Genomic DNA, 57,671 nt, shown 5'->3' on the forward strand with positions numbered 1-57,671 from the left:
CCAAATTACTTTACACCAAACGGAGATGGCATCAACGATACGTGGAATATTAGTGGATTAAATCAAGCAGATGCTAAGTTGTACATTTTTGACCGTTATGGTAAATTGTTAAAACAACTAAGCGCAACAGACGACAGTAATGGTTGGGACGGAACGTACAATCAAGAACTACTTCCATCAACAGATTACTGGTTCTCGTTAGATTACACAGAAAATGGGGTCGCTAAACAATTTAAAGCGCATTTTTCACTAATCAGATAAATAATGAAAGCATAAAAACAATAAAAGCAATCCTAGGATTGCTTTTATTGTTTGAAAAAGAAAGAGCCCGCTTATAACTAGCGGGCTCTTTTTATGTCATTTATTTTTTATTATTGTAGACAGCAATAGCTTCTTTTAAAATTTGAACAGATTTAATTAAATCTTCTTTCTTTAAAACGTAGGCAATACGAACTTCGTCTAAACCAACATTAGGGGTTGAGTAGAATCCTGCAGCTGGAGCAACCATTACAGTTTCTCCATTTAAGTCGTAAGATTCTAATAACCATTGAGCAAATTTATCAGCATTGTCAATTGGTAATTTAGCAATACAATAGAAAGCGCCTTTTGGAGTAGCTACTTTCACACCGTCAATTTTATTTAATTCGGTAATTAATGTATCTCTACGATCTTTGTATTCTGAAATAACATCATCAAAATAACTTTGAGGAGTTTCTAAAGCAGCTTCACTAGCAATTTGGGCATAAGTTGGTGGACTCAAACGAGCTTGTGCAAATTTCATAGCGGTTGCCATTACTGCTGCATTTTTTGAAACAATACAACCAATACGAGCTCCACACATACTGTAACGTTTAGAAACAGAGTCAATCATGATAGCGTGTTCTTCTAATCCAGGAACATTCATTACTGAAAAATGTTCGTCTCCATCATAAATAAACTCACGATATACTTCATCTGCAATTAAAAATAAATCATGTTTTTTAACAATTTCAGCAAGTTTTAAAATTTCTTCTTGAGAATATAAATAACCAGTTGGATTACCAGGGTTGCAAATTAAAATTGCTTTTGTTTTTGAGGTAATTAATTTTTCAAAAGCTTCAATTGGAGGTAAAGCAAATCCGGTTTCAATTCCTGAAATTACAGGAACTACATTAACACCAGAAGCAGTAGAAAAACCATTATAATTTGCATAAAAAGGTTCTGGTATAATAATTTCATCACCTGCATCCATTGTGCTTCCCATAGCAAAAAGTAATGCTTCTGAGCCACCAGTAGTAATAATAATGTCTTGAGTATCTATTGGTAATCCGTGATTTTTATAATATTGAGAAAGCTTGGTTCTGTAACTTTCAAAACCTGCTGAATGACTATATTCTAGCACGCTGATGTCTGCATTTTTTACAGCTTGTAAAGCCACATCGGGAGTTTTAATATCAGGTTGCCCAATATTTAAATGATATACTTTATGACCTTTTTTCTTAGCAATTTCTGCATATGGAACCAATTTTCTAATTGGCGATTCTGGCATTTGTTGCCCTTTTACGGAAACTTTTGGCATGACTTGTTTTTTAAAGATGTGCAAAATTGCGACTTTTTTTTGTGATATTATTAAAACTACACATTAAAAAATGTTAAATCAATTAATTTGTATTTATGTTTTTCTTATCTTAGAATAAAAATTTTATGACAAAAATATTCTTCTTAAGAATACTTATTTTATATACTGCAACTTTTTTTGCACAAGATTCTATTATTTGGAACTCAAAAAAAGATAAAATAAAAATTCCTTTTGAACTTTCTCATAACCTTATTATAATTGATGTTGTTTTTAATGGAGTTAAACTAAAAATGATTGCAGATACAGGTGCAGAGAAAAATATTTTGTTTGCTTTTCCAGAAAAAGATTCAATAACATTACACAAGGCTTCTAAAATGAAAGTTAGCGGTGTAGGTACTGGATCAGCAATTGAAGCCTATATTTCGAATTCAAACAAACTAGAAATTAATAATTATACGGATTTTAATTTTCAAATCTTATTAATCCCAAATCAAGAAATTAATATTGTAAATAAGTTAGGTATTCCTATTAATGGTGTATTAGGAAGTAGTTTTTTTAAGTCATTTATTACCGAAATTAACTATGAGAAAAAAATACTTTTTCTGCATAAAAAATTACCAAAAAATAGTAGTTCCTACAACAAGACAAATGTATTAATCAGTAATAATAAAGCGTACATTAATGTTGATGCTTACATAAACGATACTTTTTTAAAATTAAAACTTTTATACGACACAGGATTAAGCGATGGTTTGTGGTTGTTTAAAGATGAAAAAATAATTATAAACAACAAAAGTATTAATGATATTTTAGGAAGAGGTTTGTCTGGTGATATTACTGGAGAAAGATCTAGAGTTGATAAAGTTGTTTTTGATAATTTTGAAATGAAAGAAGTTTTGGTTGCTTATCCTGATTCTTCTTCTTTTAAACAAATTGAAATAATTAAAGGTCGAAATGGTTCACTAGGAGGAGAAGTTACAAAAAGATTTAATTGGATTTTAGATTACAAAAGCAATACATTTTACTTCAAGAAGAATAATTTATTTTATGAACCATTTAATTTTAATATGTCAGGAATCGAAGTACAACATTCGGGCATGCAATTAATAAAAGAAGAATTAGACTATAGCGCTGCAACAAGTAAAATTGCACTTGTTAAAAATGAAAACAATTTTAATTTCTCTCAAGATTTTAGATATCAGCTTAAGCCAGTTTTTGAAATTTATGCCGTTCGTAAAGATTCCCCAGCAGATAAAATTGGTATTAAAGTAGGAGATGTTTTAAAAAAAATTAATGGAGTTGCGAGTTATAATTTAAGTATACAAAGAATTACAGATATTTTTCAATCCGAAGAAGGTAAACAAATTACAATTGTGGTAGATAGAAAAGGTGAAATTTTAACTTTCAAATTCAACCTCGAAAAAATACTATAAAAAAAGTCCCAATTTAATTGGGACTTTTTATTTATGAATTTGGAAACGTTTTCTTTTTCACTAACGGACTAACTTCTTCCTTAACAATCACCGTTCCTTTAATTCGCAACGGAACCATACCATTTGGTTTGTTCACCGCATTACTTTCAATAGTAATCGTTTTACTAATCGGACCCGGATTCATGTTGTACTGAACTTTAATTTGTCCTTTACTATTTGGAGCAATTGGTTCTTTTGGCCATTCAGGAACCGTACAACCACAACTCGATTTTGCATTTTTAATAATTAACGGAGCATCACCAGTATTTGTAAATTCAAAAACTCTTATTCCATTATCTTTTCCTTTTTCCACTTCTCCGTAGTTTATGGTTTCTTCTTTAAACTCAATCTTTGGACCAGTTTGAGCAAATGATGCCATTCCAACGAATACAGTTAAATAAACAAGTAATTTTTTCATCATCTTATAAATTAATAGGTTGTTGTAAAATTAATTAAATAAAAGCAACCAACAAACTACTCCTAACATTTTTTTTATTTTCGGTATATAGTTACTTTTGCAGTTAGTAATGCAAAAAACATACCAAAGTGAGTTTTGGAATGTTAAAACGAACGATTCAATCGTTCAATGATTCAACAATTAAACAAGAAAAAAATATAATGATTCCTGCACAATTCAACGCTAAAGAAGTAGAACAAAAGTGGTACGACTACTGGATGAAAAACGATTATTTTACATCCAAACCCGACCACAGAACGCCGTACACCATTGTAATTCCGCCACCAAACGTAACGGGAGTCTTACACATGGGACACATGTTGAATAACACCATTCAAGATGTATTAATTCGTCGTGCGCGTTTAAAAGGGTTCAACGCTTGTTGGGTGCCAGGAACTGACCATGCCTCAATTGCAACAGAAGCGAAAGTAGTAGCTAAGTTAAAAGAAGAAGGCATCAATAAAAACGATTTAACGCGCGAAGAATTCCTAAAACACGCTTGGGAATGGACCGATAAATACGGTGGAACCATCTTAGAGCAATTAAAACAATTAGGTTGTTCTTGCGATTGGAGTCGTACTAAATTTACGATGGATGACGATATGTCGGCATCGGTAATTCACTCATTTGTAGATTTATACAACAAAGGTTTGATTTATCGCGGTTACCGAATGGTAAACTGGGATCCAGAAGCAAAAACTACCTTATCTGACGAAGAAGTAATCTTTGAAGAACGTCAAGGAAAATTATATTTCATCAAATACAAAATTGAAGGTTCGGAAGATTTCTTAACTGTTGCAACGACTCGTCCAGAAACGATTTTTGGAGATACTGCAATTTGTATCAATCCAAATGACGAACGTTTTTCGCATTTAAAAGGGAAAAAAGCAATTGTACCTATTTGCGGTAGAGTTATTCCAATTATCGAAGACGAATATGTAGATGTAGAATTCGGTACTGGTTGTTTAAAAGTAACGCCTGCTCACGATACTAACGATAAAGTTTTAGGTGATAAACACAATTTAGAAATTATCGATATTTTCAACGAAGATGCTTCTTTGAATTCTTTCGGATTACATTATCAAGGAAAAGACAGATTTATAGTTCGTGAAGAAATTTCGAAAGAATTAGAAACTATCGGAGCGTTAGCAAAAACCGAAACACATTTAAATAAAGTAGGAACTTCTGAAAGAACCAAAGCGGTAATCGAACCAAGATTATCAGACCAATGGTTCTTAAGCATGGAAGAATTAGTAAAACCTGCTATCAAAGCCGTTTTAGAATCTGATGAAATTAAATTATATCCAAGTCGTTTCAATAATACTTACGCGCATTGGTTAAACAATATTCGCGATTGGAATATTTCGCGTCAATTGTGGTGGGGACAACAAATTCCGGCTTACTATTTTGGTGACGGAAAAGAAGATTTTGTAGTAGCTGAAAACATCGAAAAAGCAGTTGAGCTTGCGAAAGTAAGAACAGGAAATGCACAGCTTCAAGCTTCTGACTTAAAACAAGACGCTGACGCATTAGACACTTGGTTCTCTTCATGGTTGTGGCCAATGGCGGTTTTCGGTGGTGTTTTAAATCCACAAAGCGAAGATTTTAAATACTATTATCCTACCAATGATTTAGTTACGGGACCCGATATTTTATTCTTCTGGGTAGCGCGTATGATTATTGCAGGTTACGAATATGCTGGCGAAAAACCATTTTCAAACGTATATTTAACAGGATTAGTTCGTGATAAACAAGGTCGTAAAATGTCGAAATCTTTAGGGAATTCGCCGGAACCGCTTGGACTAATTGAAAAATTTGGTGCAGATGGAGTTCGTGTGGGATTGTTATTGAGTGCTTCGGCAGGAAATGACATTTTATTTGACGAGGAATTATGCAACCAAGGAAAAGGTTTCTCTAATAAAATTTGGAATGCTTTCAAACTTATCAAAGGTTGGGAAGTAGCAGATATTGCACAACCAGAATCATCTAAAGTAGCGATTGAATGGTACGAAGCGAAATTGCAACAAACCTTAGCCGAAATCGAAGATAATTTTGATAAATACCGTTTATCAGATGCGTTAATGGCAATTTACAAATTGGTTTGGGACGATTTTTGTTCGTGGTTCTTAGAAATGATTAAACCAGGTTACCAACAACCAATCGACCGCGCTACGTTTGAAAAAGCAATTGAAATGTTAGAAAACAACTTGAAATTGTTGCATCCGTTCATGCCGTTTTTAACAGAGGAAATTTGGCAACACATTACCGAAAGAACGCCAGAACAAGCGTTAATCGTTTCAGAATGGCCAAAAGCGAAAGCGTTTGACGCAAAATTAATTGCTGATTTTGATTTCGCAACGGAAGTTATTTCTGGAATTAGAACGATTCGTAAAGACAAAAATATTCCGTTTAAAGATGCGATGGAATTAAAAGTTGTGAACAACGAAAAAGCGTCAACGTATTTTGATTCTGTAATTCAGAAGTTAGGAAATGTTACGACTTTAGAATACGTTTCTGATAAAGTAGATGGCGCGTTATCGTATCGTGTGAAATCGAATGAATATTTTATTCCAATTACAGGAAACATCGATGTAGAAGCAGAAATTGCAAAATTAACCGAAGAGTTAAATTACACAAAAGGTTTCTTACGCTCGGTACAAGGGAAATTGTCTAACGAGAAATTCGTAACCGGTGCACCGGAACAAGTAATTGCCAACGAACGCAAAAAAGAAGCCGACGCTTTAGCAAAAATTGCAACTTTAGAACAAAGTTTAGCGAGTTTGAAATAAATTTTATACAAACCTGTCAGGTTTTAAATAGTAAATCCCGAGTGTGAGCTTGGGATTTTTTTTATACTTTCAAATTGAGGGCAGCCATAAACAGCTTTTTAGGTTTTGATTTTAACGTTCAGCCGCTTTTCGTCAGTGGCGGCAAGCTTAACGGTCAGGTGTAAAGATATGTAAATTTCCGGCGCTAGATTTTCCGGCTAAGGGAAATCGAAACCAGCCATTGCGACAAACGGTTGTTATAAGCCGTTTTTATAATTGTTTTTAATCCAGTTTAAGAATTCTATTTCAATTTCTTTTAACGTAATAATATTGTCTAAATCATTTTGATGACCATTTCCCACCAAATCAATTTCATATTTATATACTCTTATTAATAATTCTTTTAATTGTAATTCTTTTATTTTTAAAAATTCACTTTTTGACGTTGATTTCATTTTAACAAAATAACTAACAAGTTCAATAATGTTTTCTGTATATAATTTTATGAATGTGTCCTTAGCATCTCGAAATATTATATGTTCAGGTCTGTCTTTATTTTGGACATAATGTATAGCCGCTAATTTTCTCAAATTTTGTGATTTTTGAAAACTTAATTTGCCTTCCTTATCTGTAAAATCAGCTTTTAATTTTTCATATTTTTCTTTTGCTTGAATCTTCTTTTCTGCTCTTTCCTTTTCGTAATTTTCTATTTCAGAGTCGAGTTTTTCCGCTTTTTGAATCTCCTCTGGTGTAAATTCATTTATATTAATTAGGTCATCAATATATTTTGGTATTTTGTTATATACATATTCCTCAAGTTCTTTCTCTTTGTATCTCAGAGCTGCAGCTTCTTCATATTTTTGTTTTTTTACCAATGCGAGTTTTTCTTCTCTTATTGGTTTTAAGGTATCAATAATTTTGACATCTTCTGGTGAGAGTTCGATGAATAAGTTATTTAGTTTATTTTTTAAGAAAGTATTCTTATTGTCAATAACTTCTTTATTACTTTCTTCTTTTAATTTTAAAATAAAAGAACCACCATCATGACCAACATCATTTAACGCACCACACATGGGAGTTTGACTTCTACTCTCTGTGAAATTCATTAAGAGATTATTAGCTAGAATGCTGAAAGGTAATTCCTCAGAAGTGTTTTCCTCTAATAGTTTAACAAGAGTCTCAGCAAATGGACTTAAATGACCTTTTTTTCCATCACTAACGTTTTCCATTCCACCTGAAGTTAGTGCATACCTAGATTTTTTTGTATTAAACGCATCAATACCACCGCCTCTTATTTTGTCTTTAAAGATTGCGCCTGAAAAGCAAGAATCTGAAATTATACTTATATGAAATGCTTTTGAAGCTCTTATAAAGTCTAGTAGGTCATTAATGTTAAACCATGAAGATGAATCTTCTGGGTCAGAATCGGAAGTCTGCCAGTAAGATGTTTGAAGCTTTTCGTTATATACACCATGACCCGCATAAATTAAAAGTATGCTTTCATCTTCTAAAGTATTAATAAAATACTCATTCAATTTATTATATAATGCTTTTCTAGTAGTATTTTTTTTATCAGTAATTAATTCAACATCGTCAAAAGTATATTTATTTGAGAGTAATCCAATAATTGTGTTTACATCTTGCTTACAATTTTCAATTTTGTCTAATACAGGATTATCATAATCATTTATTGCTATTCCAATAATCTTATTTATTTTCATTTAAGCATGGTTTTAAAATGGCTTATAGCTTGCTTATACATATGACAAAGTCATACATAATTCTCCAATTTTGGGTGTATTTGTTTGACAAACATCAATATTATATTTTCCCAAAAATAATAAAAAATTCTTACAAATTAACAAACTCTATATTAGTTTACAACAACTTATAAACAAAAAAAAATCCCGAGCCTAAACTCGGGATTTCTCATTTTTAATGTTCTTTTATTTTTTCTACCGTCGTATCTAAAACACGTTGCATTTTTTCTAAAGCTTCATAAAACGCTTTTTCTGGGCTATCGGCTGTTGCGGTAACAGCTATGGGTTGTTTTTTTTCTACTCGGGCTTCAATAACACATTTTTTATCGTTTGGAGTGGATTTATTTCCATTTTCGTCAGAGACGTGTACTTCAATTCGGGTTACGATTTCGTCAAATCTTGCTAATTCATTTTTAATTTCGTTACTAAAGAATTCTGAAAAACGGCTTCCGCCTTCAATGTTTTTGTCGGTGTGAATTTGAACTAACATAGTTATAAGGATTATAATTAATAATACCTAAAGTTACGAATATTCGCTCAAATTTCCAACTTCCTAAAAGTTAAAAAAGCTATAAATTAATCTTGCGTATATTCTAAAATATCGCCCGGCTGACAATCCAACACTTTGCAAATAGCTTCCAGCGTACTGAAACGTATGGCTTTTGCCTTTCCGGTTTTTAAAATAGATAAATTAGCCAACGTAATATCCACCTTTTCCGAAAGTTCGTTGAGCGACATTTTGCGTTTCGCCATCATCACATCTAAGTTTACTACTATTGCCATAATTTACACTGTTAATTCGTTTTCTTCCTGAAGTTCGATACCGCGTTTGAAAATTTGAGCAATCACCAAAAGGGTAATTCCCATAAACAACCAAACATCGCCCCCCGCAATTTTTAAATGCTGAATCGATGGAATAGAAACGCCTTGTTGCACCATTTTCTCAGAAAAATTGGTTCCCCAAATAGCAAAAAACGCAATTCCTAACGTTAAATACGCCACGCTAAAAATAAAACGATTGACATCTTTATTAAAGGGTTGGGCCAAATTAAGTTTTTTATCGTGAATGATTTTGATAATCAAATAAAACAGTATGGCTTTTAAAACCGCCACAATACTCATTAACGAAGTTAACGTCACAAAATGACTTTGGTTAAATTGATACAACGACGACAAATCGATATGGTTCCAAAAATACGATGAACCTATCGGATTAATGAACAAAGTAAAAAAGGTGTTTACAAGAAATCCACCGGCATCAATACCAAGTCCAATAAAGATAATCCAAGCCAATACATACAATACATTTAGCATCTGTTGTGCACTAATTTTAATTTCCATAAGAGTAAATATTAAAAGTTAACGATGCAAATGTCAATAAAAATTTATTGAAAAACAATAAATATTTAATTTTTTTTGATAAATAATCGAAAAGTGTTATTGTTGTTGAGATTGGGAAATAAAAAAACTCCCAAAGTTGAATTTGGGAGTTTTAAAATTATATCAAAGTAGTTATTATTCTTTCTTGCTACCGCTAATTATTCTAGAAACCAATCCTTTGTCAGAAGTTAATTCGGCAATTAAAATTCCACCAAAATGCAAAATCATGAATCCTAATAAATAATACAACGAAAGCTCGTGAATTTCTTCCATTGGTTTTTTGTATTCTTTTGGTCCGAATTCAATAATTAAACCTGTGATTAATGAAATCGCAGTACAAACATAAAACACTAAATACACCCAGAATTGAAATTTGGTTTTCGTATCCAATCCCGCTTTAAAAGGAGAAGAGAATTTCATTTCGCCAAAAAACGGCACTGCTAAGCGAATACAATACAAACCAGTTAAGACATAACCAATGTAAATATGCCAATCCCACATAGGTTTTCTGATTTTTTTAGCTAATAAAATGGCATCATCTTCTGGTAAAGCCGGATAGCCTTTATCTGCTAAAAACGCTTGAATAATTTCGGCTACATGATTTTTCTCCATCCAAGTTTTGCGAAGAAAAATGGTAATCAATAAGAAGATAAACGAAAAGGCAATCAGCCAATGTAATATTCTATATACTTTTGAATAGTTTCGAGTTTCCATAATGTTTGATTTTATGTTACTCAAATGTAAGAATAAGATCCAAGAAAAAGATTAAGATAAGATTAATAATTTCTCTGATTTATTTAATAGGTGTTCCCCAAAAATCTGTTTTATCTGCGTTCCAATAAAGTGAAACGCTAAATATTCGATTAAAGTAATTATCTTTGATAAAATTAAAATCACTCAAAATGAAAACCAAAATTCTATTCTTCGCATTCTTTCTTTTTCAAACCATCACTATTTTAGCACAAGACATGGCTTCATTAAGAACCGAAGCTTTAAAATCATATAAAGCGAGCGTGAATATGAATTTTGATGCTATTTTTGAAACTACTTATCCAAAAGTATTTGATATTGTTTCGCAAGATCAAATGAAAGCAATGTTTGGACAAATGATGGAAAACGAACAATTTTCAATAAAGTTAGTTGAGGTAGAGCCAAATTTTTCATTTGGAGAAATCAAGAAAATTGAAGGAAAAACGTTTTGTTTTATTGATCATAACAATGTAATGTCAATGAAATTTAAAGAACCAATGGAAGATGCCGAATCGATGGTGGAAATTTTTAAATCTTCAATGAGTGCTGAAAAAGTGACTTATGATAAATTAACTAATTCGTTCCGTATCGAAATGCGTTCTACTTTAATTGCAGTTGCGGATGATTTGACAAAAAATCAATGGAAGTTTTTAAATAAAGACAAAGAGAATAAGATGTTTTCGATGTTGTTTGATGAGAAAATTGTAAAAGCATTAGGATTGTAATATGAACGAAAATAACATCACTTACACCGAATTTTTCAACCAAGTTAGAGCGAGTATCGCTGATGGAACATTTGCTAAATTAACCCTAGCAAAAACCGTTGGAAAACCCGAATTACAAAACATTTACGTGAAAACTATCGTTGAAGACAACATCTTAAAATTGTCAATGACGTATAAAATTTACACTACCGAAAAGCAAGAATTGGTAAAAATCTGCAAATTAGATGATTTAGAAGCTGAGTTAATTCCGCACATAAACAACCCGTTTTTGTCTGCATTGTTGTTTACAACCGAAGCCGATATTACCATGAAATTAAACAAAAAACGAGTGGCAAGTATTATTGAACAACCACCAACGTTTAAAAATGCGGATGCGAATTTATTGGAGTTTTTGAATAGATAATTATAGTTAAATAATAGAATTCTTATGAAGTGTTATTCTATAATTTTATTGTTGTTTTGTTCTTTTTTTTCTCATGGGCAAGTAAATTCTGCAAATATTAAAATTGATAGCATTACTTCGTTACAACTTGTTAGAGAAAAATTTAATCCTGAAATAAATAAACTCGAGATAAAGAACGGTTTTGTTTTAGGAATTAATGATTCTCCTTTATTCGGTTCTGATGGTGAAATTCCAAAATATAAATTGATTAAAGCTACACTTAAAATTAAAGATAAAAGTTATAATTTACAAGTTGACAATATGTATAATCCTTGGACAGGAGATCAATTAAATGTTAATTTTTTTAAAATAATTCATAGTGGAGAAAATCATCATCTTCTCAAATGTATCTTTTCTGATGGAGCAGGAACTTATGCTGCACAATGGTTAATTGAATGGAATTCAAGCATTAGAGATATTATTACAAAAGATGAATTAATTATTGAATCATATTTTCAAAAATAAGAGAAATTCTGTGTCAATATTCTTTATAATCTATTCCCCATCCGGAAAAATTTTCCCAGGATTCAACACATTATTGGGGTCAAAAATCGCTTTGATGCGTTCCATTAATTCCAAATGTACTTTTGAAAAGGCAATATCCATGTAGTTTTTTTGTACTAAACCAATACCGTGTTCGCCAGAAAGTGTTCCTTTTAAACCAACCGTCAATTCAAAAATCTCGCGAATACCTTTTGGAACTTCAGTTTTCCAATTGTCATCGCTCATGTTACCTTTGATGATGTTAACGTGTAAATTACCATCGCCCGCATGGCCATAACACACGGATTGAAACCCATATTTTGCTCCAATTTCTTTGATACCTTTTAATAGTTTTGGTAATTCATATCTTGGTACAACCGTATCTTCTTCTTTATAAATCGAATTCGCTTTTACTGCTTCTGCCACAGAACGACGCATTTTCCAAAGTGCATTTTTTTGTTCTTCGGTATCAGCAAACAAAACTTCGTCGATTTCAAATTGTTCTACGACTGCTAAAATTTGTTCAGCTTCTTGCATCAAAATTTCTGGGTAATTTCCATCTACTTCAATCAACAAATGCGCTTGAACGATCTCTTTTACTTTCACATTTAAACCATCGACAAATTTCAATGTCCAATCAATCGCATCGCGCTCCATAAACTCTAAAGCACTTGGTACAATTCCAGCTCTAAAAATTGCTGAAACTGCTTCACAAGCTTGTTCTGCTTTATAAAACGGAACCAAAAGCAATACGTTATGTTTGTTTTGAGGTAATAATTTCAATACAATTTTAGTTACGATGCCCAAAGTTCCTTCGCTACCCACCATCAATTGGGTAATGTTGTAACCAGTCGAATTTTTCAAGGTATTCGCACCTGTCCAAATGATATCGCCTGTTGGTAAAACTACTTCTAAATTTAAGACATAATCTTTGGTAACACCATATTTCAAAGCTCTCGCACCACCCGAATTTTCTGCAATATTTCCACCAATAAAACAACTTCCCATGCTACTTGGATCTACAGGATAAAACAAGCCTTTTTCAGCAACAGCTTCACGTAAAACTTGTGTAATTACGCCAGGTTCGGTAGTAACTTGTAAATTTTGCTCGTCAATTTGAATAATTTGATTAAATCGCTCCATCGAAATCGCAATACCACCATAAATCGATAAAGCACCACCACTCAAACCAGTACGCGCACCTATCGGAGTTGTCGGAATTTTATAAGTGTTGGAAACTTTTAAAATTTGCGCCACTTCTTCCGTATTGGAAGGCTTCACCACAACATGAGGCGGAAAACTCAAATCTTCCGTTTCATCGTGACCATACGTTTTTCGAGTAGCCTCATCAGTAAAAATATAAGCCGAACCTACAATGTTTTCAAGCGCAAGTAATATTTCTGGATTCATAGTGTAAAATTGATGTGTAAAGATAATAAATGTGTGTTGTTTTTAACACATAGACACATAGGAAATTAAACATATAAGTCATATAAGTAGGTTAATTTTATACGATTTTTTACTATGTAAACTATGAAAAGTGAAACGACTAATTAAACGCAAAGCAACACTAATGTGACTATGTGTTTAAAATATTTTCAGTATCCAATACCAAATAGCCACTGTCAACAACGACAACGGAATTCCAATCCCAATCATCATACTGCTTAATTTCGGTTTTAATCCGTAGTTAGAGGCCAAAATTGCTCCTGTAATCATTGGTGCCATGGCAGATTCCATGATAGAAACATCAATTTCTAAACCTTTTCCGTTTAACAAGATTTTGTATAGCAGGAAGAAAAAAGCGGGCATCAAGATCAATTTGAAAAGTAATCCCAAAGTTAGAAAACGCCAATGTTTACTTCGTGTATCGATTTTCAATTGCAGTCCAACGGCTACCAAAGCAACAGGTGTTACCGTATTTCCAATTCGTAAAAATGAGTTTTGTAATGCTTCTGGAAACTCTAATGAAAATATAGTACAAAATAAAGCAATCGTAAAAGCGATAAAAGGAGGGAATTTTACAATTTTCAGTAAGATTTCAGAAGTACTTAAATTGCCTCTTGAAAAACTAGCTGCGACTAATATTCCTAATGTAGTTACGACTACGAATGAACCGGGTTGGTCAACGATAATGGCGGTTTTCAATCCTTCGGCTCCATACAAAGCTTCGATGATGGGAAATCCTACGAATGAAGTATTGCTCAATCCGCCAGTTAAAATCAAACAGCCAATTAGCTTTTTCGACCATTTGAAATAGGTTCCCAAAGCATAGAAAAACACAAACGATAATCCGAAACCTAACCATGCAATTCCGAGAGGATAAAGCAAAGCCAATGAAATAGTGATTTTCGGAATATAATACAACGCCAAAGCCGGAAGCGAAACGTAAATTACATATTGATTCAAACTTTGATAGGCGTTTTTAGGAAATTGTGGTACTTTTTGAAGCGCAACGCCTAAAATCAAACATAAAAATAAAAGAATGATGTTTTCCATGTATTTTAAATTGACTGTAAAAATACCACTATAAAATAAGGTTTTAAATTTTTAACGCTTTTTTAATGTTTGGTATTAATTTTTGTTTTAAATTTGTAACATAATTTATTACAGTATGATTTCGGGTAAGTTTGCTATTTCAATTCACATTTTAACGTTATTGGCTAAGTTTCCGGATGAATATTTATCATCTGAATTTATTGCCAGCAGCATTAATTTGAATCCAGTTTTAGTAAGAAAGGAAATTGCTAATTTAAAAAAGAACCAAATTGTAATGAGTAAAGAGGGTAAAAATGGAGGAACTAAATTAAATATCTCACCATCAAAAGTGACCTTAAAACAGATTTTTGAGTCAACTTTTGAAGAAATTAGTTTGGGGTTTTCTAAAAATGAACCTAATCCGAAATGTCCTGTTGGAAAAGAAATTAATCAAAATTTAAGTGCGCTTTATACTACGCTAAATGATTCGGTTATGAAGCAACTTGAAGCCACAACATTAGAAGAATTTGCTAATAAATTTTAGCTATTTTTTTATTTTAAACTGTAACATTTTTTATTACTATTAAATATTTATATTATGAAAATTGTACTTATTGGAGCTACTGGATTTGTAGGCTCAAACATTTTAAACGAATTAGCAAACCGTAATCATGAAATTACAGCAATTGCAAGAAATTCTAAGGCGACAGAATTACCAAACGTAACCTTTGTAAAAACTGACATTTTTAATGTTGAAGAATTGTCAGAAGTTGTAAAAAATCACGATGTTGTGGTTAGTGCCTACAATCCAGGTTGGACGAATCCTAATATTTATGATGACTTTATTGCAGGTTCAAAAGCAATTCTAGAAGCTGTAAAAAAATCAGGTGTTACACGTTTCATCACAATTGGTGGTGCAGGAAGTTTATTTGTAGCGCCTAATCTTCAAGCAGTTGATACACCTGATTTTCCAAAAGAAATTTACCCAGGCGCTTCTGCAGCAAGAGATTTTCTAAATCTAATTAAAGAAGAAAAAGAATTGGATTGGGCATTTTTTAGTCCTGCTTTCGAAATGCATCAAGGAATTACGATAGGAAGAACAGGGAAGTATCGTTTGGGATTAGAAAATCCAGTTTTTGATGAAAATCAGAGAAGTATTTTATCGGGAGAAGATTTAGCTGTAGTAATTGCAGACGAAGTGGAACATCCAAAACATCATCAAATACGATTTACTGCAGCCTATTAATTTTGAACTTTGTAAAGAAACAGTTTCATTGAGTAATTTGCTTTTTGAAACTGTTTTTGTTTTCCGTACTTTTACTTCGCGAAACAAATTAGATGGAAAAGCCAAGTGTACATAAATCTGCTTTAAAAGAAAAAGAAGGCGTTGCCCAACCCGAAACGTTGAGTACGGTTGTCGCGCATCAAATTCAACAATTTCGAAGAAAACAACCTTCGGCAGAAGAATTAATTGTTGGAATTCTAAAAGGAGACAAAACCGCATTGAGTCGCGCTATTACTTTGGTTGAAAGTACGAATCCTGAACATTTAGCCAAAGCGAATGAAGTCATAAAAGGTTGTTTGCCACATGCGAATAACTCCGTTCGTATTGGAATTACTGGTGTTCCTGGGGTTGGGAAAAGTACGTTTATTGAAGCTTTTGGAAAATATCTTACTTCTATTGGGAAGAAAGTAGCTGTGTTAGCGGTTGACCCGAGTTCGTCTATTAGTCACGGAAGTATTTTGGGCGATAAAACCCGAATGGAAGAATTGGTAAAAGATGAAAATGCTTATATCCGACCAAGTGCTTCAGGCGATACGTTAGGAGGAGTTGCCAGAAAAACTCGTGAAACTATTATTCTTTGTGAAGCTTGTGGTTTTGATACGATAATTATTGAAACCGTTGGAGTAGGGCAAAGCGAAACCGCTGTACACAGTATGGTGGATTTCTTTTTGTTGTTGAAAATTTCAGGCGCTGGCGATGAATTACAAGGTATCAAACGCGGTATCATGGAAATGGCAGACACTATCGTAATCAATAAAGCCGATGGTGACAATGTTGCGAAAGCCAAATTAGCCAAAACCGAATTCAATAGAGCTTTACATTTATTTCCAGCTAAATCATCCGGTTGGATTCCGAAAGTGACGACTTGTAGTGCTTATGAAAAAACAGGGATTGATGCAATTTGGGAAATTATTTCAGAGTATTTCGAATTGGTAAAATCCAATCAGTATTTCGAAGAAAAACGTCAAAATCAAAACCAATTTTGGATGATGGAAACGATTAATGAACAATTGAAATCACACTTTTACAATCATCCGAATATCATTCAACTACTAGAAGAAAACAAAAAAGCCGTGCAAAATAATGAAACTTCACCTTTTGCAGCAGCTAAGCATTTGTTGGAACAATATTTTAAAAAATAATTTTTAGTAGAGACAAGTCAATGACTTGTCTCTACGGGAATCAATAATAATCAAAAATTATTCTTGCTCGTAACGTTCAATTTCTCTATCGTAGAATTCTCCAGCAATGGTAATTAAATGTTCCATTTCTGATTCCAATTCTTTTTCGTCTTCTTCTTCGATGTCTTCTAAAAATTCTACTTCGTCATCTTTTAAATTGATTACGAATCTTGGATATTCTAAATGGATTACAAAAATATCTTCTGGAAAATCGGTATTATCTCCGATAACAAATTTTGGTAAGTTCATGTTTTTATGATTTTAATTTCTTCTTTTTATTGTAATTGAACTTGTCCCGAAGCTTCGGGATTGGTTTGCCCTTGAACTAGTTTTTTAGTCAAATAATTAAAGCGAATATACAAAAATATCGCGGCTGCTGTTAATCCAGCCAAAAGTCCAATCCAAACGCCAACGGCTTTTAATTCGGTTTCTAATCCTAAGTAAATCGATATTGGAAAACCAATTACCCAATACGCTACAAAAGTAATATACATTGGAATTTTTGCATCTTGTAAGCCACGAAGCGCTCCTAAAACCACCACTTGCAAACCATCTGAAATTTGAAAAACCGCAGCAACTAAAAGTAAGTTAGCTGAAATTGCGATTACTTCTAAGTTTTCGCTTAGATTTTTTACATCGTTTATATCCACGAAAATATATGGTAAGCTTGTGTGTAAAACCACAAACAATAAAGCAAAAACCACTTCGATAATTATCGTTAATAAGAAAATGGAAATTGCTACTTTTCGTAAGGTAACATAATCATTCAACCCTTTTTGGTTTCCAATACGAATCATTGCCGTAACGCTCAATCCCATCGCAAACATAAAGGTTAACGAAGCTAAACTCAACGCAATTTGATTCGCTGCTTGACTAGTTGTTCCAATCATTCCACATAACCAAATGGCTCCAGTAAATAAAGCGACTTCAAAGAACATTTGCATGGCAGAAGGCATTCCAATTTTAATGATTTTTTGGTTGACTTCCTTCTTAATTTCTTTCAAACTAAATCCTTTAAAATAGGGATGGAATTTCGGTTTTAAATTCATCATGTAGTGCATAAAACCTAACATCACAAAACGAGAAGCGATAGTTCCTACAGCTGCTCCAACGATGCCCCATTTTGGGAAAATCCAAATTCCGTAAATTAGAAAATAGTTGATAACCACATTAGTAATATTTCCAATAATGGTTGCCCACATCGAATATTTCGTTTCGCTCAAACCGTCGGCAAACTGTTTGTACGCTTGGTACATAATTAAAGGAATCAACGAAAAACCTACGATATCTAAATAGGGTTTTGCCATTTCCACTACGGCTTCGGGTTGCCCCATGTAAGCAATTAATGGTTTCGAAAAGAAAATTAAAGTAAATAAAGCAACACCTAAAATCGTACATAAATACAATCCATGATGAAAAGCCGAACGACCTCCAGCCACATCATTTTTTCCATCTGATTCTGCTACTAAAGGCGTAATAGCTGTTGAAAATCCAATACCTAATGACATGGCAATGAAGACAAAACTGTTTCCTAATGAAACCGCCGCTAATTCAGTTGGACCTAATTTTCCGACCATGATATTATCTACAATTCCCACAACAGTATGGCCTAACATTCCTAAAATAATAGGGTAGGCTAATTTTAAGTTATATGAAAATTCTTTAGAGTAGTCGGAAAAAGTCATTTTGGCAATTTTGAGCAAAGGTAATAATTTGAAAAGGATTTCAAGAAAAAACCTGACAGGATTCAGAATCTTGTCAGGTTTAATTATTGTGAATTGAATTTATTTTTTAATATTCGGATTTATGGTATCACTTTCGATAATTCCGTCACGTAAACGAATGATTCTGTGAGCGTAAGCTGCAATGTCTTCTTCGTGTGTTACTAAAATTACGGTATTTCCGTTGGCGTGAATTTCATTAAATAAATTCATAATTTCCACCGAAGTTTTACTATCTAAGTTTCCTGTTGGTTCATCGGCTAAAATGATAGAAGGTTTGTTAACCAAGGCTCTAGCAACCGCCACACGCTGACGTTGACCACCCGATAACTGATTTGGTTTGTGATCCATTCTGTCTTGAAGTCCTACTTGTGTCAATACTTCGGTAGCTCTTTCAACACGTTCCGATTTCGAATGACCGGCATAAACCATTGGTAAAGCCACATTATCCAAAGCCGTTGTTCGTGGCATTAAGTTGAACGTTTGAAAAACGAATCCAATTTCTTTATTACGAATTCCTGCCAATTCATCGTCTTGCATTTCACTTACGTGTTTTCCGTTCAAAATGTAAGTTCCTGAAGTTGGTGTATCCAAACAACCTAAAATATTCATCAAAGTTGATTTTCCAGAACCAGAAGGTCCCATTAAAGCTACATATTCTCCTTTATTGATTTCTAAATCGATGCCTTTTAATACATATACGATTTCGTTTCCTAAAGGGAAATCTCTTTTGATATTGGTTATTTTAATTAACGGATTTGCCATTTTGAATGTCGAATGTTGATTAACGAATTATGATTTCAGAAGTTTTAAATTCCGATTCTATTATAAGTAGAAAAAGAAAGGAATTTGTTACAACTAAAAACGAATTCTTTCAAACAAGTGTGAACTAATCGTTTTATTCGGATTGATGATGAAATGTTCTTTTTCTTGTTCGGCTCTATAAAACACAATTCCCCATTGAAAAGTATCAATCGTAACGGAAACTTTTGGATGATTTTTTATGATTTCCCAAGCTTCTTCCATATCAGTTGACCAATGAATATCATCGAAAATCCAAACAGAATCATTTGAAATCGTAGGAAGTAAGGCTTCAAAATAATCTAAAGTCGCTTTTTTGGAATGATTGCCATCGAAATAGATTAGGTGATGGGTTATGGGTGAAAGGTCAAGGGTTTTAAAATAGCTTGAAAATTCGGTATTAACGAATTCAATATTTTGAAAATTTGAATTTTGTTCTTGACTTTGTAATTGAACTTGCGCTTGTTTCTGCGTATTTGGACAACCTTCTAAAGTGATAATGTCCGAATTTTTATTTCCCAATGAAAGTGCAGAAGTAGCCAATCCTAATGAAGTGCCAATTTCTAAAACGCTTTTTGGTTGAAAATAACGAACAATTCTAAAAAGTAGTTCTGCATTTTTTGGAGTAATTCCAGCGGTTTGTGCAATTTTAGAAATTTCTCTTGTATTCGATTTAAAAACTCGTGAACCTACACCAAAATCGGTAACTTCAATCGTGTTTTTATTTTCTAAAAGCGATTTTCTATACGATTTTAAAGTTTCGTATTCAGGATATTTAGTTGCGTCATAAAAACACTTCGTAACCAAATCAAACACAAATGGCGAATGCACTCCATGTTCGTTTTTGGAATGGAAAAGGAATTTTATGTAAGATTTTATTAAATGATTCATGAGTTAAATACAAATTTCACGAATTAGCACGAATTCAATTAGTGAAAATTCGTGAAATTCGTGTAAAATTTATTCCATTTTCGAACTTAATTCAAACCAACGTTCTTCTTTTTCTTCTAAAGTTTGAATGATTTTTTGTAATTCGTTGGCTTTTGCTTCAATTTTATCATCTGAAACTTTTCCGTCGGCGAATTCTTGTTCGATTTGTTTTTTGTTGTATTCTAAATCTTTGATTTCTTTTTCAATTTTATTGAATTCTTTCTGTTCATTGAAACTCAAACCAGTTGAAGCCGTTTGTTTTTCTTTCCAATTTGTTTTTTCAGTACTAACCGAATTCAAAACTTTTGGCTCAGCTGAATCTTCATACGCTCTAAAATCAGAATAATTTCCAGGAAAATCTTCGATTTCACCTTCGCCTCTAAAAACAAATAAGTGATCCACGATTTTATCCATGAAATATCTATCGTGACTCACAACCAATAAACAGCCCGGATAATCTAAAAGGAAACTTTCTAATACATTTAACGTAACAATATCTAAGTCATTTGTAGGCTCATCCAAAATCAAGAAATTTGGATTTTGAATTAAAACGGTACATAAATACAAACGTTTCAATTCGCCACCGCTTAATTTTTCTACGAAATCGTATTGTTTTTTGGCATCAAATAAAAAGCGTTCCAATAATTGCGAAGCTGAAATAATTTTTCCTTTCGTTAACGGAATATATTCGCCATATTCTTTGATGATATCAATAACTTTTTGTCCCGGTTTTGGATTGATTCCGCTTTGCGTGTAATAGCCAATTTTAATCGTATCGCCAATAATTACTTTACCAGAATCCGGTTGGATAGTTTGAGTTAAAATGTTCAAGAAAGTTGATTTTCCTGTTCCATTTTTACCAATAATACCAATACGTTCGCCACGTTGAAAGGAATAACTGAAATCTTTTAAAATGGTTCTATCAGGAAAGTTTTTGTTCAGTTTTACCATTTCGATAATCTTGCTTCCCATCCGTTCCATGTTGATTTCCAACTCAACTACATTTTCTTTTCTACGACTTTCTGCTTTTTCTTTAATTACGTAAAAATCATCTTGACGTGATTTTGATTTAGTCGTTCTAGCTTTTGGTTGACGACGCATCCAAGCTAATTCTTTTACGAACAAGTTTTGTGCTTTGTCGATACTCGCATTTTCAGAAGCCAAACGTTCTTCTTTTTTTTCTAAATAATACGAATAATTGCCTTTGTATTGGTATATTTTTCCGTTATCTAATTCTATGATTTCATTACAAACACGTTCCAAAAAGAAACGGTCGTGCGTTACCATAAACAACGTTATATTTTCTTTTGCAAAATAATCTTCTAACCATTCAATCATTTCTAAATCAAGGTGATTGGTTGGCTCGTCTAAAATTAATAAATCAGGTTTGCTAATTAAGATAATCGCTAATGATAATCGCTTTTTTTGTCCACCTGACATGTTTTTGACTTTCATTTTCAAGTCTTCCAACTTCAGTTTGTACAAAATTTGCTTGAATTGCGTTTCAAAATCCCAAGCATTGTGTCGGTCCATATCATCAAAAGCTCTTTGATACGCTTCTTCATCATTCGGATTTTCTAAGGCTTTTTCATAGCGTTCAATTACTTTCAAAATTTCATTATCCGAAGCAAAAATATTTTCCTCAATGGTTAATTCGTCTTGCAAATTATTGTTTTGCGACAAAAACGCCATGTTGATTTCTTTTCGAATCACCACTTGACCTGTATCAGGCTCATCCAAACCATTAATCATGTTCATAATGGTGGTTTTTCCCGAACCGTTTTTAGCGATAAAAGCTATTTTTTGATCTTTGTTAATTCCAAATGAAACGTTGTCAAACAACACGCGTTCACCATAGGATTTTGATATATTTTCGACTGATAAGTAATTCATAATACAATTTAGAAATGCAAAAATAGTTTATTGTATCTAAAGATTATAGATTATTTCCTAACTTTGTGAAAATGCATTTTATGACTTCCAAAAAGAAAAATAAAATAGAAGAACCAACTGAAGCTTACGAAGTAACTCCGAAAATGGGAGTAACTTCAGAAGAATTGCATCCTGTTTTGGTTCAATTATTGGAAAAATCCATCAAAGAAATTGAAGAAGGTAAGACATCTACGCACGAAGAAGTAATGAAACGATTTAGAGAAAAATTTCCATTGCAGAAATGATTTATAAAATTGAATGGACTTTTCGTGCTGAAATTTCTTTTTTCGAGGAGGCTCAATTTATTTTACAAAAGTGGAATATTTATGAGGTAAACAAATTTGAAAGTTTGGTTGGAGATGAGTTAAAAAGACTGTCAATTAACCCAACAATAGGTAATTTTAAAGGTGATGATGTTTATTCTTTGTCATTATCCGAACAGACAACATTGTTTTATAAAATAAATAAAGATTTAAGTCTGATTGAGTTATTATTGTTTTGGAATAATTTAAGAAATCCAGATGATTTAATCAAACTATTATAATGCATCTATCAGTAATCATCCTTAATTATAATGTCTGCTTTTTTTTAGAGCAATGTTTGCTCAGTGTTCAAAAAGCATTGAAAGATATTGATGGCGAAATTATTGTCATTGATAACGCTTCGTCTGATGATAGTTGCGAGATGATGAAAATCAAATTTCCGCAAATTAAACTCATTCAAAATAAAGATAACTTAGGTTTCCCAAAAGGAAATAACATCGGAGTTGCTCAAGCCAAAGGCGAATACATTTGCATCTTAAATCCTGATACTGTTGTTGCAGAAGATACTTTTTCAAAAATACTGAACACTAAAAACTGGCAACTAAACACTGGAATTATCGGTTGTAAATTAATTGATGGTGCAGGAAATTTCCTTCCCGAAAGCAAACGTGGTGTTCCAACGCCTTGGGTGGCTTTTACGAAGATTTTCGGATTGTATAAAATCTCAAATTATTTCGGGAAATATTATGCGCAACATTTATCGGAAAACGAATCTGGGAAAGTGGATATTTTGGTTGGAGCTTTTATGGTGATGAAGCGCGAATTGTATCTCGAAGTCGGTGGTTTTGATGAAGATTGTTTTATGTATTCGGATGATATCGATTTGAGTTATTTGGTTTTGAAAACAGGAAAATCGAATTATTACTTTCACGAAACTTCGGTGATTCATTATAAAGGAGAAAGTACCGTACGAGATGGAACGTATATGAAACGTTTTCGCGAGGCGATGCAATTTTTTTACAAAAAACACTTTAAAAAATCATGGTTTTTTGATGTGATGATGCAAGTAGGAAGTTTTGTTTTTAGTCTTTTGAAGAAGAATCAACAAAAAAATGAAGTTAGAACTATTGATGAATATGTAGTTTTTTCAAAAGGAAATTTAGAATTGAATCTATCAAAAAAAGCAACTTATTTAGTTGATTTTAATCAATTTGTGAATCAACCTAAAAAAAACATTGAAATAATATTTGATACGACTACTTTTAGTTTTGCCGAAATTATTACTTTTATGCAGTTAAATAAGAGTAAAAATCTAAGTTTTAAGAATTATATTTCGAGTTCTAATTACCTAATTGGAAGTAATAATTCGAATGATAGAGGACAAATAATTTTGTTGTAAAAAATTATTGAATTGTTTAAAAAACGAACGAAAAATTAGTATTTTTGCAAACCAAATACAAAAACACAACTTTAGTTTAAAGATATGGCAAAGTTTGAATTGAAATTACCTAAAATGGGTGAAAGTGTTGCAGAAGCAACAGTTACTAACTGGTTAAAAAAAGTTGGTGATAAAATTGAAATGGACGAAGCAGTACTTGAAATTGCTACTGATAAAGTAGACAGCGAAGTGCCTTCAGAAGTTGCAGGAACACTTGTTGAAATTTTATTTAATACCGATGATGTAGTTCAAGTGGGACAAACAATCGCTATTATCGAAACGGAAGGTGGTGCCGTTGCAGCAACTCCACAAGTTAAAGCAGACGCTCCAGTTGCAGTTGCGGAAGTAGCAAAAGCAGTGGAAGTAGCAAAAGAAACTGTAGCTCCAGCTGATTTTTCTCCCGACTATTCGGGATCGGAAAAATTCTTTTCACCTTTAGTTAAAAACATTGCTAAAGAAGAAGGAATTTCATTAGCAGAATTAGAATCTATTGCTGGTTCTGGTAAAGATGGTCGTGTAAACAAAGAAGATTTATTAAATTATATCAAAAATAGAGGAAGTCAGCCTGCAGTTGTTGCTCCCGAAGCTTCGGGATCCGCAGTGGCTCCAAAAGCAACTCCATCTCCAGTTCAAGCTGTTCCAGTTTCTGTAAATGGTGGTGACGAGATTGTGGAAATGGACAGAATGCGTAAGTTGATTTCGGGTTACATGGTAGCTTCGGTACAAACTTCGGCTCACGTTCAGTCGTTCATTGAAGTTGATGTTACCAATATTGTAAAATGGAGAGATAAAGTTAAAAATGCTTTCGAGAAGAGAGAAGGTGAGAAGTTAACTTTTACACCAATTTTCATGGAAGCGGTAGCAAAAGCATTGAAAGATTTCCCAGGAATGAATATTTCAGTTGATGGTGAATTTATCATCAAACGTAAAAATATCAACTTAGGAATGGCGGCAGCGTTACCAAATGGAAACTTAATCGTTCCTGTAATTAAGAATGCAGACCAATTAAACTTAGTTGGAATGGCTAAAGCGGTTAACGATTTAGGGAACCGTGCAAAAGCTGGAAAATTAAAACCAGACGACACACAAGGAGGAACTTACACGGTTACGAATGTAGGAACTTTTGGTTCTGTTTTCGGAACTCCAATTATCAATCAACCACAAGTAGGTATTTTAGCTTTAGGTGCTATCAGAAAAGTGCCAGCAGTTATTGAAACTCCAGAAGGTGATTTTATTGGAATCCGTCAAAAAATGTTCTTATCGCACTCATATGACCACAGAGTTGTTGATGGAGCGTTAGGAGGAAGTTTTGTAAAACGTGTTGCGGATTATTTAGAAGCTTTTGATGTGAATAGAGATTTCTAATTTGAAATAAATTATAAATTAACCCGATACTGAAAAGTGTCGGGTTTTTTGTTTTGGAATGAATTGCTTGGTTGTCCTAGGTTTCCATATTTCTGCTCTCCGTTTCAAACGAAATTCACGAAACTCCGTTCAAAATATAAAATATTGTGAAGTAGTCTTTTTTAAATTTCAAAAAGTTTAAAAAGGATTTTTATCTACCATAATGTAATTAGGTTTATTAGTATTGAAAAACTAATCAATTAAAAAGTAAATTGACTAATTTTATTACAAAATATTTTTCATATATAGATAATTATTTAAATAATTTAATACATTTGAAAAATTTTAAACAAAACTATGAAAAAAATATTTTACTTCTTTGTTGTTTTTGCTGTTGCGTTGGTATCTTGTAGTAAAGATGATTCAGATTTAGCATCAGATTCTTTTGAAAATCTTGTGGTAAACACAAAAACACCAATTTTTAATTCATCAACATATTCTTATTCAGCTGGAGGTAATTTATCTGTTGCCTTGCAAAATGATAATTTTGACTATGAATTTGGTGTTTGCTATAGTGAAAGTCCAAATCCGAATGTTATTAATTCTAATACGGTTTCAGGGTATTTAAACAATACAAATTTTGATTGTTTAATTAATGATATTGATTTAGGTGTAACATATTACATTAAGGCCTATGTAAGGAAATTACAAACTAATGAAATCAAGTATGGTAATGAAATTACATTTATCCAACCACTTAATTTAACGACCAATATTGTTAAAAATATTTCACTAACAGGCTTTTCAGTAACTGTCAATGTTGGTAGTGATTTGTCTAATAATAGCGAGAGAGGTGTTTGTTATAGTACTAGTCCAAATCCAACTGTTTCAAATGAGAGACTTGATGATCCTACTAATGGTTCTGGAAATTTCACTATCACAGTAGATGGAGTTCAGACATTCTCTCCTAGTTACTATGTGGATCGAAATACAACTTACTACCTAAGAAGTTTTGTTTATTTAAATGGGCGTTATTATTATGGTAACGAAGTAAGTTTTAAAACATGTGGCTATGTTGGTGGTTCTGGTGGATATGTTTTTTATGATAAAGGCGAAACCACTAATGGCTGGAGGTATTTAGAAGCTTCAACTACAAAATTAAATGATCCAAATTCAACTAATTTTAAATGGTCAAATACATCAACTTTTATGTCTGGGATTAGTCAAGAAATAGGAGCTGGATTAGATAACTCTACGCTTATTAGGAATTCCAATAATTTTACTAATATTGCTGCGACAATGTGTATTTTTGTTTCAAATAATAGTGTAAATGATTGGTTTTTACCCTCAATTAAAGAGTTGAAAGAGTTGTATAAATTAAAAATAGCAGGTCTTGTTTTTAATCCTGCATCGGGCCCTAATTCTTACTACAATAAAAATGTTTTAAGTTCTTCGCAAAGAGATAATACAACATGTTATGGTGTGAATTTTGAAAACGGTAGTGAAGTAATTATGACAAAAACGGATCAATTATATTCAGGTTGGCAAGTAAGAAGGTTTTAATTAAATAGTAATAATAAAAAGCCCGATAGTTTTTAGAAGCTATCGGGTTTTTCTATCTTTGTCACATATATAAATGCTATGGAATTAAAATTAACACGCCCTATCTGCTTTTTCGACCTTGAAACTACAGGAATTGATGTAGCACGAGACCGAATCGTAGAAATCTCAATATTTAAAGTATATCCTAACGGAAATAAAGAAAGTAAAACTTGGTTGGTAAATCCAACGATTCCTATTCCGCCACAAACTACAGCGGTTCATGGAATTACAGATGAAAAAGTAGCGAATGAGCCAACATTCAAAGAATTAGCTTCTCAAATACATAACATGATAAAAGATTCGGATTTGGCTGGATTTAATTCGGACCGATTTGATATTCCGCTTTTAGCTGAAGAATTATTACGTGCTGAAGTTGATTTTGATATGAAAAATAGAGTTTCTGTTGATGTACAAACCATTTTCCATAAAATGGAAGAACGAACTCTAAGTGCGGCTTACAAATTCTATTGCGGACAAAGTTTAGAAAACGCCCACAGTGCCGAAGCAGATACTATGGCAACTTACGAAATCTTAAAAGCGCAATTGGATCGTTACGAGAATTTAGAAAACGATATGAAATCATTAGCTGAATTCACCACAAGAAAAAGATCGGTTGATTTTGCTGGATTTATTGCTTTGAACAACGAAGGAAAAGAAATTTTTACTTTCGGAAAACACAAAGGTGCTTTGGTTGAAGAAGTTTTTAATAAAGAACCTGGTTATTTTGGTTGGATTCAAAATGCTGATTTTCCATTGTATACTAAAAAAGTACTGACAGGAATTAAATTAAGAAAGTTAAATACTAAATAAAGTGATTAGTGAAAAGTAATTAGTGAATAGTTGCTGATTACTTTTCACTATTTACTAATCACTAGAATTATGAAAATAATCTGCATCGGGCGCAATTACGCTGACCATATTTCGGAATTAAATAATGAAAGGCCAACAGAGCCAGTTATCTTCTTGAAACCGGATTCTTCTATTTTACCTAATAAAAATCCATTTGTGATTCCTGCTTTTAGTAATGATATTCATCATGAAGTGGAAATTTTAGTTAAAATTTGTAAAGTTGGAAAACATATCGATGTTAAATTTGCTCATAAATATTACGAAGAAATTGGTTTAGGAATCGATTTTACAGCTCGAGATGTACAAAGTAAGTTGAAAGAGAAAGGTTTACCGTGGGAAAAAGCAAAGTCATTTGACCATTCAGCGGTAATTGGGAACTTTACATCGAAAAAAAATTATACTTCGCTAGAAAATATTAACTTTGAGTTAAAATCAAATGGAACCACCGTTCAGGAGGGTAACACTAGTTTAATGTTGTGGAAAATTGATGAGTTAATTGCTTATGTTTCACAATATTTTACATTAAAAATTGGAGATATTATTTTTACAGGAACTCCAAAAGGTGTTGCAAAAGTGACTGAAGGTGATGTTTTAGAAGGTTTTATTGAAGGAAAATCGATGTTTAAAATTCAAATTAGGTAGTTATGGCATTACAATATAATTTAGCGAAAGTGTATGAAATTTCAGAAAATGATATTGAATTTGCATTACAAATTGTGACTTTGTTTTTAGAGGAAGTTCCAGCTGAAATAAAATCAATTAAAGTTGCAATTGAAGAGAAAGACTACACAAGAACTTATTCGTCATGTCATAAAATAAAACCTACATTGGATTTACTTGGTATGGATTTAGCTTACGAGGAAAATATCCAAATCATGACTTGGGCTAAAGCCGAAGGCAAACGAAAAGAAATTAAAGAGGTTTTTAAATCATTAAAAGATAGAATTGATTTAGCAGTTAAAGAAATCAAGAAAGATTTTAAGCTGTAATATTCTTATTTAAAATTCCCCAAAATCTATTAAATATTTAAAATGAAAGCTGCTATAGTTACCATTGGCGATGAAATTCTTATTGGCCAAATTGTAGACACTAACTCTTCTTACATCGCAAAAGCTCTTGATAAAATTGGGATTGCAACGCATGAAATGTTGTCAATTTCCGATGATAAACAACATATTTTAGATACTTTTCATTCACTTCAAAATAAGGTAGAAGTTGTTATTGTAACAGGTGGATTAGGTCCAACTAAAGACGATATTACTAAGAAAACTTTTTGTGACTATTTTGATGATGAATTAATTGAAAACGAAGCGGTTTTAGCACATGTAAAATCTATAATTGAAGGTTTTTATAAGCGTCCAATTACGCAAATTAATAGAGAACAAGCTTTAGTTCCAACTAAAGCAAAAGTACTTTTCAATCAAGCAGGAACAGCGCCAGGAATGTGGATGGAGAAAGAGAATACGGTTTTTATTTCCTTGCCAGGTGTTCCGTATGAGATGAAGTATCTGATTGATAACGAAGTAATACCAAATTTAGTTCAAAAATTTGAGCGTCCATATATTGTGCATCAAACTATTATGACGTATGGTCGAGGAGAAAGCATGATTGCAGAACAAATTGAAGAATGGGAAGATAATTTACCCGATTTTATAAAATTGGCTTATTTACCTAGTCCGGGAAAAGTTCGCTTGAGATTAACTGCTAGAGGAAATGACGAAGCATTATTAAAAGAAGAAATCAAACGCCAAGTTGAAAAACTCGATTTATTGATTCATGATATAATTGTTGGTTATAACGAAGATGAGCCAATTGAAGTAGTTTTAGGGAGATTGTTGACTGAAAAAATGTTAACAATTTCAACTGCAGAAAGTTGTACAGGTGGAAAAATAGCTTCAACTTTGTCTGCAATTTCAGGAGCTTCAAATTATTTTAAAGGAAGTGTGGTGAGTTATGCAACTCAAACTAAAATTGATGTTTTAGAAATTGATGAAAATATAATTGCAAAATATGGAGTAGTCAGTGCTGAAGTTGCAAAAGAAATGGCTATATCGGTTCAAAAAATGATGAACTCAGATTATGTGATTGCTACAACAGGAAATGCTGGTCCAACAAAAGGAGATGAAGATGCTGAATTAGGGATAGTTTTTATTGGAATCGCAACGCCTAATGACGTTTTTGTTGAGGAATTTAACTTTGGTCAACCGCGTGAAAAAGTCATTGATAGAGCGGTAAGCAAAGGGTTGGAGCTAATTTATAAAGAAATTTTAAAAAAATAGTAAAAGATAGTTGTGTATATGAAATGGATTTTGTTTCTTTGCACCCTGATTTTAGATAACGAAATAAAGATTAGAAATAATGTCAAGAGTTTGTGAACTTACAGGTAAAAGAGCGATGGTTGGAAACAATGTTTCTCACGCTATGAATAAAACAAAGAGAAAATTCTCTGTTAACTTAGTTAAAAAACGTTTTTATATTCCTGAAGAAGATAGATGGGTAACGTTGAAAATTTCAACCGCTGCTTTAAAAACGATTAATAAAAATGGAATTGCTGCTGTATTGAAAAATGCAAAAGCTAACGGATTTGTTAAATCTGTATAATCCTTAAAACATAGATCAAAATGGCAAAGAAAGGTAATAGAATCCAAGTTATTTTAGAATGTACAGAGCACAAGACTTCAGGAGTTCCTGGAACATCTCGTTACATTACTACAAAAAATAAAAAAAACACTCCAGATAGATTAGAGATTAAAAAATTTAATCCAATCTTAAAAAGAGTAACTGTTCACAAAGAAATTAAATAAGATAAGTCATGGCAAAGAAAACCGTAGCAACTTTACAAACAGCTTCTAAAAGATTAACTAAAGCTATTAAAATGGTTAAATCTCCAAAAACGGGTGCTTATACTTTCGTTGAGTCAGTTATGACTCCTGAAGAAGTTGATGAGTTCTTGAAAAAGAAATAATTCATTTTACATTATATAGATGAGCTACTTTCGTTTGAAAGTAGCTTTTTTATTTTTACATTTGTCTGATAAATGGATTTGGAGTAAAATCATTTCTGCAAATACTTAAACCCTAATTTTAGTATGAGTTTTTTTAAAAAAATATTCTCTTCTGATAAGAAAGATCAAAACATTAGTCAAGAGGCTAAGCAAACTTTAGATAAAGGTTTAGAAAAATCGAAAACATCGTTTTTTTCTAAGCTAACCAAAGCTGTTGCGGGAAAATCTAAAGTAGATGCGGAAGTTTTAGATAACTTAGAAGAAATTTTGGTTTCTTCAGATGTTGGTGTAAACACAACTTTAAAAATTATTGAACGTATAGAAGAACGCGTTTCAAGAGATAAATATTTAGGGACTGATGAATTAAATGGCATTCTTAGAGAAGAAATTGCAGGTTTGTTATCAGAAACTAATTCAGGTGAAGCAACTCAGTTTGAAATTCCAGCGAACACAAAACCATATGTAATTATGGTAGTTGGGGTTAATGGTGTGGGAAAAACAACTACAATAGGAAAATTAGCATATCAGTTTAAAAAAGCAGGCTACAATGTTGTTCTTGGTGCAGCAGATACTTTTAGAGCGGCTGCAATCGACCAATTACAGATTTGGGCAGATAGAGTAGGTGTGCCAATTGTAAAACAACAAATGGGAAGTGATCCAGCATCTGTTGCATTTGATACATTGCAAAGTGCCGTAGCTCAAAATGCTGATGTAGTAATTATTGACACAGCAGGTCGTTTGCATAATAAAGTTGGTTTGATGAACGAACTTTCTAAAGTGAAAAAAGTAATGCAAAAAGTGGTGGAAAATACCCCAAATGATGTACTTTTGGTTTTAGATGGTTCTACAGGTCAAAATGCCTTTGAACAAGCTAAACAATTTACAGCAGCAACAGAAGTTTCGTGTTTAGCGGTTACAAAATTAGATGGAACTGCAAAAGGAGGCGTTGTTATTGGAATTTCAGATCAGTTTCAAATACCTGTTAAATATATTGGTGTTGGTGAAGGAATTGAAGATTTACAAGTGTTTAATAAATACGAATTTGTAGATTCGTTTTTTAAATAAGATTTACTACAGTGAGAGAACTTTTAAAATACAGAACAGTACAATTATTCTTAGCGGCTGTTATCATGGCTTTAGTAGCCATCCCATTTGAGGATTATGATTATGTTTTTATCACACTAAGATTAGCATCTTTTGCTATTTTAATGTATTTACTAATAAAGTTTACAAGCGGTAAGAAAAAAACAAAATAAAAAAATAAATGCTGTTAGTTGATAACAGCATTTATTTTTTCCCAAAGCTCATTGTCGAAGCCAGAAACGGCAAAACTTGGATTAGCAGGATTTGATGCCTCCCCCATTCTTACAATTACTATTTTTTTGCTCGGAACTACGTAGATTCTTTGGTCAGCTGCTCCCATCGCAGCATACATTTCAGCGGGAGCATTAGGAACAATTGATCCTGTATATGATGTTTGTCCGCCTGGTAACATAAAGTTAAATTTTCCATTTAACCACCACAAATAACCATACGATGGATTGATATTTTGAGATGTTGAAATGCTTTCATTAAAATAGGTTTGATTGATAATTTGCTCGTTATTCCATTTTCCTTTATTCATTGCTAATAATCCAAAACGCGCCATACTTCGAGTATTGCTATGATATATTTTATATATAACTCCGTTATTCCAAAAGCCATCCATTCCAATTTTGTTTTTCAATTTAGAATTAAAATAATTTTCAAATGTTTGACCGGTAGAAGCAGCAACAACATCCATTAATTTTTGAAAAACATTATGATACGACCATCGGGTTCCAGCATCGGCTAAATAAGTTAAATTGGGAAGAATTACTAAGTCGCTTTCGTCATTAATTCCAGATGTCATGGTTAATAAATGACGAGACGTTATTAAGTTTTCTTTTTCTAAAGGTTCACTTGTCCATCCAGTTCCAAGATATTGAGAAACTCTAGTATTTATATTCATTAGATTTTCTTGTTGTGCAATTCCTATGGTACTTGCTGTTAGTGTTTTTCCGGCACTATTCCATTGCCAGGTATCATTTGCTGTATGACCATTGAAATAATTTTCTATAACAATTTTACCATTGTGCAAAATGATAAAGCCTTTTGTGTGTTTTAATTCTAAATAATCCAATAAAGGCTGAACTTCTGATCGATTCCAATCTAAGCTTTCAATAGTTTTGGTTTCCCAAGTTGTTGAGCCAATAGGAGGAAAGTACATTTGTTCTACTGGAGTTGTTGTAGAAGAATCGTCAGAATTGCAATTTATAAATAGTAGTGACGCAAGTAGGGGGATAATCTTTTTCATAGCTGTAAAAATGGTTGTACATTCATTAGACAATAAAATTACAGAATAGTTTAATTCAAATGATTTTTAATTGTAAATTTATAATCTAATTTGATAATAATAGTATGAAAAGAATTCTTTTGTTAATTGTTTTATTATCAGTTCTTTCGTGTAAACAGAATATTTCGGAGGCTGATATTTCAAATTTAAACGGTTATTGGGAAATTGAAAAAGTTGAACTTCCAGATGGAGATAAGAAAGAATATAAAGTAAATGAAACGATAGATTTCTTTAAAATTGAAGCTAATAAAGGTTTCAGAAAGAAAGTCATGCCTCAGTTGGATGGAACGTATTTAACAAATGATATTCAAGAAGATGTTGTTGTGGTTGTTAAGGATGGAGACGCATCAATTCAATATAAAACTACTTATGCTTCTTGGAATGAGGAAATCATCGAATTAACAAAAGATAAATTAGTAGTTAAAAACGAGCAAGAAATAGAATATTATTATAAAAGACCAGCAAAATTTTCGGTAAAATAAAATGGCTAAACGATTTAATGAAGAGAGTTCTATAGGAGATGTGTTAAAACAATTTATTTCTCAAAATAAGTTGGAAGCAGGTATGGATGTTGTTAGTGTTCGAGATGCTTGGAAAAACTTAATGGGAAACGGAGTAAACAATTATACAACTGAAATTCAATTAAAAGGTTCTACGCTTTATGTAGCTTTATCATCAGCGGTTTTACGAGAAGAATTAAGTTATGGAAAAGAAAAAATTATCAAGATGATTAATGAAGAACTTAGAAAAGATTTGGTAACGAATTTAGTTTTACGATAAAAAAAATCCCGATTCATTGAATCGGGATTTTTATATGATAATTCTAAAAATTAGAATTGCTCTCTTCCTGAAAAATGGAAAGCACCTTCAATAGCTGCGTTTTCATCAGAATCTGATCCGTGAACTGCATTTTCTCCAATTGAAGTAGCGTATTTTTTACGGATAGTTCCTTCAGCTGCATCAGCTGGATTAGTAGCTCCAATTAAAGTTCTGAAATCCTCAACTGCATTTTCTTTTTCTAAGATAGCAGCTACAATTGGACCTCTAGTCATAAATTCAACTAATTCACCAAAAAATGGTCTTGCAGCGTGAACTGCATAAAAAGCTTGTGCATCAGCAATAGTTAATTGAGTTAATTTCAAAGATACAATTTTGAAACCACCTTCTGTAATCATGTTTAAGATACCACCAATATGTCCGTTTTCTACAGCATCTGGTTTAATCATTGTAAAAGTTCTGTTTGTTGCCATTTTTAAATTTTTTGCAAAGGTACCATTTTAATTAGGTTTTGCAATACTGTTTTTTATTATTTTGCAATTGTTCTAGCTACTCTAAAACCGTAAAATTCATGTGTCTTATTTGGTTCTGTTGAAATTCGGTTAGCTGGTCTTACATAATTTGGTTGACTATCCCAAGAGCCACCTCTTACACTTCTTCTGTCTCCCATTTCTGGTCCTTTAGGGTTTTCTCCTTTTTCTTGTTTATAGAAATCTTTATTGTACCAATCCCAACACCATTCCCAAACGTTTCCACTCATATCATATAAACCTAATTCATTTGGCAGTTTTGTACCAATTGTATGTGGAGTTCCTTTGCTATTGCCTTTGTGCCATGCGACATCATCTAAGTTGTTACTTCCGCTAAATTTAAATCCTTTCGAATTAGTACCACCTTTTGCTGCAAATTCCCATTCTGCCTCTGTTGGTAATCTATATCCATTTGCTTTAAAATTACAAATAAAGTTAGGTCCCTTTTTCGTATAAACAGGTTGTAATTTTTCTTTTTTACTAAGCCAATTGCAGTAAGCTATTGCTTCGTTCCAAGTTACACCATTAATAGGGTAATTATCTTGCCATCCCCAAGTTGGTTTTACTGGCATTTTCATTTTGTTAGCTTTAATGAATTGTTTCCATTCCCAAACGGTTACTTCAAATTTGCTAATTTCAAATGTATTAAGATTAACAGTATGTTCTTTTTGTTCATCAACATCTGCTAAACCATCAGAATCTTTAGAACCCATTTTAAAAGTTCCACCTTGAATTTTGATTAAGTCGGTGTCAATAAGATTATTTTTAAATGCAAAAAATGATAAAAGGGTAATTAATAATGTAGAATAAAATGTAATTTTTTTCATAAGTTTAGTTATTAATTTAGGTGTGCAAATATACTGATAATTTAACATTACAGATAAATATTGTTATAAAACGTAATTTTTACCTTAATTTGATGTTAAAAAATTAAATATATTGCTTTTTGTCGAATAAAAAAGTATTTAATCGATATTTTTAAATAATAACCAATGAAAAATTTTGCTTTAAAGGTTGTAAATCAGCATATAAAAGTGAGAAAAAAGCTTCAGGATCTCCAATTTCATGATAGAAATCCGCAAAATTTGATTTTCTTTCTTGTAAAGATTGATTCGGGAATAATTCGTTTTGAAGTTGAATAATTCGCTCTAATTTTTCGGTATAAATTCTTTTTTCAGCTTTCAGTAGTTTCTTCTCTAAATTTTCTAAACCTTTTAATTGTTTTACTTCTTGAGCTTTTACTGAGCCTAAAAATGATTTGTCGGTTTGATTTGCAATACTGTATAAAGCTTCAAACTGATTTTTAAGAAATGTTTTTTGTTCACTGAAATCAATAGTGAAATTGGAAAATTCTTTTGTTTTTTTATTTACTAAAGTTTGTTGATTTTGGAAAATATCTGACCAATTTAATTCTAATTTTTCCAATTTTTCAACTTGCTTTTTTGTAGCAACTAAAGCAGAATTACGAAGTAACAGAATAGGAAACGTGATATTATTCGCTTCAAAATTAGATTTCAATTCTAACCAATACGCTAATTCACCACCGCCACCAATGTAACAAAGATTTGGTAAAATCACCTCTTGATACAACGGGCGTAAAATCACATTCGGACTAAAATTCTTTGGATTATTCTCTAATTCAGTTAGGATTTCACTTTCAGAAAATGATAATTGTGTGTTATTGATTTTATAATTTCCATCTTCAAAAACAATGCGTTCTCTCAAATCATCTTGAATGTAAAACAAGTTAATTTCTCTTGGATTTACCTGAACATTATATTCTTTTAGTAACGGAAGCGTTTCGTTAACCTTTTTAAAAGAAGTTTGCTGTAATAATTCTTCTTTAGCATAAGGAATAAAAAGTTTTTTTAGCTCTAAATCATCTCCATCTAAAATGACTAAACCTTCATTTTTGAATAATTCATTAGCTAAATATCGAGTAGCATCTGCTAAATTTTCGTGTTCTAAATAGGATTTTTTAAATAATTCACGAAGATAATTGGCATTGTTTCCTAAGCCTAATTCAGTTGAAAATTGTCTAAAAACTTCTTCCAATCCAGAAGTATTTAATCTTCCAACCGGACCTTGGCTCTCTTTTTTCCACTGAATTTTCTTTCCTTTAAGATTAAAGTAATTGATTTCATCAAAATCATGATCTTCAGTCGCCATCCAATAAATAGGTACAAAATTATGATTTGGATAAGCTGTTTTTAATTCTTTCGTTAAATTAATAACGGAAACAATTTTATATAAAAAATACAAAGGACCAGTAAATAAATTCAATTGATGACCGGTTGTAATCGTAAAGGTTTTTGAATGTTTTAAAAGTTCAATATTAGCTAAAGTAGCTCCTGAAATTTCGAACTTTTGATATTGATTTAGTAATGCATTGACTAAAATTTCACGATTTTCAATTGGAAAATTTTTACTTTTCTCCTCAATTTGAAGATTAAAATTTTCTACTGTTGGAAATCGATTGTATAACGGTTTTAATTCAGCCTTTTGGTCTAAATAATCTACGATTAGTTTTGAAAAATATCCCGAATTTTGATACGTAATACAGTCGTTTGGCATTTTAGCAATTATTTTTCTGCTAAAATACTAAAAATATAGCTCACAAAAAGGGTTTTAACAAAGGCTTATAATTTTATCTTTTAAGCGTAAAATGTCCTTTAAATTCTTTTCCATTTTCTCTTTTTACTACCAACCAATAATCAGTAGAAGGCATTAGATTATCTTGGTAAGTTCCATTCCAACCAATTGAACTAGAATCAAACTGTGTCATAAGTTTTCCATAGCGATCAAAAATGGTAACCATTAAATTTGGTTCATTTTCCGAAAACTTAATTCTCCAATAATCGTTATATCCATCACCATTTGGAGTGAAATATTTTGGATACATTAATAAATAAACATCTTCTGAACTAACACCACAACCATTTTTGTCACGAATAAAAACGGTGTATTCGCCATTTTCTAATCCATAAAAAGTATTATTGTTTTGATAGTCAATTCCGTTTAGAGAATATTCGTAGCTTCCAGCACTATTTGAAGATAGTAAAACCGAAATTGTATTTTCATTTTGTGTCCAATCAGAAGTAATTATTTCAGAAATAGTTCCAATATTTGAATTAACGACTGTGAAATTTTTAGTGGTCGAACAAATTAAAGCACCATGATTTTCTGAAACCGTTACAGAATAATTTCCGGGTTGAGAAATAATGATGGAAGAACTAGTTTCATTTGTAGACCAATTGTAGTTGTCATATCCAAATCCAGCATCTACTGTAATTGAACTTCTTTCGCAAATTGGCATGATATCATTTATATTTATAAATGGTTTACTGACTAAAGTTAGATTCAGTGTTACAATTTGAAAACAAGTATTCGGTGACTCAATTCTAACATGAAAAAGATTATTACCTAATGATAAATTGTAATTTGAACTATTTTGCACTTCATCTGAAGTTAATAGGTTTTGAGCTCCGTTTAAAGAATTGTAATATTTAAAAATATTTCCTGAAGATGCAATCAAAAATGAATTGTAATTGGAAAGATTTACTATTTCAGTTCCATTGTTTAAATCATCACAAATAGTTTCTGAATAATTATTAGCATTCAACGTATTTATTAATTGAATTGAAATAGCAAGCCTAGTAGGACTTTCACAACCATTTATAGTTTGGGAAGCGTAATAAGTAACTCCGTTTTGTAATAGAGTAGAAGTTGGTAAAACGGTATTTCCAGATAAGCTATTATACCAAATAATGTCAGTTCCAGTTACAGCGATATTGTTCAAAGTAGCATTTTCAGTACTACAAAAATTTTGATTTTGATTTCCTGTTGGAGTTGGAGTATTTTGAATAGTAACTAAAACCGGAACTCTTGCGCTTTCACAACCATTTATAGTTTGCGAAGCATGATAAGTTACACCGTTTTGCAAAAGTGTTGTGTTTGGAAGTAAATTTCCGCCAGTTACAGTATCATACCATTGTATATTTTGACCTGAAATTACAATGTTGTTAAGTGTTGCATTTTGTTGGATGCAGAATTGTTGAGGGGATGATAGTGTTGGTAATGCAACTAATGAAATTGTAACATTTTGCGTTTGAGAACTTGAATTTCCGTTTCCATCATTATAATTCCAAGTAATAGTGTAATTTCCAGGTATTGAATAAGTTAAAGGGTTTGTTGTGGTTGCAATTATTGTTCCAGAACAATTATCTAAAGCTGTTGGAATCGTTGAAATAACTGTATTACAATTCCCTGTAATGATTGGTAAATTCGTAATTGTTGGTATTGGTGTAGCGGAATCTCCAACAACAACATTTAAGCTAACAGTATTGTCACAACCACCAGTTCCAGTTATAGCACATGTATACTGACCGCTATGAGATGCGTTTGCATTTGGAATTATAGGATTTTGGTCTGTAGAAGTATAACCGTTTGGACCAGTCCAAGAATAGTTTGTTCCTCCAGAGGATGTAAGTTCTAGGTTACTACCGATACAAATGGGTGAATTTGAATTAGCTAAGGATGATAATTGACAATCAAAGAATTTATTGATAAAAATATCTCCCCCTGAATTATAATTTACTTGATGAGTATTAGGAGTTGAAATTCCTGTAGTAGAAGTTGTAATACCACAAACATAAATTGCATTATTATTGTCTAATGTCATTCTAGCTTGATAATCGACTCCATCTCCTCCGACATAAGTTCCCCATTCTTTTTCTCCAAAATTATTTAGTTTAACTAAAAATGGTTTTTGATTTCCTAATTTACTTGTAAGATAGGTATTAGGAGTGCTTATTCCAGTATTTCTATCTGTATAACCACTTAAATACACATTTTCAAATGAGTCAACAGAAAAATCTTGAATAACTCCATTAAAATACGTTCCCCATTCAAAGCTTTGATTGACATAGTTAAATTTTACAATAAAAAATGCATCATCATTATAATATCCGTTAGAATTAATAGTTTCATAATTAGGCATAAATGTTCCTATTGTGCCTATTCCGTTAATACTATTTGTAACCCCATAAATGTAGATATTATCATTTTTTAGAACTGAATATAAGTTGCGTTCATCATTATTTCCTCCAAAATATGTCCCCCAAATTCTATCACCATTTGTATCAAATTTTACAATCATAATGTCTGGATTAGTATAATTACTACTATATACATTTGGAGTTGATATATTGTTACTACTAGTAGTTTTGCCAACTAAATACAGAAAATTTTGATGAAAAGATATACCAGTAAATCCATCACCTCCTAGACCTCCATAATAAGTTCCCCATTGCCTCACTCCATTTTCGTTGAATTTGACAATAAAACCATCTGCTAAAAGAGGTGAGTCTAAAGTAGATTGATATGAATTAGAGGTAGAGATATTATTAATACTTGATGTTTGGCCACATATATATACATTGTTTAAGTTATCACAAACTAAATCATATCCATTATCATTATTCTCTCCTCCATAATATGTAGCCCATTCTCTATTTCCTGATGAGTTAAACTTAACTAGGTAAGCATCAAAGTAATTGTTTTTAACTGGTTGATGAGAATTAGGAGTTGTTAGGGGTAAGTTTGTATTAAAAACATTATATAGTGCATAAATATTTTGATTTGAATCTGTTGTTAGTTTCTCCGGAAGAGTTCCGTAATAAGTTCCCCAAATTCTTATCCCATTTGAATTAAATTTTGTCAAAAAACTATTGTAATCAGATAAGAAAGTGCCTTGGAAAGTTCCAATTGTTGCAATGTTAGTTTGGCTAGTTGAAGTTCCAGATACATAGATATCATTTAAATTGTCATTAGTTATATTTCTAGGTACTTCTCCATTACTGCCTCCGTAATAAGTCCCCCATAATCTAATAGGTGTTGGATCAATTACAATAGTTTTCTCGGAAGACTTTAAATCTCCTTCAAAACCATATACATTCTTTTTGATTTTCTTATAGCTGATGTTGATTTCACTTTTTCTATTTCCTTGTTCCGTCCAACTCATAGGAATGGTTTCTTCCATTTCTCCAAAACGAAGCTGCATTCGTATCTTGTTTTCAACTAATTCTGTTTTTCCACCATCAATTTTTAGTTGAATATCTGAAATTTTTCCACCTGGTTTTACAATGAAATTATATTCAACAGCTTTTGTGGAATCATTTGGAATAAAAAAAACAACATCAATTTTATTGTAAATGTTCTGATAAGTAACTTTTTTGTATTTATGAACATTTGTTATGCCATTTCTATCATGAGCAACATTATAGTAATTGTCATAGTCTTTTGATTTTTCTTCAGCAATTAATTTTACATTTTGGTTTGCATTCAAAAAATCAATATCAATTCTATGAAAATTATATTTTAAAGAATAATCAGGTGTTTCTTTTTCTTTATCTAAATTTAGATTGGAAGAATGAAAGGCTTTATCTTTTTTAGTCAATGGTGTTTTTTCAGTTTCATAAACGTCATAAGAAAATCCTTTTTCTCGCAATTGTACATTTAAGCCATTAGTATTTAAAAGGTATTTTACAGCTGCATTAGGTTTACTTTTTTGGTCAACGATTTGGCCTTTGTTTTCAATAAAACCAGTGGAGTTGTTTTTAATCTGACCAAATGTCAGGGTAACGAATAAAGAAAAGAAGAGTATAGTTAAAGCTCTCATGCAGTATAATATTTCCACAAAAATAACAAAATAAAACATTATTGTATCCAAATTATTACAAATTAGCTCGAAACGATTTTTAATTTTACCTTTGCAAAAACCATACGACTTGAAAAACATTCTCTTAATCACACCACCATTTACCCAACTGAATACACCGTATCCAGCAACGGCTTATATCAAAGGTTTTTTGAATACCAAAAAGATTTCGACTTACCAAATGGATTTAGGTATCGAGGTGATTTTAGAATTGTTTTCCAAAAATGGGTTAACCAAGATTTTTTCACCCATCACCCATCATCCATCACCCAACATACAAAGAATTTATTCGCTCAAAGACGATTACATCAAAACTATTGATTCAGTAATCGCTTTTCTTCAAGGAAAAAATCCATCTTTAGCACGGCAAATTTGTTCAGGGAATTTCTTGCCAGAAGCATCTCGTTTTGAGCAATTAGATGATATGGAGTTTGCATTTGGAACCATGGGAATGCAAGACAAAGCCAAACATTTAGCAACATTGTATTTAGAAGATTTATCCGATTTTATTGTAGAATGTATCGATGAAAATTTCGGATTTAGTCGCTATGCAGAACGTTTAGGAAGAAGTGCCAATTCTTTTGATGAGTTATACAATCACTTGCAAAACGAATTAACTTTCATAGACGAAATCACAATCAAAATTCTGAAAGAGAGAGTTGAAGAAGTACAACCAAAGCTAGTTTTAATTTCGGTTCCATTTCCAGGTAATTTATACAGCGCTTTTCGTTGTGCCCAGTTTTTAAAAACTAATTATCCCAATATAAAATTATCAATGGGAGGTGGTTTTCCAAATACCGAACTTCGCGAATTAAAAGATAAAAGAGTTTTTGAATTCTTCGATTTTATTACGTTGGATGATGGTGAATTGCCTGTTGAATTACTTTATGATTTTGTTGAATCGAGTGATTCCGAAGCTTCGGAAGAGAAGCCTTTTAAACGCACTTTCCTTCTAGAAAACAATCAAGTCGTTTATAAAAACAACACTACACGTCACGATTACAAACAATCAAAAGTTGGTACACCAGATTATTCTGATTTGTTGTTAGATAAATACATTTCGGTTATCGAAATCGCTAATCCAATGCACAGTTTATGGAGCGATGGTCGTTGGAACAAACTCACCATGGCTCACGGTTGTTACTGGGGAAAATGTACTTTTTGTGATATTTCTTTAGATTACATTAAGTTGTACGAGCCAATAGCTGCTAAAATTTTGGTCGACCGAATGGAAGAATTAATCGCTCAAACAGGCGAAAACGGTTTCCATTTTGTAGATGAAGCTGCGCCACCAGCTTTAATGCGTGAAGTAGCTTTGGAAATTATCAAACGAAAATTAGTTGTCACTTGGTGGACAAACATTCGTTTCGAAAAAAGTTTTACTACCGATTTGTGTTTGTTATTAAAAGAATCAGGCTGTATTGCGGTTTCTGGTGGATTAGAAGTGGCCTCGGATCGACTTTTAGAACTTATCAAGAAAGGAGTAACTGTCGAACAAGTCGCACAAGTTACCCGAAATTTCACAGAATCTGGAATAATGGTTCATGCCTATTTGATGTATGGCTACCCAACACAAACGATTCAAGAAACGGTGGATAGTTTGGAAATGGTGCGTCAATTGTTTGAACTAGGCGTTTTACAAAGTGGTTTTTGGCATCAATTTGCTATGACAGCGCATTCTCCTGTTGGCATGTTTCCAGAAGAATTCGGAGTAATTCCAGAACAGAATGAAATTACTTTTGCTAATAATGACATCAATTTCAAAGATAAAACCGGAATCAATCATGATAAATTCAGTTTTGGATTAAAAAAGTCGTTATTCAATTATATGCACGGAATCTGTTTTGATTACGATTTGCAAGATTGGTTCGATTTTAAAATTCCAAAGACAAAAATTCCTTCTGATTTTATTTATAATTGTTTGGAAAAAGAACAGAATTTTTCAACAAAACCAAATGCTAAAATAGTTTGGATAGGAGGAAAACCTCAAACCGAAATCTTCAGCAAATCGAAAAAAGGAAATTCTTGGGAAATGATGAAATTAACGTTTCACAATAAAACTCAATCCTACGATATTTCTGTAAATGCTGAAGAAGGAAAATGGTTGCTTGAAACTTTAGATAAAATTTCGGTTTTTGCAGAGAACAAAATGACTTTTTCGCAATTGAAATCAGATTTTGAACGAGAATTTGATGATTTTGAATTGTTTTGGTTTAGTAAACCGATTCAAGTTTTGAGAAGTACTTCTTTATTGGTTTTGTAATATTCTTAGTTGTGTAGTATTACTTTGTTGGTGAAAATTAATTTTTATTGAAAAAAAATCATAAATTTAACATCTAATTAAAGATGGTATGAAATTTTTTCCCCTTAAAAAAGTTGATTCTACCTATGCAAAAGTAATAAGTTTACTTTCTCTAATGTCTTTAGGATTACTAGTTTTAGTAGTTTCATTGTACTATTACATGAAAGTACAAGAAAGAGAAATTTACGAATCCAGTAATAAAGTTTATAAAAACGAAATCACATCTTTATTAAAATTAAACACTGAAAATTACACTTCATTAGTTGTTGATGTAACCTATTGGGATGAATTTGTGGATTTTATGACTACAAAAGATGTCAAGTGGTTTAATACTTCGGTTGCTAATATTTTAGATACTTATAAGGTTGAATATGTTTGTGTTTATGATACGAAAGGCTCATTTTTGACTAAAGTTTCAACTCCTAAAATAAAAACGGTAGACTTTATTCCGAAAGAAGTTATTACGCGATTATTAACTAAAAAAGTAGACCGATTTTATTTGAAAATTCCAGAAGGTGTAGTGGAAGTTTATGCCGCAACAATTCATCCATCTGATGATCCTTATAAAAACAAAACAAAACCGTCAGGTTGTTTTTTTATGGTGAGATTATTAGACAACGAATATTTTGCAAATTTTGAAAAAATAAGTACTTCAAATATTGAATTTTTCAAACAGCCTGAAGTTAAATCGAAAGCGGTATCTTTTATAATGCCTTTGAAAGATTATAACGATAAAATCATTCAACAACTTATTTATAAAAGAGCGTATAATATTGATTTTTGGATAACAAAATTCATCTTAATAGTTATAACAATTGCTATAATTTTATCGTGGTTGGTTTACTATTATTATGCAAATCGATGGTCTAAACTTCCGTTGAGTTTTATCAAAAAAATACTGAAAACAGGTGATTCTAATGCTATTCAATCACTAAAAAGTATTAAAGGCGAATTTCGATACATTGGGAAATTGTTTGAAGAAAACCAAATAAAAGCTAAAGAATTAGAAATAGCTAAAAATAAAGCCGAAGAAAGTGATAAATTAAAATCAGCATTTTTAATGAATTTGTCGCATGAAATTAGAACTCCGATGAATGCTATTTTAGGTTTTACAGACTTGCTTTCTCATCAGAATTTGTCAGAGGATGACAAAAAAGAATATATAAAAGTAATTCAGCAAAGTGGTAAAAATTTATTGGAAATTATTGATGACTTGGTTGAAATGTCCAAAATTGATTCCCAAATTATCAAACCTAACTTACAAGCGTTTGACTTAGATGAGTTGATTGATCAATTATTCGCTTCTTACGAAAAGCTCTATAGCAATGATAAAGTAGTTTTTAAACTAACTAGATCTAGTCAAAAATTAGCCAATAATATTGTTTCTGATAAAGTCAAATTAGGCGAAATCATTACTAATTTATTAAACAACGCTTATAAGTTTACCGAAGAAGGCTTTATAATTTTAGATTACACGTTGGATGAAAAAAATAAATCGATAACTTTTAGTGTTAAAGATTCTGGAATTGGAATACCTACTAATTTTCAAGAAAATATTTTTAAAAGATTTAGTAAAATTAACGCAAAAGGAATTTCCGCTAATGAAGGACTCGGACTAGGCTTAGCAATTTCAAAAGCCTATGTAGAAATGCTTGGCGGACAAATAAGTTTTAATTCTCAAGTTGGAATTGGATCTACTTTTTATTTTTCTATTCCATTACATTTTTCTGAAAATAAATCTATTGAAACACAAGAACTACCAAATGATAATCAACTTTTAGATTTAGGTAAAGAAGAAATAATTTTGATTGCAGAAGATGATAATATCAACTTTTTGCTAATTGAAAAAATGGTGAAAAGCTTTAATTTTAAAGTAATTCGTGCAAAAGATGGTGCAGAAGCTGTAGAGTTTTGTAAAAGCAATCATGAAATCGATTTGGTGCTTATGGATATTAAAATGCCAAATCTTAATGGTTATGAAGCCTTTTCTGAAATCCGAAAATTTAATTCCACAATACCAATCATAGCTCAAACCTCATATACTTTTGAAGACGAAATCAATAAAATTAAAGAATTAGGTTTCACTGATTTTATTTCAAAACCAATTGAAAAAGAGCGATTATTCGAATTGATTAAATTATACATGAAAAGAGAATAACTATAGCATTTTTACAATTTTTATGAGATTTATCATTTACGAAAACGATTTCTTTTCGTAAGTTTACGTCCACTAAAAAAAATCTCATATGGATAACATTTATAAGCTTTTAGTAAACAATTCCGCTTCGTTTGAAGTTACTGAAAATAGTCTTCAAAATTTAGATGCCGTAAAGGTAGAAGAAGCAAAGTTTCACGTACTAAAAGAAAACAAACCTTACAAAGCTGAAATTGTATCAGCCGATTTTATTTCCAAAAAATATACTGTAAAAGTTAATAACAATACTTATGAAGTGGCTATTTCAGGTGCTTTAGATGAATTAATCAAAAGTATGGGAATTGAGCGAGGAAGAACTAAAGTTGTTAATGCTATCAAAGCTCCAATGCCAGGTTTGATTTTAGAAATCAACGTTTCGGTTGGACAAGAAGTAAAAGAAAACGATCCTTTATTGATTTTGGAAGCCATGAAAATGGAAAACTGTTTCCTTTCACCAAGAGATGGAGTTATTAAATCAATCTCGGTTGAAAAAGGAAATGCTGTAGATAAAGGACAATTGTTAATTGAATTCGAATAAAAAATAGAAGCAAGAAGCAAGAAACAAGAAGTTAGAATTTGCCTTTCTTCTTTCAGTAAAGCGGTCTTTCTTCTTTCATCTTAATATTATGAAAGAAATTAAAAAAATATTAGTTGCCAATCGTGGTGAAATTGCTATCCGAGTAATGAAAACTGCGAAAAAAATGGGAATCAAAACAGTAGCTGTTTATTCGTCTGCCGATAGAAATGCATTACACGTTAAATATGCAGATGAAGCGGTTTTAATTGGAGAAGCAGCATCAAGTCAATCGTATTTACGTGGTGATAAAATCATAGAACTTTGTAAAGAATTAGGAGTTGATGCCGTGCATCCAGGTTACGGATTTTTAAGTGAAAATTCATCTTTCGCAGAAGCTTGTGAAAAAAATAACATCATTTTCATCGGACCAAAATCAAAAGCGATTGAAATGATGGGAAGTAAATTAGCGGCAAAAGACGCGGTTAAAGCATACGGAATTCCAATGGTTCCAGGAACTGAAGATGCAATCACCGATATAGAAGCAGCTAAGAAAATTGCAACAGAAATTGGTTTTCCAATTTTAATCAAAGCATCAGCTGGTGGTGGAGGAAAAGGAATGCGTGTGGTGGAAAAAGCAGAAGATTTCGTTTCTCAAATGGACAGAGCTATTTCGGAAGCAACAAATGCTTTTGGAGACGGTTCGGTTTTCATTGAAAAATATGTTACTAAACCACGCCACATCGAAATTCAAGTAATGGCAGACAGTCATGGAAATATTGTTTATGTTTTCGAAAGAGAATGTAGTATCCAACGTCGTCACCAAAAAGTAGTAGAAGAAGCGCCATCTGCAATTTTAACTCCAGAAAAACGTAAAGAAATGGGTGAAGCGGCTGTAAAAGTAGCTAAAGCTTGTGATTATTTAGGAGCAGGAACCGTTGAGTTTTTGATGGATGCCGACCATAATTTTTATTTCTTAGAAATGAATACCCGTTTGCAAGTAGAACATCCAGTTTCTGAATTAATTTCGGGATTGGATTTAGTGGAATTGCAAATTCGCGTAGCGCGTGGCGAAGCTTTACCAATGAAACAAGAAGATTTACAAATCAAAGGTCACGCCATGGAACTTCGTGTGTATGCCGAAGATCCAATGAATGATTTCTTACCAAACGTAGGTTTCTTAAGTACTTATAAATTACCAGAAGGAGAAGGAATTCGTGTAGATAACGGAATCGAAGAAGGGATGGATGTGCCAATTTATTACGATCCAATGCTTTCAAAATTGATTACGTATGGAAATACTCGTGAAGAATCAATCGAATTAATGATTAAAGCAATTGATAATTATTTGGTGGAAGGTGTAGCGACCACTTTACCTTTCGGAAAATTTGTTATGGAGCATGAAGCATTCCGTTCAGGAGATTTTGATACGGGATTTGTGAAAGCGTATTACGATGCTGAAAAACTAAAATCAAAATTAGATACCGAAGCCGAAATCGCAGCAATGATTGCATTTCAACAATACGTAGAAGATCAAAAAGTACTAAGATTACCTAATTAAGAGTATTAAGATAAAAGTAGTAAGAATTAAGATAACTTTTAACTTGAAACCTTAAACTTGAAACCAAAAGTAAAATGGAAGATAAAATCAAAATATTAAACGATAAAATAGCTTTAGCCAAATTAGGTGGAGGCGAAAAAAGAATTGCAGCACTTCACGCTAAAAAACGATTAACAGCAAGAGAACGTGTCGAATATTTATTAGACGAAGGTTCGTTTGAAGAAATTGGAATGCTAGTAACACACCGTACTACTGATTTCGGGATGGAAAAAGAAATCATCTATGGTGATGGAGTAGTAACCGGTTACGGAACCATCAACGGAAGACTGGTATATGTTTTTGCTCAAGATTTCACAGTTTTCGGAGGTTCGTTATCTGAAACACATGCCGAGAAAATCTGTAAAGTAATGGACATGGCAGTGAAGAATGGTGCACCAATGATTGGATTAAACGATTCTGGTGGTGCTCGTATTCAAGAAGGAGTTCGTTCTTTAGGAGGTTATGCTGATATTTTCTACAGAAACGTTCAAGCTTCTGGAGTAATTCCACAAATTTCTGCTATTATGGGTCCTTGTGCTGGTGGAGCGGTTTATTCTCCAGCCATGACCGATTTTACTATGATGGTAGAAAACAACAGTTACATGTTCGTTACTGGACCAAACGTTGTGAAAACTGTTACGAATGAAGAAGTAACTTCGGAAGAATTAGGTGGAGCAGCGACTCATGCATCAAAATCGGGAGTTTGTCATATTACGTCTCCAAATGGAGTAGAATGTTTAGAAGATATTAAACGATTACTAAGTTATATCCCACAAAATAATAGAGAAACTACGCCAAAATTACCTTATGAATTTCAAGATGAAGTTCGTGAAAAATTAGATACACTTGTACCTGATAGTGCGAACAAACCATACGATATGCACGAAGTAATCAGCGGAATTATCGATGAAGATTCGTTCTTTGAAATTCACAAAGATTTTGCTGAAAATATTATTGTAGGTTTCGCTCGTTTAGGAGGAAGAAGTATCGGAATTGTGGCTAACCAACCAATGGTTTTAGCAGGTTGTTTAGATGTAAATAGTTCGATAAAAGCAGCAAGATTTGTTCGTTTTTGCGATTGTTTCAATATTCCTTTGTTAGTATTAGAAGATGTACCAGGATTCTTACCAGGAACCGATCAAGAATGGAACGGAATCATCACGCACGGAGCAAAATTATTATATGCATTTAGCGAAGCTACTGTGCCAAGAGTTACGGTAATTACTCGTAAAGCGTATGGTGGAGCTTATGACGTAATGAATTCAAAACACATTGGTGCTGATATGAATTTTGCTTGGCCAAGTGCTGAAATTGCGGTAATGGGAGCAAAAGGAGCATCGGAAATCATCTTCAAAAAAGAAATTAGCGAAGCAGCTGACCCAGTGGCTAAATTAGCAGAAAAAGAAGCAGAATATGCCGAGTTGTTTGCAAATCCATACACGGCAGCGCAACGTGGATTCATCGATGAGGTAATCTTACCAAGAGATACACGAAGAAAATTAATTAAAGCTTTTAGTATGTTAGAAAACAAAGTGGTTGACACGCCAAAACGCAAACATGGAAATATTCCTTTGTAATAATAAAGACCGACTAATAGTCGGTCTTTCTATTTAATTTTGAATCGATATATTTTCCAATAAAACCTAATTTCATTTTGTCAAGCATTTTCTTTTCAAACTCCCAAAAGAAATTAAATTGCCCAAATAATGCTCCAATTAAAACTAATAAAAATTGGTAAGCTGGAAATATTATTACCAAACGTATTGGCCAATAAATCCAAAGCGATAGATTTTCTTTTGTAATACCAAGAAAGTTTGTTAATGGCTTTGAAAGATAAGCTGCTGTTGAACCCGTAATTGCAAATACAATAAAAATTATGGTTAATTGCCAGTTTGAAGTTACATTCCAGCGTTCTTTTAGTTTGTTCATAAATTAAATTCTTGGTGTAAAGCCTCCTAGTTTTTGATTGTTTTTGAGTTGAAAATAAACTAAATAATTATAGAGCATATAATTTACTTCATAACCATAATCGATATTTTGGTCATAGTTAATTGACATTTCATATAAATTTGGATTGTACTGAGAAGAAAGCATAGCTCTCCTGTTCCATTCCAAAACCCAAACTCTATTTCTTGATTCTAAATAGGATTGAGAGTGGTAATTTCTCGGTTTTGCAAAACTATTGAACCAAGAAGAAAAACCAACATCAAAAATTAAAACTTCATATTCTAATTTTTCATTAGATATACGAATGGTGTCGCTTTCTAGTTTTGGTTTATCATCAAAACTCTTTTTCTCCTGAGAAGCTGTACAAGCTATCAGAATAAAAAATAAAGCAGATAAAAGTAAAAATATACGTTTCATAGCTCTTTAATTTTGAAAGTATAAAGATAAAAAAAAGCACCGACATTGCCGATGCTTTTAACTTTTATATAAAAGATTTTACTTTCCAAATAATTTTCCTAAAAGACCACCTAATCCACCTTTTTTTGTAACAGCAGCCATAGCATCACCCATGTCAACTTTTCCATCATTGTTTTGATCTAAACCAAATTGACCACCATATTTAGAAACAGCATCCATTAAGCCACCGCCTTGACCACCAGAAATAGCACTTACTAAATCGTTCATGTTAAAACCTGGTTGGTTTGGATCTTTTGCTTTGTTAACTAATCCACCTAAAATTTGCGGAATTAATCCTCCAGCAACACTTCCTGCTGCATCAGATGATAAACCAAATTTTTCTCCTAAGTTTCCAGTTACTTTTTCTGTCAATTGTTGTACAACTGGGTTGTTTCCATCAATTGGAGTTTTTCCAGTTAACATTCCAGTTAAATCGTTAATGTTTCCACTGGCAACCATATCTTGTAAACCCGAAAGGATAGAACCACCTGCTTCTTGCATTACGGCATCATTTTGTTCATTAGGTACCGCTGGATTGTTTACCACGGCATCGCCGCCAAATTGTTTTACTAATTCTGAGAGTTGATCAAACATAGTTTTTTAGTTTTTAGTTCAGTTAAAGATAATAAAATTTTAGTTATTTTTCAATAAACTGATGATCTGCTCTGCAAGTTCTGTGCCAATTCTATCTTGTGCTTCTTCTGTAGCTGCTCCAATATGAGGAGTTAACGAAATTTTCGGATGCATTAAAATTTGGATTTCTGGTGTTGGTTCTTTTTCAAAAACGTCTAATCCGGCAAATAATACTTTTCCTTCATCTAAAGCTTCAATTAATGCAACCTCATTAATTACGCCACCTCGAGCACAATTTACGATTCCTACATTGTCTTTCATTAACTGAAATTCTTCTTTGTCAATTACATATCCATCTTGCGCTGGAACATGTAGCGTAATAAAATCAGAATGTTTAATTACATCTTCTAATGATTCGGTAACAATCTCCACATTGATAAATTGTCCATTATAGAAATCAACACGAATTACCGCTTCATTCACATATTTATCAGCTGCAATTACTTTCATTCCTAATCCTAAAGCCATTTTTGCTACAGCTTGACCAATACGTCCAAAACCAATGATTCCTAAAGTTTTTCCACGAAGTTCAATTCCGTTGGCGTAAGCTTTTTTCAAACCGTCGAAATTGGTATCACCTTCTAATGGCATGTTTCTGTTGGCATCATGTAAAAAACGAACACCTGTGAATAAATGTGCAAAAACCAATTCGGCTACACTTTCAGATGATGAAGCTGGTGTGTTGATAACATGTAAACCTTTTTCTCGAGCATAAGCTACATCGATATTATCCATTCCAACGCCACCACGACCAATAATTTTTAATCCTGGACAGGCATCGATAATATCTTTACGAACTTTTGTAGCACTACGAACTAATATTACTTTTACATCATTTGTGTTGATAAAATTAGCTACTTGTTCTTGTGCTACTTTGGTTGTAATTACTTCAAAACCTCCTTTTTCTAAAGCTTTAATTCCGCTTTTTGAAATTCCGTCGTTTGCTAAAACTTTCATTTTTATGTTTATGAGTTTATAGTTTAGAAGTTTAAAAGAAATCTAAACTGAAATTTTATTAACTATTTTTCTCTAATTCTTGCATTACATCAACTAAAACCTGAACACTTTCTAACGGTAAAGCATTGTACATTGAAGCTCTATATCCACCAACCGAACGATGTCCAGCTAAACCAGAAATTCCTGCTGCTTTCCACATGCTGTCAAATTTTTCTTGATGTGCTTCATCATTTAACAAGAACGTAACATTCATATTACTTCTGTCTTCTTTAGCCACCGTTCCTTTAAATAATGGGTTTCTGTCGATTTCAGAGTAAAGTAAATTTGCTTTTGCATCGTTGATTTTTTCAATTGCTGCAATTCCGCCTAATTTTTTTAACCATTGTAAAGTTAAAAGTGACGCATAAACTGGAAATACTGGTGGCGTATTGTACATACTTTCTTTCGAAACATGTTGTTGGTAATCTAACATGCTTGGAATAGTTCTTCCTGTTTTTCCTAAGATTTCAGTTTTTACCACTACTAACGTTGCGCCTGCTGGACCCATATTTTTTTGTGCTCCGGCATAGATTAAATCAAATTTTGAAAAATCTAAAACACGAGAAAAAATATCCGAACTCATATCACAAACTAAAGGGATATTAGTTTCTGGAAAAGATTTCATTTGGGTTCCAAAAATAGTGTTGTTACTCGTGCAGTGAAAATAATCTGCATCAGATGGAATAGTATATCCTTTTGGAATATGATTGTAATTTTCTGGTTTTGATGAAGCTACAACTACGGTTTCTCCAAAATGTTTGGCTTCTTTAATAGCCCCACTTGCCCAAGTTCCAGTGTCTAAATAAGCTGCTTTTCCGTTTACTTTCATTAAGTTGTAAGGCACCATTAAAAATTCTAAACTGGCTCCACCTCCTAAAAATAATACTTCGTATCCTTTGCCTTCTAAGTTTAAAAGTTCTAAAACTAAAGCTCTCGCTTCGTCCATTACGGCTACGAAATCTTTACTTCGGTGTGAAATTTCTAAAATAGATAATCCTGAGTTGTTGAAATCTAAAATAGCTTGTGCCGATTTTTCGAATACTTCTTGCGGAAGGATACATGGACCTGCACTGTAGTTGTGTTTTTTCATTGTAGTTGTAGTTATTTATTTAAAGGTCAAATTTCGGAATTCTTAAATAAAAAACAGACTTAAATGCTACAATAATTATGAGATGTTATTAACAAAAACGATTTCGGAATTTTATTTCTTCTTTTTTAAAGCTTTTCGATTGGAATTCACTTTTGCTTCCAAATTAAAATTGGGTTCGTGTTTGTGTGTTTCTTTCTCTTTTTGAATTTTGATGATTTTTGAAATTTTCATATTACAAACTATTTAAAAATGCCAAAGTATCTATATTATCCGCATAATCCCAAAGTTTTGGTTGTTGGGTTTGCCCAAAAGAAACCGAATTTGGGATTAAGTTTTTTGAAACCACGCATTGAATTTGTTCTGCATCAGCATTCAATCGAGTTGTTATTTCTTCTAAACTTTCATAGAATTCATAGAAAACTGAAGAAATAGGAGAAGAGTAACTCACATCTTCTTTAATCGTTAAAAACTCATTATCCAATAATTGAAAATTACTCATTAAGAAAACGGCTTTGTTGTAATCGTAATTATTCGCATATTTTTCGTAGTGAATCACATCACGATATTCGTACATCGCTTTGAAGAAATTGTCAAAATTATAGCCTTTTGGAACAAAAAGTTTTGAAACATTTCGGCATCCTAAACCAAAATATCTAAAAATATCTTCTCCTAAACCCACTAAATCTTCATGCGATTCCGTTCCATCTAAAACGGCAACCGAATTTCTGTTTTTACGAATGATACTTGGCTTGTCTTTGAAATAATATTCGAAATAGCGCGCTGTATTATTGCTTCCAGTAGCAATTACGGCATCAAAACCTTCTAATTTGCCTTCTACAAAAGTTATTTTTGAATTAAGTTTTGGTTCGACAGCAATCAAATATTTTGCTAAAAATTTCAATAAGTGTTGGTCATTTGAAGACGTTTTAACCAATACATCATGACCTGAAATCAATACCGAAAGAAAATCATGAAAACCCACTAACGGAATATTTCCTGCTAGAATTAATCCTACTTTCTTCGGTTCAATTTTTGAGAAATCATAGTTAGAAAGCCACTGATTTAGGTTGTCTTCGGTTAAGGCTTTTGCCCAAGATTGTACACTAAATTGTACTTGCTCAGGTGTGAACCAACCATTGTGTGATTGCGAAAGTTCAATCAAGTTGACAAAGTCATCAAAGAACAAATCGTTATGTAAAACCGATGCCGATTTAACGTTTCCATCTTCAGAAAATTGACGTAAGAAATTCCCTAATTCAACAAAACTCGATTTTATTTCAATTTGTAACATTTGTAACTTGTTTATATTTAGTATACGTTGTATTTTTGCACAAAGATATGAAGTGAAAAGGCATTAGCCAAAAGTTTAAATTAATTAGAGTCTCAACTTTTAAACAATTAAACTTTTAAACAATTAAACGTAAAGAAATGGCAATTATAATAACAGACGAGTGTATCAACTGCGGGGCTTGCGAGCCAGAATGTCCAAATACAGCAATTTATGAAGGAGCAGATGATTGGAGATGGAAAGATGGTACAAAACTAAGTGGTAAAGTAATTTTACCAGACGGAACCGAAGTGGATTCTGATGCGGCTCAAACGCCAATTTCAGATGATATCTATTACATTGTGCCAGGAAAATGTACCGAGTGTAAAGGTTTCCACGAAGAGCCACAATGTGCTGCTGTTTGTCCGGTAGATTGTTGTGTTCCTGATGATAATCATGTAGAAAGTGAAGAAACATTGTTAAACAGACAATCGTTTTTACACAACGAATAATTATTTTTTTTTAAAGATAGTAAAAAGAGAATTTTCATTTAGAAAGTTCTCTTTTTTGTTTTTTAATGGTTTAGAAACTTCATTCAAAAAGTGTTTTGTAATTAATTTTTTGCTATATTTGATTGATAATCGGTAATTTATGATAAAAAAACTTACTTTTTTATTATGGTTTTTTACTTCTGCCGTCTTTTCGCAAAATCTCGAATTTACGATAATTGTGAAAGATTTTGATACCGATTTACCTATTGATGAGGTGACCATCACTGCTCTCAAAACCCGTCAAGGTTTTTTAACCAATAAAGATGGAAAAGCAATTGTAAGTCTTTCCAGATCTTCTGATTTAGAATTGGTGCATTCTTCCTACAAAAAGATGATTGTAAAATTTTCCACTTTAGATAAAAAGGAAAATGTAGTGTATATGGAACCTAATACACAGCAATTGGAAGAGTACATCATCACAAAAGATCATCCTCAACAAATTTTAAAACGGATTATTGAAAATTCTAAAGATAAAATCACCATTCCTATAAGTTTGAAAGTCTATTTGCACGAATTTTATAAACGCGATAATGAGATTATTTTTTTTAACGATGGTTTAATTAATTTTCAAATTTTAGGAAATGAAAAGAATATAAAAACCGATATTTTAGTAGAACAAAATCGTGCCGTTGGTGTTTTAGATGGCGATATCGACCCCAATATATTAGGTTATGATTTGAATAATATCATCGAAAATTATTACCAATTCAAATATTTAGACGAAGTATTGGATTCTAAAGCAAAGAAAACTTATGATTTTTCGGTAAAAACCTATCCATCTAACGAAGATTATTTGGTAATTAAAATTGTTCCTTTGCCTGAATCCAAAGGAATTTTGTCTGATTTTATGGTGGTGTATGATAGCAATAAAAAGTTGATAATCGAAGTTAGTTCGTATGTAACTCCAGACCGACTTCAAACATATAAAGAAAGCATGTTTGCTTCGAGAAAAGTTTATAAATTAGAATTTAAAAACACATTCAGACAAGATGGAAATTACTACTATTTAGCTAATTCTAAAGAAGTTATTGGTTTTGAAAAACGTTATAAAAATAAAGAGCGACGAATAGAAGTCAAGAATCACATGGTAATTACTGATTTCAATAAAAAAACCTTTGAATACAGCGACAAAAATGTTTTTAAAGGCAAATCTCTTATCAATAAAAGAACCACTTTTTTTACGGATTATTGGGATTTTGAATCGGGTTTTGTCTCTACTGCCGAAGAAAAAGCAATTATTGAAAAATTAGGAAAAGGCGACGAAGAAATCCAAAACGAAGTTGAAAATCCGAAAGAGTAACTACTTCATCAACTCCTTTTATTTAATACTTTGATACTAATTAGGATTAGAGTATATTTGCGCACTTTTAAAATAATATTAACTAGTAATTTAAAGTCCCCTTTGGGGATTTAGGGGCTTATGAAAGCAGGAATTGTAGGATTGCCAAATGTTGGAAAATCAACTTTATTTAATTGTTTGTCAAACGCAAAAGCGCAAAGTGCTAACTTTCCGTTTTGTACTATAGAACCTAATATTGGAGTAGTAAACGTTCCAGATCCACGTATTGCTCGTTTAGAGGAATTGGTAAAACCAGAGCGTGTTCAAATGGCAACAGTAGATATCGTAGATATTGCAGGATTGGTAAAAGGAGCAAGTAAAGGAGAAGGTTTAGGAAATCAATTCTTAGGAAATATTAGAGAATGTAATGCAATTATTCACGTTTTACGTTGTTTTGATAACGACAATATCGTACACGTTGATGGTAATGTAAATCCAATTCGCGATAAAGAAACAATCGATATCGAATTGCAATTGAAAGACTTGGAAACAGTTGAAAAACGTTTGGAGAAAACCAATCGTGCAGCAAAAACTGGCAACAAAGAAGCACAAGCTGAAAAAGCGTTGTTAGATAGAATTCGTGAAACTTTATTAGCGGGTAAATCAGCTCGTACGGTAGTTCCTCAAAATCAAGATGAGGTGGATATGATGGAAGAATTCCAATTAATCACTACAAAACCAGTTTTATATGTTTGTAACGTTGACGAAGCTTCGGCAGTAAACGGAAACAAATATGTAGACCAAGTTCGTGAATTAGTTAAAGATGAAAATGCAGAAGTAATCATTCTTTCAGTAGGAGCAGAAGCCGATATTACCGAATTAGAAAGCTACGAAGAACGTCAAGTTTTCTTAGAAGATATGGGATTAACAGAGCCAGGTTCGGCAGTGTTAATTCGTGCAGCTTACAAATTATTAAAATTGCAAACGTATTTCACGGCAGGTGTTAAAGAAGTTCGTGCTTGGACAATCAACATCGGCGATACAGCACCAAAAGCAGCTGGAGTAATTCATACGGATTTCGAAAAAGGATTCATCCGTGCAGAAGTAATCGCATTCGAAGATTTCTCCAACTACGGTTCAGAAGCAAAAGTAAAAGAAGCTGGGAAATTAAGAGTAGAAGGAAAAGAATACATTGTAAAAGATGGTGATGTAATGCATTTCCGTTTTAATGTGTAATTTCTGATAAGATAGAGAACAGAATATAGAAAATAAGCAAAACCGTTGATGTAATTCAGCGGTTTTTTTGTGGCACAACATTTGCATTGGCAAAACAAAACAAACTATCATGAAAAAATATCTTATTCTAGCCGCATTTGCTTTGGCTATGGTTTCCTGTAAAGATCATGGATTGAACAACAGTTTTATTTATTTTTCTGAAGCCCAACCCACAAATGTGGATGAAATAACAGCATTTCCAAAGAAGTTTGTTCGAACCTATACAATGGATTATTCCCATCGTTTGGTAGTGGAGCCAAAATGCGCTTATATCAAAGAAATTGAAACTATAACCGCTTTAAAATCTGAATTGGATTCTATTCCAGAATTAGAATTTCGAAACAATCAAGTTTTCGATAAATCCGAAAATAAACCATATAAAACCTTTATAAAAGGCGATACAATTGCGTTTGAAATCGAACGTTTGGATACTATTTTTTCTTTTTCCGAAAACGAAATCGCTAAACAGTATAAATCCTCATTGGTTTTAAATAAAGAAGTTGATGGAAAGTACCAAACCAGTATTTTGAAATTGTCCACTATTG

At 32.2% G+C, this 57,671-nt stretch carries 59 protein-coding genes (1 of these 59 running past the window's edge); 34 read left to right on the forward strand and 25 right to left on the reverse strand.

The window, feature by feature from the left end:
* Window positions 1-261: T9SS type B sorting domain-containing protein (locus B0I03_RS00005; protein ID WP_146603236.1), on the forward strand; the 261-nt coding region annotated here is incomplete at its 5' end.
* A gap of 100 nt (window positions 262-361) precedes the next feature.
* Here the strand turns inward: B0I03_RS00005 and B0I03_RS00010 are convergent.
* Window positions 362-1,558, reverse strand: coding sequence for a pyridoxal phosphate-dependent aminotransferase (locus B0I03_RS00010; protein ID WP_111565450.1), 1,197 nt, complete (start codon window positions 1,556-1,558; stop codon window positions 362-364).
* 125 nt (window positions 1,559-1,683) lie between these two features.
* On the opposite strand from B0I03_RS00010, the gene B0I03_RS00015 reads away from it, so the two are divergent.
* Window positions 1,684-2,991 (forward strand): aspartyl protease family protein, encoded by a 1,308-nt coding sequence (locus B0I03_RS00015; protein ID WP_111565451.1) that lies wholly within the window; start codon window positions 1,684-1,686, stop codon window positions 2,989-2,991.
* 31 nt (window positions 2,992-3,022) lie between these two features.
* On the opposite strand, the gene B0I03_RS00020 is transcribed toward B0I03_RS00015, so the two are convergent.
* Window positions 3,023-3,448, reverse strand: a complete 426-nt coding sequence (locus B0I03_RS00020) for a DUF1573 domain-containing protein (RefSeq protein WP_181452307.1) — start codon at window positions 3,446-3,448, stop codon at window positions 3,023-3,025.
* A 197-nt stretch (window positions 3,449-3,645) separates the two neighbouring features.
* On the opposite strand from B0I03_RS00020, the gene B0I03_RS00025 reads away from it, so the two are divergent.
* A complete protein-coding gene (locus tag B0I03_RS00025; RefSeq protein WP_181452328.1) occupies window positions 3,646-6,276 on the forward strand; it encodes a valine--tRNA ligase in 2,631 nt (876 codons plus the stop codon).
* A 236-nt stretch (window positions 6,277-6,512) separates the two neighbouring features.
* Here the strand turns inward: B0I03_RS00025 and B0I03_RS00030 are convergent, their stop codons facing one another.
* The 5 genes from B0I03_RS00030 to B0I03_RS00050 all read right to left on the reverse strand — a co-directional run bounded on the left by B0I03_RS00030 (window position 6,513) and on the right by B0I03_RS00050 (window position 10,109).
* Complete coding sequence (locus B0I03_RS00030) at window positions 6,513-7,976, reverse strand: caspase family protein (RefSeq protein ID WP_111565453.1); 1,464 nt, start codon at window positions 7,974-7,976, stop codon at window positions 6,513-6,515.
* Window positions 7,977-8,190: 214 nt separating this feature from the next.
* A complete protein-coding gene (locus B0I03_RS00035; protein WP_111565454.1) occupies window positions 8,191-8,505 on the reverse strand; it encodes an HPF/RaiA family ribosome-associated protein in 315 nt (104 codons plus the stop codon).
* 86 nt (window positions 8,506-8,591) lie between these two features.
* On the reverse strand, window positions 8,592-8,798 hold the full coding sequence (locus tag B0I03_RS00040; protein WP_111565455.1) for a helix-turn-helix domain-containing protein: 207 nt from the start codon (window positions 8,796-8,798) through the stop codon (window positions 8,592-8,594).
* Window positions 8,799-8,801: 3 nt separating this feature from the next.
* Window positions 8,802-9,356: a DUF2975 domain-containing protein gene (locus tag B0I03_RS00045; RefSeq protein ID WP_111565456.1), complete on the reverse strand. Its 555-nt coding sequence runs from the start codon at window positions 9,354-9,356 to the stop codon at window positions 8,802-8,804.
* A gap of 174 nt (window positions 9,357-9,530) precedes the next feature.
* Window positions 9,531-10,109, reverse strand: coding sequence for a cytochrome b/b6 domain-containing protein (locus B0I03_RS00050; protein ID WP_111565457.1), 579 nt, complete (start codon window positions 10,107-10,109; stop codon window positions 9,531-9,533).
* 188 nt (window positions 10,110-10,297) lie between these two features.
* Between B0I03_RS00050 and B0I03_RS00055 the strand changes: the two genes are divergently transcribed.
* The 3 genes from B0I03_RS00055 to B0I03_RS00065 are packed head-to-tail and all read left to right on the forward strand — an operon-like array spanning window position 10,298 to window position 11,777.
* Window positions 10,298-10,870 carry a hypothetical protein gene (locus B0I03_RS00055; RefSeq protein ID WP_111565458.1) on the forward strand — a complete coding sequence of 191 codons (573 nt, stop codon included), beginning with the start codon at window positions 10,298-10,300 and terminating at the stop codon, window positions 10,868-10,870.
* Between the two features lies 1 nt (window position 10,871).
* Window positions 10,872-11,273, forward strand: coding sequence for a hypothetical protein (locus B0I03_RS00060; RefSeq protein ID WP_111565459.1), 402 nt, complete (start codon window positions 10,872-10,874; stop codon window positions 11,271-11,273).
* 24 nt (window positions 11,274-11,297) lie between these two features.
* Window positions 11,298-11,777 (forward strand): hypothetical protein, encoded by a 480-nt coding sequence (locus tag B0I03_RS00065; RefSeq protein WP_111565460.1) that lies wholly within the window; start codon window positions 11,298-11,300, stop codon window positions 11,775-11,777.
* A gap of 30 nt (window positions 11,778-11,807) precedes the next feature.
* Here the strand turns inward: B0I03_RS00065 and B0I03_RS00070 are convergent, their stop codons facing one another.
* Window positions 11,808-13,205 (reverse strand): FAD-binding oxidoreductase, encoded by a 1,398-nt coding sequence (locus tag B0I03_RS00070; RefSeq protein WP_111565461.1) that lies wholly within the window; start codon window positions 13,203-13,205, stop codon window positions 11,808-11,810.
* A 177-nt stretch (window positions 13,206-13,382) separates the two neighbouring features.
* On the reverse strand, window positions 13,383-14,294 hold the full coding sequence (locus B0I03_RS00075) for an AEC family transporter (protein ID WP_111565462.1): 912 nt from the start codon (window positions 14,292-14,294) through the stop codon (window positions 13,383-13,385).
* Between the two features lie 115 nt (window positions 14,295-14,409).
* On the opposite strand from B0I03_RS00075, the gene B0I03_RS00080 reads away from it, so the two are divergent.
* The 3 genes from B0I03_RS00080 (at window position 14,410) to meaB (ending at window position 16,700) form a co-directional block, all read left to right on the forward strand.
* Window positions 14,410-14,817 carry an RrF2 family transcriptional regulator gene (locus B0I03_RS00080; RefSeq protein WP_111565463.1) on the forward strand — a complete coding sequence of 136 codons (408 nt, stop codon included), beginning with the start codon at window positions 14,410-14,412 and terminating at the stop codon, window positions 14,815-14,817.
* A gap of 54 nt (window positions 14,818-14,871) precedes the next feature.
* Window positions 14,872-15,519 carry an NAD(P)-dependent oxidoreductase gene (locus B0I03_RS00085; protein WP_111565464.1) on the forward strand — a complete coding sequence of 216 codons (648 nt, stop codon included), beginning with the start codon at window positions 14,872-14,874 and terminating at the stop codon, window positions 15,517-15,519.
* Between the two features lie 92 nt (window positions 15,520-15,611).
* Complete coding sequence (meaB, locus tag B0I03_RS00090) at window positions 15,612-16,700, forward strand: methylmalonyl Co-A mutase-associated GTPase MeaB (RefSeq protein ID WP_111565465.1); 1,089 nt, start codon at window positions 15,612-15,614, stop codon at window positions 16,698-16,700.
* A 57-nt stretch (window positions 16,701-16,757) separates the two neighbouring features.
* On the opposite strand, the gene B0I03_RS00095 is transcribed toward meaB, so the two are convergent.
* The 5 genes from B0I03_RS00095 to B0I03_RS00115 all read right to left on the reverse strand — a co-directional run bounded on the left by B0I03_RS00095 (window position 16,758) and on the right by B0I03_RS00115 (window position 22,084).
* Window positions 16,758-16,988, reverse strand: coding sequence for a hypothetical protein (locus B0I03_RS00095; protein ID WP_008253940.1), 231 nt, complete (start codon window positions 16,986-16,988; stop codon window positions 16,758-16,760).
* A gap of 26 nt (window positions 16,989-17,014) precedes the next feature.
* Window positions 17,015-18,424, reverse strand: coding sequence for an MATE family efflux transporter (locus tag B0I03_RS00100; RefSeq protein WP_111565466.1), 1,410 nt, complete (start codon window positions 18,422-18,424; stop codon window positions 17,015-17,017).
* Window positions 18,425-18,523: 99 nt separating this feature from the next.
* Entirely contained in the window at window positions 18,524-19,225 is a 702-nt protein-coding gene (locus B0I03_RS00105; RefSeq protein ID WP_111565467.1) for an ABC transporter ATP-binding protein, read from the reverse strand.
* 93 nt (window positions 19,226-19,318) lie between these two features.
* Entirely contained in the window at window positions 19,319-20,152 is an 834-nt protein-coding gene (locus B0I03_RS00110) for an O-methyltransferase (RefSeq protein ID WP_111565468.1), read from the reverse strand.
* A 69-nt stretch (window positions 20,153-20,221) separates the two neighbouring features.
* A complete protein-coding gene (locus B0I03_RS00115; RefSeq protein ID WP_111565469.1) occupies window positions 20,222-22,084 on the reverse strand; it encodes an ABC-F family ATP-binding cassette domain-containing protein in 1,863 nt (620 codons plus the stop codon).
* A gap of 80 nt (window positions 22,085-22,164) precedes the next feature.
* Between B0I03_RS00115 and B0I03_RS00120 the strand changes: the two genes are divergently transcribed.
* From B0I03_RS00120 to B0I03_RS00185, 14 genes are all read left to right on the forward strand, one after another.
* Window positions 22,165-22,368: a hypothetical protein gene (locus B0I03_RS00120; protein ID WP_111565470.1), complete on the forward strand. Its 204-nt coding sequence runs from the start codon at window positions 22,165-22,167 to the stop codon at window positions 22,366-22,368.
* Entirely contained in the window at window positions 22,365-22,667 is a 303-nt protein-coding gene (locus tag B0I03_RS00125) for a hypothetical protein (RefSeq protein WP_111565471.1), read from the forward strand. Before B0I03_RS00120 ends, B0I03_RS00125 begins: the two co-directional genes overlap by 4 nt.
* Window positions 22,667-23,785 (forward strand): glycosyltransferase family 2 protein, encoded by a 1,119-nt coding sequence (locus tag B0I03_RS00130; RefSeq protein ID WP_111565472.1) that lies wholly within the window; start codon window positions 22,667-22,669, stop codon window positions 23,783-23,785. Before B0I03_RS00125 ends, B0I03_RS00130 begins: the two co-directional genes overlap by 1 nt.
* An 84-nt stretch (window positions 23,786-23,869) precedes the next feature.
* Window positions 23,870-25,189 (forward strand): dihydrolipoamide acetyltransferase family protein, encoded by a 1,320-nt coding sequence (locus B0I03_RS00135; protein ID WP_111565473.1) that lies wholly within the window; start codon window positions 23,870-23,872, stop codon window positions 25,187-25,189.
* Window positions 25,190-25,525: 336 nt separating this feature from the next.
* Window positions 25,526-26,731: a hypothetical protein gene (locus tag B0I03_RS00140; RefSeq protein WP_111565474.1), complete on the forward strand. Its 1,206-nt coding sequence runs from the start codon at window positions 25,526-25,528 to the stop codon at window positions 26,729-26,731.
* A 78-nt stretch (window positions 26,732-26,809) separates the two neighbouring features.
* A complete protein-coding gene (locus B0I03_RS00145; RefSeq protein ID WP_111565475.1) occupies window positions 26,810-27,580 on the forward strand; it encodes a 3'-5' exonuclease in 771 nt (256 codons plus the stop codon).
* A gap of 69 nt (window positions 27,581-27,649) precedes the next feature.
* Window positions 27,650-28,261 (forward strand): fumarylacetoacetate hydrolase family protein, encoded by a 612-nt coding sequence (locus B0I03_RS00150; RefSeq protein ID WP_111565476.1) that lies wholly within the window; start codon window positions 27,650-27,652, stop codon window positions 28,259-28,261.
* A 2-nt stretch (window positions 28,262-28,263) separates the two neighbouring features.
* Window positions 28,264-28,608 carry a hypothetical protein gene (locus B0I03_RS00155; RefSeq protein WP_026724601.1) on the forward strand — a complete coding sequence of 115 codons (345 nt, stop codon included), beginning with the start codon at window positions 28,264-28,266 and terminating at the stop codon, window positions 28,606-28,608.
* A gap of 42 nt (window positions 28,609-28,650) precedes the next feature.
* Complete coding sequence (locus tag B0I03_RS00160; RefSeq protein ID WP_111565477.1) at window positions 28,651-29,898, forward strand: CinA family nicotinamide mononucleotide deamidase-related protein; 1,248 nt, start codon at window positions 28,651-28,653, stop codon at window positions 29,896-29,898.
* 79 nt (window positions 29,899-29,977) lie between these two features.
* Window positions 29,978-30,220 carry a 50S ribosomal protein L28 gene (gene rpmB / locus B0I03_RS00165; protein ID WP_008253904.1) on the forward strand — a complete coding sequence of 81 codons (243 nt, stop codon included), beginning with the start codon at window positions 29,978-29,980 and terminating at the stop codon, window positions 30,218-30,220.
* A gap of 20 nt (window positions 30,221-30,240) precedes the next feature.
* Entirely contained in the window at window positions 30,241-30,423 is a 183-nt protein-coding gene (gene rpmG / locus B0I03_RS00170; protein ID WP_008253902.1) for a 50S ribosomal protein L33, read from the forward strand.
* 8 nt (window positions 30,424-30,431) lie between these two features.
* Window positions 30,432-30,584, forward strand: a complete 153-nt coding sequence (locus tag B0I03_RS00175) for a DUF4295 domain-containing protein (RefSeq protein ID WP_014389076.1) — start codon at window positions 30,432-30,434, stop codon at window positions 30,582-30,584.
* A 123-nt stretch (window positions 30,585-30,707) separates the two neighbouring features.
* Window positions 30,708-31,688 carry a signal recognition particle-docking protein FtsY gene (ftsY, locus tag B0I03_RS00180; protein WP_111565478.1) on the forward strand — a complete coding sequence of 327 codons (981 nt, stop codon included), beginning with the start codon at window positions 30,708-30,710 and terminating at the stop codon, window positions 31,686-31,688.
* Window positions 31,689-31,699: 11 nt separating this feature from the next.
* Window positions 31,700-31,879: a hypothetical protein gene (locus B0I03_RS00185; RefSeq protein WP_111565479.1), complete on the forward strand. Its 180-nt coding sequence runs from the start codon at window positions 31,700-31,702 to the stop codon at window positions 31,877-31,879.
* Window positions 31,880-31,893: 14 nt separating this feature from the next.
* Here the strand turns inward: B0I03_RS00185 and B0I03_RS00190 are convergent, their stop codons facing one another.
* On the reverse strand, window positions 31,894-32,958 hold the full coding sequence (locus tag B0I03_RS00190; RefSeq protein WP_111565936.1) for a serine hydrolase domain-containing protein: 1,065 nt from the start codon (window positions 32,956-32,958) through the stop codon (window positions 31,894-31,896).
* 104 nt (window positions 32,959-33,062) lie between these two features.
* Between B0I03_RS00190 and B0I03_RS00195 the strand changes: the two genes are divergently transcribed.
* Together B0I03_RS00195 and B0I03_RS00200 are read left to right on the forward strand one after the other, a co-directional pair.
* The gene (locus B0I03_RS00195; RefSeq protein ID WP_111565480.1) at window positions 33,063-33,479 is read left to right on the forward strand and encodes a lipocalin family protein; all 417 of its coding nucleotides are present in this window, start codon (window positions 33,063-33,065) and stop codon (window positions 33,477-33,479) included.
* A 1-nt stretch (window position 33,480) separates the two neighbouring features.
* Window positions 33,481-33,777 (forward strand): DUF721 domain-containing protein, encoded by a 297-nt coding sequence (locus B0I03_RS00200; RefSeq protein WP_111565481.1) that lies wholly within the window; start codon window positions 33,481-33,483, stop codon window positions 33,775-33,777.
* A gap of 50 nt (window positions 33,778-33,827) precedes the next feature.
* Here B0I03_RS00200 and B0I03_RS00205 read toward each other — a convergent pair whose 3' ends face one another.
* The 4 genes from B0I03_RS00205 to B0I03_RS00220 all read right to left on the reverse strand — a co-directional run bounded on the left by B0I03_RS00205 (window position 33,828) and on the right by B0I03_RS00220 (window position 40,983).
* Window positions 33,828-34,247: a nucleoside-diphosphate kinase gene (locus B0I03_RS00205; RefSeq protein WP_008253880.1), complete on the reverse strand. Its 420-nt coding sequence runs from the start codon at window positions 34,245-34,247 to the stop codon at window positions 33,828-33,830.
* Between the two features lie 56 nt (window positions 34,248-34,303).
* Complete coding sequence (locus tag B0I03_RS00210; protein ID WP_181452308.1) at window positions 34,304-35,131, reverse strand: formylglycine-generating enzyme family protein; 828 nt, start codon at window positions 35,129-35,131, stop codon at window positions 34,304-34,306.
* Window positions 35,132-35,282: 151 nt separating this feature from the next.
* Complete coding sequence (gene bshC, locus B0I03_RS00215) at window positions 35,283-36,878, reverse strand: bacillithiol biosynthesis cysteine-adding enzyme BshC (protein WP_111565483.1); 1,596 nt, start codon at window positions 36,876-36,878, stop codon at window positions 35,283-35,285.
* Window positions 36,879-36,951: 73 nt separating this feature from the next.
* The gene (locus tag B0I03_RS00220; RefSeq protein WP_181452309.1) at window positions 36,952-40,983 is read right to left on the reverse strand and encodes a DUF7948 domain-containing protein; all 4,032 of its coding nucleotides are present in this window, start codon (window positions 40,981-40,983) and stop codon (window positions 36,952-36,954) included.
* A 109-nt stretch (window positions 40,984-41,092) separates the two neighbouring features.
* On the opposite strand from B0I03_RS00220, the gene B0I03_RS00225 reads away from it, so the two are divergent.
* The 5 genes from B0I03_RS00225 to B0I03_RS00245 all read left to right on the forward strand — a co-directional run bounded on the left by B0I03_RS00225 (window position 41,093) and on the right by B0I03_RS00245 (window position 49,209).
* Window positions 41,093-43,285, forward strand: coding sequence for a B12-binding domain-containing radical SAM protein (locus B0I03_RS00225; protein WP_111565485.1), 2,193 nt, complete (start codon window positions 41,093-41,095; stop codon window positions 43,283-43,285).
* Between the two features lie 88 nt (window positions 43,286-43,373).
* Complete coding sequence (locus B0I03_RS00230) at window positions 43,374-45,482, forward strand: response regulator (protein WP_111565486.1); 2,109 nt, start codon at window positions 43,374-43,376, stop codon at window positions 45,480-45,482.
* An 88-nt stretch (window positions 45,483-45,570) separates the two neighbouring features.
* Window positions 45,571-46,056, forward strand: a complete 486-nt coding sequence (locus B0I03_RS00235) for a biotin/lipoyl-containing protein (protein WP_111565487.1) — start codon at window positions 45,571-45,573, stop codon at window positions 46,054-46,056.
* Window positions 46,057-46,153: 97 nt separating this feature from the next.
* Window positions 46,154-47,593 (forward strand): acetyl-CoA carboxylase biotin carboxylase subunit, encoded by a 1,440-nt coding sequence (locus B0I03_RS00240; RefSeq protein ID WP_111565937.1) that lies wholly within the window; start codon window positions 46,154-46,156, stop codon window positions 47,591-47,593.
* A gap of 74 nt (window positions 47,594-47,667) precedes the next feature.
* Complete coding sequence (locus B0I03_RS00245; protein WP_111565488.1) at window positions 47,668-49,209, forward strand: acyl-CoA carboxylase subunit beta; 1,542 nt, start codon at window positions 47,668-47,670, stop codon at window positions 49,207-49,209.
* 13 nt (window positions 49,210-49,222) lie between these two features.
* Here B0I03_RS00245 and B0I03_RS00250 read toward each other — a convergent pair whose 3' ends face one another.
* The 6 genes from B0I03_RS00250 to B0I03_RS00275 all read right to left on the reverse strand — a co-directional run bounded on the left by B0I03_RS00250 (window position 49,223) and on the right by B0I03_RS00275 (window position 54,045).
* Window positions 49,223-49,561: a DUF6787 family protein gene (locus tag B0I03_RS00250; protein ID WP_111565489.1), complete on the reverse strand. Its 339-nt coding sequence runs from the start codon at window positions 49,559-49,561 to the stop codon at window positions 49,223-49,225.
* A gap of 3 nt (window positions 49,562-49,564) precedes the next feature.
* The gene (locus B0I03_RS00255; RefSeq protein WP_111565490.1) at window positions 49,565-49,996 is read right to left on the reverse strand and encodes a DUF6146 family protein; all 432 of its coding nucleotides are present in this window, start codon (window positions 49,994-49,996) and stop codon (window positions 49,565-49,567) included.
* Window positions 49,997-50,074: 78 nt separating this feature from the next.
* Window positions 50,075-50,629, reverse strand: coding sequence for a DUF937 domain-containing protein (locus B0I03_RS00260; RefSeq protein ID WP_111565491.1), 555 nt, complete (start codon window positions 50,627-50,629; stop codon window positions 50,075-50,077).
* A gap of 39 nt (window positions 50,630-50,668) precedes the next feature.
* Complete coding sequence (locus tag B0I03_RS00265; protein WP_111565492.1) at window positions 50,669-51,625, reverse strand: D-2-hydroxyacid dehydrogenase; 957 nt, start codon at window positions 51,623-51,625, stop codon at window positions 50,669-50,671.
* A 58-nt stretch (window positions 51,626-51,683) separates the two neighbouring features.
* Window positions 51,684-52,754 (reverse strand): 3-phosphoserine/phosphohydroxythreonine transaminase, encoded by a 1,071-nt coding sequence (gene serC, locus B0I03_RS00270; RefSeq protein ID WP_111565493.1) that lies wholly within the window; start codon window positions 52,752-52,754, stop codon window positions 51,684-51,686.
* A gap of 232 nt (window positions 52,755-52,986) precedes the next feature.
* Entirely contained in the window at window positions 52,987-54,045 is a 1,059-nt protein-coding gene (locus tag B0I03_RS00275; protein WP_111565494.1) for an acyl-CoA reductase, read from the reverse strand.
* 137 nt (window positions 54,046-54,182) lie between these two features.
* Here B0I03_RS00275 and B0I03_RS00280 point away from each other — a divergent pair, with 137 nt between their 5' ends.
* From B0I03_RS00280 to B0I03_RS00295, 4 genes are all read left to right on the forward strand, one after another.
* Complete coding sequence (locus tag B0I03_RS00280; RefSeq protein WP_026726242.1) at window positions 54,183-54,533, forward strand: 4Fe-4S dicluster domain-containing protein; 351 nt, start codon at window positions 54,183-54,185, stop codon at window positions 54,531-54,533.
* 139 nt (window positions 54,534-54,672) lie between these two features.
* Window positions 54,673-55,872: a hypothetical protein gene (locus B0I03_RS00285; protein ID WP_111565495.1), complete on the forward strand. Its 1,200-nt coding sequence runs from the start codon at window positions 54,673-54,675 to the stop codon at window positions 55,870-55,872.
* A 120-nt stretch (window positions 55,873-55,992) separates the two neighbouring features.
* Window positions 55,993-57,087: a redox-regulated ATPase YchF gene (gene ychF, locus B0I03_RS00290; protein WP_111565496.1), complete on the forward strand. Its 1,095-nt coding sequence runs from the start codon at window positions 55,993-55,995 to the stop codon at window positions 57,085-57,087.
* A 109-nt stretch (window positions 57,088-57,196) separates the two neighbouring features.
* Window positions 57,197-57,671: the 5' portion of a hypothetical protein gene (locus B0I03_RS00295; protein ID WP_111565497.1), read on the forward strand. Its footprint extends 191 nt past the window's final position; only the first 475 of its 666 coding nucleotides appear in the window; its start codon is at window positions 57,197-57,199; its stop codon lies off the right edge, out of view.

The sequence above is a fragment of the Flavobacterium aquaticum genome, from assembly GCF_003259835.1.
Taxonomy (GTDB): domain Bacteria; phylum Bacteroidota; class Bacteroidia; order Flavobacteriales; family Flavobacteriaceae; genus Flavobacterium; species Flavobacterium aquaticum.

Excerpts from the sequence above, each read along its gene's own strand:
- B0I03_RS00010 (WP_111565450.1), bottom strand. The coding sequence starts at position 1,558 with ATGCCAAAAGTTTCCGTAAAAGGGCAACAAATGCCAGAATCGCCAATT.
- B0I03_RS00015 (WP_111565451.1), top strand. The coding sequence starts at position 1,684 with ATGACAAAAATATTCTTCTTAAGAATACTTATTTTATATACTGCAACT.
- B0I03_RS00020 (WP_181452307.1), bottom strand. The coding sequence starts at position 3,448 with ATGAAAAAATTACTTGTTTATTTAACTGTATTCGTTGGAATGGCATCA.
- B0I03_RS00030 (WP_111565453.1), bottom strand. The coding sequence starts at position 7,976 with ATGAAAATAAATAAGATTATTGGAATAGCAATAAATGATTATGATAAT.
- B0I03_RS00035 (WP_111565454.1), bottom strand. The coding sequence starts at position 8,505 with ATGTTAGTTCAAATTCACACCGACAAAAACATTGAAGGCGGAAGCCGT.
- B0I03_RS00040 (WP_111565455.1), bottom strand. The coding sequence starts at position 8,798 with ATGGCAATAGTAGTAAACTTAGATGTGATGATGGCGAAACGCAAAATG.
- B0I03_RS00045 (WP_111565456.1), bottom strand. The coding sequence starts at position 9,356 with ATGGAAATTAAAATTAGTGCACAACAGATGCTAAATGTATTGTATGTA.
- B0I03_RS00050 (WP_111565457.1), bottom strand. The coding sequence starts at position 10,109 with ATGGAAACTCGAAACTATTCAAAAGTATATAGAATATTACATTGGCTG.
- B0I03_RS00055 (WP_111565458.1), top strand. The coding sequence starts at position 10,298 with ATGAAAACCAAAATTCTATTCTTCGCATTCTTTCTTTTTCAAACCATC.
- B0I03_RS00060 (WP_111565459.1), top strand. The coding sequence starts at position 10,872 with ATGAACGAAAATAACATCACTTACACCGAATTTTTCAACCAAGTTAGA.
- B0I03_RS00065 (WP_111565460.1), top strand. The coding sequence starts at position 11,298 with ATGAAGTGTTATTCTATAATTTTATTGTTGTTTTGTTCTTTTTTTTCT.
- B0I03_RS00070 (WP_111565461.1), bottom strand. The coding sequence starts at position 13,205 with ATGAATCCAGAAATATTACTTGCGCTTGAAAACATTGTAGGTTCGGCT.
- B0I03_RS00075 (WP_111565462.1), bottom strand. The coding sequence starts at position 14,294 with ATGGAAAACATCATTCTTTTATTTTTATGTTTGATTTTAGGCGTTGCG.
- B0I03_RS00080 (WP_111565463.1), top strand. The coding sequence starts at position 14,410 with ATGATTTCGGGTAAGTTTGCTATTTCAATTCACATTTTAACGTTATTG.
- B0I03_RS00085 (WP_111565464.1), top strand. The coding sequence starts at position 14,872 with ATGAAAATTGTACTTATTGGAGCTACTGGATTTGTAGGCTCAAACATT.
- meaB (WP_111565465.1), top strand. The coding sequence starts at position 15,612 with ATGGAAAAGCCAAGTGTACATAAATCTGCTTTAAAAGAAAAAGAAGGC.
- B0I03_RS00095 (WP_008253940.1), bottom strand. The coding sequence starts at position 16,988 with ATGAACTTACCAAAATTTGTTATCGGAGATAATACCGATTTTCCAGAA.
- B0I03_RS00100 (WP_111565466.1), bottom strand. The coding sequence starts at position 18,424 with ATGACTTTTTCCGACTACTCTAAAGAATTTTCATATAACTTAAAATTA.
- B0I03_RS00105 (WP_111565467.1), bottom strand. The coding sequence starts at position 19,225 with ATGGCAAATCCGTTAATTAAAATAACCAATATCAAAAGAGATTTCCCT.
- B0I03_RS00110 (WP_111565468.1), bottom strand. The coding sequence starts at position 20,152 with ATGAATCATTTAATAAAATCTTACATAAAATTCCTTTTCCATTCCAAA.
- B0I03_RS00115 (WP_111565469.1), bottom strand. The coding sequence starts at position 22,084 with ATGAATTACTTATCAGTCGAAAATATATCAAAATCCTATGGTGAACGC.
- B0I03_RS00120 (WP_111565470.1), top strand. The coding sequence starts at position 22,165 with ATGACTTCCAAAAAGAAAAATAAAATAGAAGAACCAACTGAAGCTTAC.
- B0I03_RS00125 (WP_111565471.1), top strand. The coding sequence starts at position 22,365 with ATGATTTATAAAATTGAATGGACTTTTCGTGCTGAAATTTCTTTTTTC.
- B0I03_RS00130 (WP_111565472.1), top strand. The coding sequence starts at position 22,667 with ATGCATCTATCAGTAATCATCCTTAATTATAATGTCTGCTTTTTTTTA.
- B0I03_RS00135 (WP_111565473.1), top strand. The coding sequence starts at position 23,870 with ATGGCAAAGTTTGAATTGAAATTACCTAAAATGGGTGAAAGTGTTGCA.
- B0I03_RS00140 (WP_111565474.1), top strand. The coding sequence starts at position 25,526 with ATGAAAAAAATATTTTACTTCTTTGTTGTTTTTGCTGTTGCGTTGGTA.
- B0I03_RS00145 (WP_111565475.1), top strand. The coding sequence starts at position 26,810 with ATGGAATTAAAATTAACACGCCCTATCTGCTTTTTCGACCTTGAAACT.
- B0I03_RS00150 (WP_111565476.1), top strand. The coding sequence starts at position 27,650 with ATGAAAATAATCTGCATCGGGCGCAATTACGCTGACCATATTTCGGAA.
- B0I03_RS00155 (WP_026724601.1), top strand. The coding sequence starts at position 28,264 with ATGGCATTACAATATAATTTAGCGAAAGTGTATGAAATTTCAGAAAAT.
- B0I03_RS00160 (WP_111565477.1), top strand. The coding sequence starts at position 28,651 with ATGAAAGCTGCTATAGTTACCATTGGCGATGAAATTCTTATTGGCCAA.
- rpmB (WP_008253904.1), top strand. The coding sequence starts at position 29,978 with ATGTCAAGAGTTTGTGAACTTACAGGTAAAAGAGCGATGGTTGGAAAC.
- rpmG (WP_008253902.1), top strand. The coding sequence starts at position 30,241 with ATGGCAAAGAAAGGTAATAGAATCCAAGTTATTTTAGAATGTACAGAG.
- B0I03_RS00175 (WP_014389076.1), top strand. The coding sequence starts at position 30,432 with ATGGCAAAGAAAACCGTAGCAACTTTACAAACAGCTTCTAAAAGATTA.
- ftsY (WP_111565478.1), top strand. The coding sequence starts at position 30,708 with ATGAGTTTTTTTAAAAAAATATTCTCTTCTGATAAGAAAGATCAAAAC.
- B0I03_RS00190 (WP_111565936.1), bottom strand. The coding sequence starts at position 32,958 with ATGAAAAAGATTATCCCCCTACTTGCGTCACTACTATTTATAAATTGC.
- B0I03_RS00195 (WP_111565480.1), top strand. The coding sequence starts at position 33,063 with ATGAAAAGAATTCTTTTGTTAATTGTTTTATTATCAGTTCTTTCGTGT.
- B0I03_RS00200 (WP_111565481.1), top strand. The coding sequence starts at position 33,481 with ATGGCTAAACGATTTAATGAAGAGAGTTCTATAGGAGATGTGTTAAAA.
- B0I03_RS00205 (WP_008253880.1), bottom strand. The coding sequence starts at position 34,247 with ATGGCAACAAACAGAACTTTTACAATGATTAAACCAGATGCTGTAGAA.
- B0I03_RS00210 (WP_181452308.1), bottom strand. The coding sequence starts at position 35,131 with ATGAAAAAAATTACATTTTATTCTACATTATTAATTACCCTTTTATCA.
- bshC (WP_111565483.1), bottom strand. The coding sequence starts at position 36,878 with ATGCCAAACGACTGTATTACGTATCAAAATTCGGGATATTTTTCAAAA.
- B0I03_RS00220 (WP_181452309.1), bottom strand. The coding sequence starts at position 40,983 with ATGAGAGCTTTAACTATACTCTTCTTTTCTTTATTCGTTACCCTGACA.
- B0I03_RS00230 (WP_111565486.1), top strand. The coding sequence starts at position 43,374 with ATGAAATTTTTTCCCCTTAAAAAAGTTGATTCTACCTATGCAAAAGTA.
- B0I03_RS00235 (WP_111565487.1), top strand. The coding sequence starts at position 45,571 with ATGGATAACATTTATAAGCTTTTAGTAAACAATTCCGCTTCGTTTGAA.
- B0I03_RS00245 (WP_111565488.1), top strand. The coding sequence starts at position 47,668 with ATGGAAGATAAAATCAAAATATTAAACGATAAAATAGCTTTAGCCAAA.
- B0I03_RS00250 (WP_111565489.1), bottom strand. The coding sequence starts at position 49,561 with ATGAACAAACTAAAAGAACGCTGGAATGTAACTTCAAACTGGCAATTA.
- B0I03_RS00255 (WP_111565490.1), bottom strand. The coding sequence starts at position 49,996 with ATGAAACGTATATTTTTACTTTTATCTGCTTTATTTTTTATTCTGATA.
- B0I03_RS00260 (WP_111565491.1), bottom strand. The coding sequence starts at position 50,629 with ATGTTTGATCAACTCTCAGAATTAGTAAAACAATTTGGCGGCGATGCC.
- B0I03_RS00265 (WP_111565492.1), bottom strand. The coding sequence starts at position 51,625 with ATGAAAGTTTTAGCAAACGACGGAATTTCAAAAAGCGGAATTAAAGCT.
- serC (WP_111565493.1), bottom strand. The coding sequence starts at position 52,754 with ATGAAAAAACACAACTACAGTGCAGGTCCATGTATCCTTCCGCAAGAA.
- B0I03_RS00275 (WP_111565494.1), bottom strand. The coding sequence starts at position 54,045 with ATGTTACAAATTGAAATAAAATCGAGTTTTGTTGAATTAGGGAATTTC.
- B0I03_RS00280 (WP_026726242.1), top strand. The coding sequence starts at position 54,183 with ATGGCAATTATAATAACAGACGAGTGTATCAACTGCGGGGCTTGCGAG.
- B0I03_RS00285 (WP_111565495.1), top strand. The coding sequence starts at position 54,673 with ATGATAAAAAAACTTACTTTTTTATTATGGTTTTTTACTTCTGCCGTC.
- ychF (WP_111565496.1), top strand. The coding sequence starts at position 55,993 with ATGAAAGCAGGAATTGTAGGATTGCCAAATGTTGGAAAATCAACTTTA.